Source organism: Klenkia terrae, assembly GCF_037083865.1.
In the GTDB taxonomy this organism is placed as follows: Bacteria; Actinomycetota; Actinomycetes; order Mycobacteriales; family Geodermatophilaceae; genus Klenkia; species Klenkia terrae.
In genome coordinates, this window is the sequence record NZ_JBAPLV010000001.1 from 56787 (window position 1) to 111530 (window position 54744).

General features: G+C 76.0%; 57 protein-coding genes, 1 pseudogene and 2 riboswitches (2 of these 60 running past the window's edge). Of the genes and pseudogenes, 27 read left to right on the plus strand and 31 right to left on the minus strand.

The features are described from left to right. The 5 genes in view from cobC to UXQ13_RS00285 are tightly spaced (at most 32 nt apart) and all read right to left on the minus strand, a layout consistent with a single transcriptional unit that may run on beyond the window. A protein-coding gene (gene cobC / locus UXQ13_RS00265) for an Rv2231c family histidinol phosphate aminotransferase CobC (protein WP_225234331.1) crosses the window boundary here: on the minus strand, positions 1–87 show its start. The gene continues 927 nt to the left of window position 1, outside the view; 87 of the gene's 1014 nt are visible here — the first part of the coding sequence; it begins with the start codon at positions 85–87; the stop codon falls past the left edge of the window. Further along, positions 84–497 (minus strand): cobalamin biosynthesis protein, encoded by a 414-nt coding sequence (locus UXQ13_RS00270; RefSeq protein WP_225234332.1) that lies wholly within the window; start codon positions 495–497, stop codon positions 84–86. The genes cobC and UXQ13_RS00270 overlap by 4 nt, the downstream gene beginning before the upstream one ends. Positions 498–529: 32 nt before the next feature. After that, on the minus strand, positions 530–1903 hold the full coding sequence (locus UXQ13_RS00275; RefSeq protein WP_225234333.1) for a cobyrinic acid a,c-diamide synthase CobB: 1374 nt from the start codon (positions 1901–1903) through the stop codon (positions 530–532). Further along, positions 1900–2514: a cob(I)yrinic acid a,c-diamide adenosyltransferase gene (gene cobO, locus UXQ13_RS00280; RefSeq protein ID WP_225234334.1), complete on the minus strand. Its 615-nt coding sequence runs from the start codon at positions 2512–2514 to the stop codon at positions 1900–1902. The genes UXQ13_RS00275 and cobO overlap by 4 nt, the downstream gene beginning before the upstream one ends. A gap of 1 nt (position 2515) precedes the next feature. Beyond that, the gene (locus UXQ13_RS00285; RefSeq protein ID WP_225234335.1) at positions 2516–4588 is read right to left on the minus strand and encodes a putative cobaltochelatase; all 2073 of its coding nucleotides are present in this window, start codon (positions 4586–4588) and stop codon (positions 2516–2518) included. Between the two features lie 38 nt (positions 4589–4626). Next, positions 4627–4764, minus strand: a riboswitch (cobalamin riboswitch). A 28-nt stretch (positions 4765–4792) separates the two neighbouring features. On the opposite strand from UXQ13_RS00285, the gene UXQ13_RS00290 reads away from it, so the two are divergent. The 3 genes from UXQ13_RS00290 to UXQ13_RS00300 are packed head-to-tail and all read left to right on the plus strand — an operon-like array spanning position 4793 to position 5975. Then, a complete protein-coding gene (locus UXQ13_RS00290; protein ID WP_225234336.1) occupies positions 4793–5257 on the plus strand; it encodes a hypothetical protein in 465 nt (154 codons plus the stop codon). Further along, a complete protein-coding gene (locus UXQ13_RS00295) occupies positions 5254–5685 on the plus strand; it encodes a hypothetical protein (RefSeq protein ID WP_225234337.1) in 432 nt (143 codons plus the stop codon). Before UXQ13_RS00290 ends, UXQ13_RS00295 begins: the two co-directional genes overlap by 4 nt. Beyond that, the gene (locus UXQ13_RS00300) at positions 5682–5975 is read left to right on the plus strand and encodes a transcriptional regulator (protein ID WP_225234338.1); all 294 of its coding nucleotides are present in this window, start codon (positions 5682–5684) and stop codon (positions 5973–5975) included. Before UXQ13_RS00295 ends, UXQ13_RS00300 begins: the two co-directional genes overlap by 4 nt. Here the strand turns inward: UXQ13_RS00300 and UXQ13_RS00305 are convergent. Further along, positions 5962–6513: a DUF1990 family protein gene (locus UXQ13_RS00305; RefSeq protein WP_225234339.1), complete on the minus strand. Its 552-nt coding sequence runs from the start codon at positions 6511–6513 to the stop codon at positions 5962–5964. The two genes, UXQ13_RS00300 and UXQ13_RS00305, sit on opposite strands and share 14 nt — an antisense overlap. Positions 6514–6531: 18 nt before the next feature. Between UXQ13_RS00305 and UXQ13_RS00310 the strand changes: the two genes are divergently transcribed. Beyond that, the gene (locus UXQ13_RS00310; protein ID WP_225234340.1) at positions 6532–7611 is read left to right on the plus strand and encodes an AbrB family transcriptional regulator; all 1080 of its coding nucleotides are present in this window, start codon (positions 6532–6534) and stop codon (positions 7609–7611) included. A gap of 28 nt (positions 7612–7639) precedes the next feature. Here UXQ13_RS00310 and UXQ13_RS00315 read toward each other — a convergent pair whose 3' ends face one another. Then, a complete protein-coding gene (locus UXQ13_RS00315; RefSeq protein WP_225234341.1) occupies positions 7640–8206 on the minus strand; it encodes a type II toxin-antitoxin system PemK/MazF family toxin in 567 nt (188 codons plus the stop codon). A gap of 187 nt (positions 8207–8393) precedes the next feature. Between UXQ13_RS00315 and UXQ13_RS00320 the strand changes: the two genes are divergently transcribed. Then, positions 8394–8603 carry a hypothetical protein gene (locus UXQ13_RS00320; RefSeq protein WP_225234342.1) on the plus strand — a complete coding sequence of 70 codons (210 nt, stop codon included), beginning with the start codon at positions 8394–8396 and terminating at the stop codon, positions 8601–8603. 6 nt (positions 8604–8609) lie between these two features. Here the strand turns inward: UXQ13_RS00320 and UXQ13_RS00325 are convergent, their stop codons facing one another. Then, positions 8610–9035, minus strand: coding sequence for a VOC family protein (locus UXQ13_RS00325; protein WP_225234343.1), 426 nt, complete (start codon positions 9033–9035; stop codon positions 8610–8612). 66 nt (positions 9036–9101) lie between these two features. On the opposite strand from UXQ13_RS00325, the gene UXQ13_RS00330 reads away from it, so the two are divergent. Next, on the plus strand, positions 9102–9611 hold the full coding sequence (locus tag UXQ13_RS00330) for a class I SAM-dependent methyltransferase (RefSeq protein WP_225234344.1): 510 nt from the start codon (positions 9102–9104) through the stop codon (positions 9609–9611). Positions 9612–9655: 44 nt separating this feature from the next. On the opposite strand, the gene UXQ13_RS00335 is transcribed toward UXQ13_RS00330, so the two are convergent. Then, on the minus strand, positions 9656–10246 hold the full coding sequence (locus UXQ13_RS00335) for an MSMEG_1061 family FMN-dependent PPOX-type flavoprotein (protein ID WP_225234345.1): 591 nt from the start codon (positions 10244–10246) through the stop codon (positions 9656–9658). A gap of 77 nt (positions 10247–10323) precedes the next feature. Here UXQ13_RS00335 and UXQ13_RS00340 point away from each other — a divergent pair, with 77 nt between their 5' ends. After that, positions 10324–10707: an acyl-CoA thioesterase gene (locus tag UXQ13_RS00340; protein WP_225234346.1), complete on the plus strand. Its 384-nt coding sequence runs from the start codon at positions 10324–10326 to the stop codon at positions 10705–10707. Positions 10708–10799: 92 nt separating this feature from the next. On the opposite strand, the gene UXQ13_RS00345 is transcribed toward UXQ13_RS00340, so the two are convergent. From UXQ13_RS00345 to yczR, 5 genes are all read right to left on the minus strand, one after another. After that, positions 10800–11219, minus strand: coding sequence for a DUF1810 domain-containing protein (locus UXQ13_RS00345; RefSeq protein WP_225234347.1), 420 nt, complete (start codon positions 11217–11219; stop codon positions 10800–10802). Further along, positions 11216–11560, minus strand: a complete 345-nt coding sequence (locus UXQ13_RS00350) for a hypothetical protein (RefSeq protein ID WP_225234348.1) — start codon at positions 11558–11560, stop codon at positions 11216–11218. The genes UXQ13_RS00345 and UXQ13_RS00350 overlap by 4 nt, the downstream gene beginning before the upstream one ends. Further along, positions 11557–13056: a cobyric acid synthase gene (locus tag UXQ13_RS00355; protein WP_225234349.1), complete on the minus strand. Its 1500-nt coding sequence runs from the start codon at positions 13054–13056 to the stop codon at positions 11557–11559. Before UXQ13_RS00355 ends, UXQ13_RS00350 begins: the two co-directional genes overlap by 4 nt. After that, complete coding sequence (locus UXQ13_RS00360) at positions 13053–13697, minus strand: lysophospholipid acyltransferase family protein (protein ID WP_225234350.1); 645 nt, start codon at positions 13695–13697, stop codon at positions 13053–13055. The genes UXQ13_RS00355 and UXQ13_RS00360 overlap by 4 nt, the downstream gene beginning before the upstream one ends. Before the next feature lie 80 nt (positions 13698–13777). Then, on the minus strand, positions 13778–15235 hold the full coding sequence (yczR, locus tag UXQ13_RS00365; RefSeq protein ID WP_225234351.1) for a MocR-like transcription factor YczR: 1458 nt from the start codon (positions 15233–15235) through the stop codon (positions 13778–13780). Between the two features lie 61 nt (positions 15236–15296). Between yczR and UXQ13_RS00370 the strand changes: the two genes are divergently transcribed. Further along, on the plus strand, positions 15297–15455 hold the full coding sequence (locus UXQ13_RS00370; protein WP_336391601.1) for a hypothetical protein: 159 nt from the start codon (positions 15297–15299) through the stop codon (positions 15453–15455). A gap of 109 nt (positions 15456–15564) precedes the next feature. Here UXQ13_RS00370 and UXQ13_RS00375 read toward each other — a convergent pair whose 3' ends face one another. Beyond that, positions 15565–18246: a putative bifunctional diguanylate cyclase/phosphodiesterase gene (locus tag UXQ13_RS00375; RefSeq protein WP_336391602.1), complete on the minus strand. Its 2682-nt coding sequence runs from the start codon at positions 18244–18246 to the stop codon at positions 15565–15567. Between the two features lie 64 nt (positions 18247–18310). Beyond that, positions 18311–19249: a cobalamin biosynthesis protein gene (locus UXQ13_RS00380; RefSeq protein ID WP_336391603.1), complete on the minus strand. Its 939-nt coding sequence runs from the start codon at positions 19247–19249 to the stop codon at positions 18311–18313. A 32-nt stretch (positions 19250–19281) separates the two neighbouring features. Between UXQ13_RS00380 and def the strand changes: the two genes are divergently transcribed. The 6 genes from def to UXQ13_RS00410 all read left to right on the plus strand — a co-directional run bounded on the left by def (position 19282) and on the right by UXQ13_RS00410 (position 23828). After that, positions 19282–19839 carry a peptide deformylase gene (gene def, locus UXQ13_RS00385; RefSeq protein ID WP_225234355.1) on the plus strand — a complete coding sequence of 186 codons (558 nt, stop codon included), beginning with the start codon at positions 19282–19284 and terminating at the stop codon, positions 19837–19839. Next, positions 19836–21041, plus strand: coding sequence for a precorrin-6y C5,15-methyltransferase (decarboxylating) subunit CbiE (gene cbiE, locus UXQ13_RS00390; protein WP_225234356.1), 1206 nt, complete (start codon positions 19836–19838; stop codon positions 21039–21041). Before def ends, cbiE begins: the two co-directional genes overlap by 4 nt. Next, entirely contained in the window at positions 21038–21778 is a 741-nt protein-coding gene (gene cobM / locus UXQ13_RS00395) for a precorrin-4 C(11)-methyltransferase (RefSeq protein WP_225234357.1), read from the plus strand. Before cbiE ends, cobM begins: the two co-directional genes overlap by 4 nt. After that, positions 21775–22488: a cobalt-precorrin-6A reductase gene (locus tag UXQ13_RS00400; RefSeq protein WP_336391604.1), complete on the plus strand. Its 714-nt coding sequence runs from the start codon at positions 21775–21777 to the stop codon at positions 22486–22488. The genes cobM and UXQ13_RS00400 overlap by 4 nt, the downstream gene beginning before the upstream one ends. Continuing rightward, on the plus strand, positions 22476–23126 hold the full coding sequence (locus tag UXQ13_RS00405; protein ID WP_225236150.1) for an HAD hydrolase-like protein: 651 nt from the start codon (positions 22476–22478) through the stop codon (positions 23124–23126). Before UXQ13_RS00400 ends, UXQ13_RS00405 begins: the two co-directional genes overlap by 13 nt. Positions 23127–23225: 99 nt before the next feature. Next, a complete protein-coding gene (locus tag UXQ13_RS00410) occupies positions 23226–23828 on the plus strand; it encodes a PilZ domain-containing protein (RefSeq protein ID WP_336391605.1) in 603 nt (200 codons plus the stop codon). Here the strand turns inward: UXQ13_RS00410 and UXQ13_RS00415 are convergent. Beyond that, a complete protein-coding gene (locus UXQ13_RS00415; protein ID WP_225236152.1) occupies positions 23815–25011 on the minus strand; it encodes an MFS transporter in 1197 nt (398 codons plus the stop codon). The two genes, UXQ13_RS00410 and UXQ13_RS00415, sit on opposite strands and share 14 nt — an antisense overlap. 207 nt (positions 25012–25218) lie before the next feature. On the opposite strand from UXQ13_RS00415, the gene UXQ13_RS00420 reads away from it, so the two are divergent. Further along, positions 25219–26157 (plus strand): hypothetical protein, encoded by a 939-nt coding sequence (locus UXQ13_RS00420; RefSeq protein WP_225236067.1) that lies wholly within the window; start codon positions 25219–25221, stop codon positions 26155–26157. 67 nt (positions 26158–26224) lie between these two features. Here UXQ13_RS00420 and UXQ13_RS00425 read toward each other — a convergent pair whose 3' ends face one another. Genes UXQ13_RS00425 through UXQ13_RS00440 form a run of 4 tightly spaced genes read right to left on the minus strand, consistent with a single transcriptional unit; the run spans position 26225 to position 30816 of the window. Beyond that, positions 26225–27754, minus strand: a complete 1530-nt coding sequence (locus UXQ13_RS00425; protein ID WP_336391606.1) for a precorrin-2 C(20)-methyltransferase — start codon at positions 27752–27754, stop codon at positions 26225–26227. After that, positions 27751–28386, minus strand: a complete 636-nt coding sequence (locus UXQ13_RS00430) for a precorrin-8X methylmutase (protein ID WP_336391607.1) — start codon at positions 28384–28386, stop codon at positions 27751–27753. Before UXQ13_RS00430 ends, UXQ13_RS00425 begins: the two co-directional genes overlap by 4 nt. Then, positions 28383–29537, minus strand: coding sequence for a precorrin-3B synthase (gene cobG / locus UXQ13_RS00435; protein WP_225234360.1), 1155 nt, complete (start codon positions 29535–29537; stop codon positions 28383–28385). Before cobG ends, UXQ13_RS00430 begins: the two co-directional genes overlap by 4 nt. A gap of 13 nt (positions 29538–29550) precedes the next feature. Continuing rightward, positions 29551–30816: an MFS transporter gene (locus tag UXQ13_RS00440; protein WP_225234361.1), complete on the minus strand. Its 1266-nt coding sequence runs from the start codon at positions 30814–30816 to the stop codon at positions 29551–29553. Positions 30817–30896: 80 nt separating this feature from the next. Between UXQ13_RS00440 and UXQ13_RS00445 the strand changes: the two genes are divergently transcribed. After that, positions 30897–31220, plus strand: a complete 324-nt coding sequence (locus tag UXQ13_RS00445; RefSeq protein ID WP_225234362.1) for a tetratricopeptide repeat protein — start codon at positions 30897–30899, stop codon at positions 31218–31220. Positions 31221–31222: 2 nt separating this feature from the next. Here UXQ13_RS00445 and UXQ13_RS00450 read toward each other — a convergent pair whose 3' ends face one another. Further along, the gene (locus tag UXQ13_RS00450) at positions 31223–31765 is read right to left on the minus strand and encodes a TIGR03086 family metal-binding protein (RefSeq protein ID WP_225234363.1); all 543 of its coding nucleotides are present in this window, start codon (positions 31763–31765) and stop codon (positions 31223–31225) included. A 37-nt stretch (positions 31766–31802) separates the two neighbouring features. On the opposite strand from UXQ13_RS00450, the gene UXQ13_RS00455 reads away from it, so the two are divergent. Continuing rightward, entirely contained in the window at positions 31803–32627 is an 825-nt protein-coding gene (locus UXQ13_RS00455; RefSeq protein WP_225234364.1) for a helix-turn-helix domain-containing protein, read from the plus strand. Here the strand turns inward: UXQ13_RS00455 and UXQ13_RS00460 are convergent. After that, entirely contained in the window at positions 32612–33598 is a 987-nt protein-coding gene (locus UXQ13_RS00460) for a helix-turn-helix transcriptional regulator (protein ID WP_225234365.1), read from the minus strand. The genes UXQ13_RS00455 and UXQ13_RS00460 overlap by 16 nt on opposite strands. Before the next feature lie 60 nt (positions 33599–33658). On the opposite strand from UXQ13_RS00460, the gene UXQ13_RS00465 reads away from it, so the two are divergent. After that, positions 33659–34108 carry a VOC family protein gene (locus UXQ13_RS00465; protein ID WP_336391608.1) on the plus strand — a complete coding sequence of 150 codons (450 nt, stop codon included), beginning with the start codon at positions 33659–33661 and terminating at the stop codon, positions 34106–34108. On the opposite strand, the gene UXQ13_RS00470 is transcribed toward UXQ13_RS00465, so the two are convergent. The 4 genes and pseudogenes from UXQ13_RS00470 to UXQ13_RS00485 form a co-directional block, all read right to left on the minus strand. Beyond that, positions 34085–35287, minus strand: a complete 1203-nt coding sequence (locus tag UXQ13_RS00470; protein ID WP_336391609.1) for a cytochrome P450 — start codon at positions 35285–35287, stop codon at positions 34085–34087. The genes UXQ13_RS00465 and UXQ13_RS00470 overlap by 24 nt on opposite strands. Then, positions 35284–36300: pseudogene (locus UXQ13_RS00475) on the minus strand (PDR/VanB family oxidoreductase); the annotation flags it as partial. The gene UXQ13_RS00470 and the pseudogene UXQ13_RS00475, both read right to left, overlap by 4 nt. Next, positions 36257–36994, minus strand: coding sequence for an IclR family transcriptional regulator (locus UXQ13_RS00480; protein ID WP_336391611.1), 738 nt, complete (start codon positions 36992–36994; stop codon positions 36257–36259). The gene UXQ13_RS00480 and the pseudogene UXQ13_RS00475, both read right to left, overlap by 44 nt. A gap of 2 nt (positions 36995–36996) precedes the next feature. Further along, positions 36997–38658, minus strand: a complete 1662-nt coding sequence (locus tag UXQ13_RS00485; RefSeq protein WP_225234370.1) for an RNA polymerase sigma factor — start codon at positions 38656–38658, stop codon at positions 36997–36999. Between the two features lie 61 nt (positions 38659–38719). Between UXQ13_RS00485 and UXQ13_RS00490 the strand changes: the two genes are divergently transcribed. Next, positions 38720–40087, plus strand: coding sequence for a DUF2254 domain-containing protein (locus UXQ13_RS00490; RefSeq protein ID WP_225234371.1), 1368 nt, complete (start codon positions 38720–38722; stop codon positions 40085–40087). Then, complete coding sequence (locus UXQ13_RS00495) at positions 40084–40824, plus strand: putative protein N(5)-glutamine methyltransferase (protein WP_336391612.1); 741 nt, start codon at positions 40084–40086, stop codon at positions 40822–40824. Before UXQ13_RS00490 ends, UXQ13_RS00495 begins: the two co-directional genes overlap by 4 nt. Positions 40825–40836: 12 nt before the next feature. Here the strand turns inward: UXQ13_RS00495 and UXQ13_RS00500 are convergent, their stop codons facing one another. Next, positions 40837–41760 (minus strand): NAD(P)/FAD-dependent oxidoreductase, encoded by a 924-nt coding sequence (locus UXQ13_RS00500; protein WP_225234373.1) that lies wholly within the window; start codon positions 41758–41760, stop codon positions 40837–40839. 143 nt (positions 41761–41903) lie between these two features. Continuing rightward, complete coding sequence (locus tag UXQ13_RS00505) at positions 41904–43139, minus strand: acyl-CoA dehydrogenase family protein (RefSeq protein WP_225234374.1); 1236 nt, start codon at positions 43137–43139, stop codon at positions 41904–41906. A 91-nt stretch (positions 43140–43230) separates the two neighbouring features. Between UXQ13_RS00505 and UXQ13_RS00510 the strand changes: the two genes are divergently transcribed. The 6 genes from UXQ13_RS00510 to UXQ13_RS00535 all read left to right on the plus strand — a co-directional run bounded on the left by UXQ13_RS00510 (position 43231) and on the right by UXQ13_RS00535 (position 52959). Next, positions 43231–44139 (plus strand): TetR-type transcription factor C-terminal domain-containing protein, encoded by a 909-nt coding sequence (locus UXQ13_RS00510; protein WP_225234375.1) that lies wholly within the window; start codon positions 43231–43233, stop codon positions 44137–44139. A 79-nt stretch (positions 44140–44218) separates the two neighbouring features. Continuing rightward, a complete protein-coding gene (locus UXQ13_RS00515; protein ID WP_225234376.1) occupies positions 44219–45187 on the plus strand; it encodes a cyclase family protein in 969 nt (322 codons plus the stop codon). Next, positions 45184–46842, plus strand: a complete 1659-nt coding sequence (locus UXQ13_RS00520; RefSeq protein ID WP_225234377.1) for a class I adenylate-forming enzyme family protein — start codon at positions 45184–45186, stop codon at positions 46840–46842. The genes UXQ13_RS00515 and UXQ13_RS00520 overlap by 4 nt, the downstream gene beginning before the upstream one ends. A gap of 73 nt (positions 46843–46915) precedes the next feature. Continuing rightward, complete coding sequence (locus UXQ13_RS00525) at positions 46916–48670, plus strand: SpoIIE family protein phosphatase (RefSeq protein WP_336391613.1); 1755 nt, start codon at positions 46916–46918, stop codon at positions 48668–48670. A gap of 27 nt (positions 48671–48697) precedes the next feature. Continuing rightward, a riboswitch (cobalamin riboswitch) is annotated at positions 48698–48761 on the plus strand. Between the two features lie 56 nt (positions 48762–48817). Then, the gene (cobN, locus tag UXQ13_RS00530; protein ID WP_225234378.1) at positions 48818–52432 is read left to right on the plus strand and encodes a cobaltochelatase subunit CobN; all 3615 of its coding nucleotides are present in this window, start codon (positions 48818–48820) and stop codon (positions 52430–52432) included. After that, the gene (locus UXQ13_RS00535; RefSeq protein ID WP_225236153.1) at positions 52429–52959 is read left to right on the plus strand and encodes an FKBP-type peptidyl-prolyl cis-trans isomerase; all 531 of its coding nucleotides are present in this window, start codon (positions 52429–52431) and stop codon (positions 52957–52959) included. The genes cobN and UXQ13_RS00535 overlap by 4 nt, the downstream gene beginning before the upstream one ends. A gap of 8 nt (positions 52960–52967) precedes the next feature. Here the strand turns inward: UXQ13_RS00535 and UXQ13_RS00540 are convergent, their stop codons facing one another. After that, entirely contained in the window at positions 52968–53558 is a 591-nt protein-coding gene (locus UXQ13_RS00540) for a TetR/AcrR family transcriptional regulator (protein WP_225236154.1), read from the minus strand. 92 nt (positions 53559–53650) lie between these two features. Here UXQ13_RS00540 and UXQ13_RS00545 point away from each other — a divergent pair, with 92 nt between their 5' ends. Continuing rightward, positions 53651–54691 carry an NAD(P)-dependent alcohol dehydrogenase gene (locus UXQ13_RS00545; RefSeq protein WP_336391614.1) on the plus strand — a complete coding sequence of 347 codons (1041 nt, stop codon included), beginning with the start codon at positions 53651–53653 and terminating at the stop codon, positions 54689–54691. A 5-nt stretch (positions 54692–54696) separates the two neighbouring features. Here UXQ13_RS00545 and UXQ13_RS00550 read toward each other — a convergent pair whose 3' ends face one another. Continuing rightward, a protein-coding gene (locus UXQ13_RS00550; protein WP_225234380.1) for an adenosylcobinamide-GDP ribazoletransferase crosses the window boundary here: on the minus strand, positions 54697–54744 show its 3' end. 705 nt of this gene lie beyond the right edge of the window; the window shows 48 of its 753 coding nt (coding positions 706–753); its start codon lies beyond the right edge, outside the window — the gene reads right to left on this strand; its stop codon occupies positions 54697–54699.

Here is a 54744-nt window from a genome sequence, read left to right on the forward strand (position 1 = left end):
CGGGGGACTACCGGACCGTACGTTCACCGCGAGGTCGACCAGGCCGGGCGTGGCCTCGACGTCCCCGTGGTGCCGGAGGTCGGTCACCGGCGGACGACGGCGACGGTCACCGCGCCGACCACGGTCTTGGGGACGACGAGGTCGCCACCCCCGGCCAGCGCCGCGGCCTCGGCGACCGACGGCGTGCCCACCGCGGCGGCCACCCGTGCGGACGGGGTGGGCACCGCGACCGCGGCCAGCTCCTCGGCCGCCAGCCCGGCCAGCGACCAGCCGCGGGCGGCCACGGCCTGCTGCACCCCGGGCTCGGCGGCCCGTCGGTCCAGGGTGACCAGCCCGGTGACCACGGCACCGGCGGGCACCACGGCGTCCACCGCGGCCAGCACCGCGTCGGCGCTGACCCCGGCCCGCGCCCCCACCCCGACCACCACCCCGGCGTGGATCAGCTCAGCTGATCCACGGCCGTCCTGGTTCACCGGCGTCGGCGAGCCAGGACGCACGGTGGTGCACCCAGCTGATCCACGCCGGGCGGTCACGAGGGGACGGCGGTGCGCACCCGGGCGGCCGCGGCGACGAACCGGGAGGCCATCCCCGGCGACCCGGCCCAGTTCAGGTGCAGGTAGGAGGCGTGCACGTTGCCCTCGACGAACCCCTCCGGGCCCTCGGCGTTCCACTGCCAGGCCGGCGTGGGCCCGGCGCCGGGGGAGGTGCGGGTGCGGTGGAACTCGTGGCCGCGGACCCGGGTGCCGGCCGGGGCCAGCACGCTGTCGGTCAGCGCCACGGCCGCCCGGTAGCCCAGGGCGAGGCGGGGGTGCATCGCGGCCTCGGCGTCCAGCACGCCGCACATCGGCTCGCCGTCGAGGGCGCGGGCCAGGTAGAGCAGTCCGGCGCACTCGGCCGCGATCGGCGCGCCGGAGGCCGCCAGCTCGGCGATCGCCGTCCGCAGGCCGACGTTGGCGGCCAGGGCGGGGGCGTGCACCTCGGGGAAGCCGCCGCCGACGACCAGGCCGGCGGTGCCCGGCGGCAGCGTCTGGTCGCGCAGCGGGTCCACGGTGACGACGTCGGCGCCCGCGGCGGCCAGCAGCTCGGCGGTCTCGGCGTAGCCGAAGGTGAAGGCCGGGCCGCCGGCGACGGCGACCACCGGCCGGCCCTCGGTGCGGGTGACCTCGGCGGCCGGGTCCCAGGGGGCGTCGTCCAGGTCGGGGGCGCTGCGGGCCAGCCGCAGGACGGCGTCCAGGTCCACGCTGGACCCGACGACGGCACCCAGCGCCCGCACCGTGCGCACCGCCTCGGCCGACCGCTCGGCCGCCGGCACCAGGCCCAGGTGGCGGGACGGCGTCTCCAGGTCGGTGATCCGGCGGACCGCGCCCAGCACCGGTACCCCGGCCGAGCCCAGCGCCTCGCGCAGGATCGCCTCGTGCCGGTCGGAGCCGACCCGGTTGAGGATCACCCCGCCCAGCCGCACGGTGGGGTCGAAGGTGGCGAAGCCGTGCACCACCGCGGCGACGCTGCGGGCCTGCGCAGAGGCGTCGACCACCAGCACGACCGGCGCGCGCAGCTGGGTGGCCACGTGCGCGGTGGAGCCGAAGCCGGGCTCGACGGAGGGGTGGCTGGCGCCGTCGAACAGGCCCATCACGCCCTCGACCACGGCGACGTCGGCGCTGCGGGCGCCGTGCAGGAACAGCGGGACGATCCGGTCCTCGCCGACCAGCCAGTTGTCCAGGTTGCGGCCGGGCCGGCCGGCGGCGAGGCCGTGGTAGCCGGGGTCGATGTAGTCCGGGCCCACCTTGTGCGGCGAGACGGCCATGCCGCGGTCGGTCAGCGCGGCGATCAGCCCGGTCGCGATCGACGTCTTGCCGGCGCTGGAGGACGGCGCGGCCAGCACGATGCGCGGGATGGCGGTCACCACTCGATCCCCCGCTGGCCCTTCTGGCCGGCGTCCATCGGGTGCTTGACCTTGGTCATCTCCACGACCAGGTCGGCGGCCTCGACGAGCGCCGGGTGCGCGGTGCGCCCGGTGATGACGACGTGCTGGTTGCCGGGTCGGTCGCGCATCGTCTGCACGACGTCCTCGACGTCGACCCAGCCCCACTTCATCGGGTAGGTGAACTCGTCGAGCACGTAGAACCTGTGCGCCTCGGCGGCCAGGTCGCGCTTGATCTGCGCCCAGCCCTCGGCGGCGTCGGCGGCGTGGTCGACCTCCGAGCCGGCCCGGCGGGACCAGGACCAGCCCGAGCCCATCTTGTGCCAGACCACCGGCCCGCCCTGGCCGGTCTGCGCGTGCACCTCGCCCAGCGCGGTCAGCGCGTTCTCCTCGCCGACCTTCCACTTGGCGCTCTTGACGAACTGGTAGACCGCGATCGACCAGCCCTGGTTCCACGCCCGCATCGCCATCCCGAAGGCGGCGGTGGACTTGCCCTTCATCTCCCCGGTGTGCACCGCCAGCAGCGGCCGGTTGCGGCGCTGCCGGGTGGTGAGCCCGTCGACGGGGACCGCCGTCACCTGTCCCTGGGGCATGTCAGGCAGCCGCCTTCACGGTCGAGACGAGTTCCTGCGCGCCCAGTTCCTCCAGGCACAGCGTCTGCGCGCCCAGGTGGACGCCCAGGGTGTGCGCGAGGCCGAGCTTCACGAACCCGGACTCGCAGTCCACGACGACGCTCGCGGTGCCGGCGGCCTGCAGCAGCCCGGCGGCGCGGTGCGCCTGTGCGAGGTGGTCGGTGCCGCGCTCGCCGGTGGCCCGGCCGTCGGTGACCACGACCAGCAGCGGACGGCGGCGCGGGTCGCGCACCCGCTCCACCCGCAGCGTCTCGTGCGCCCGCAGCAGCCCGGCGGCGATCGGGGACCGGCCGCCGGTGGGCAGGTCGGTCAGCCGCGCGGCCGCGGCCTCCACCGACCAGGTCGGCGGCAGCGCGAGGACGGCGTCGGAGCCGCGGAAGGTGACCAGCCCGACCTTGTCCCGGCGCTGGTAGGCGTCGGTCAGCAGCGAGAGGACGGCGCCCTTCACCGCGGCCATCCGGGTGCGCGAGCCCATCGATCCCGAGGCGTCGACGACGAAGAGCACCAGGTTGCCCTCGCGGCCCTCCAGGTCGGCCTGCCGCAGGTCCTCCCGGGCCAGCCGCAGCCCGGGACCGGAGCGACCGCGGGCCAGCTGGTGCGGGGCGGCGGCGAGCACGGTGTCCACCAGGTGCAGCCGGGTCACGCTGCCCTCGGGACGGCGGGAGCCGACCACCCGGCCGCGCTCGCTGCGGGCCCGGGACCGTCGTCCGGCGACGCCGTCCCCGATGCCGGGGACCTCGAGCCGGCGGGCGCGGAACGCCTCGTCGGGCGCCACGGCGGCCCGCTCGGGCGCCGGTGCGGCCTCCGCGTGGGGGGCGTCGTCGGTCGGGGGCGAGGGATCCCCTCCCGAACCCTGGGCCGCGGACCCTTCGGTAGGGGCTCCCTCGCCTGCCTCGGAGGAGGGCTGGTCGGGGCCCTGGCCCGGATCCGGGGAGCCGCCGTCCGGGGAGCCGCCGTCCGGGGAGCCGCCGTCCGGGCCGCCGTCGCCCTCGGGGGCCGTGTCGTCCGGGTCGGGCTCGGGGTCGTCGGGGCGGGCGTCGTCCAGGGCCTGCTCGAGGGTGTCCTCGTCCAGGCCGGGGGCGTCGAAGGGGTTGCGGCGGCGGCGGTGCGGCAGGGCCAGGCGGGCGGCGACCCGGACGTCGTCCTCGGTCACGTCGGTGCGGCCCGACCAGGCGGCGTGCGCGATCGCGGCCCGGGCGGTGACGATGTCGGCGCGCAGGCCGTCGACGCCGAAGGCGGCGCAGACCGCGGTGACCTGGGACAGCGCGGCGTCGCCCAGCACCACCTGCGGCAGCAGGGCGCGGGCGGCGGCGATCCGGTCGGCCAGCGCCGTCTCCTCGCCGGCCCAGCGCGCCTCGAACCCGGCCGGGTCGGCGTCGGCGGCGAACCGGCGGCGCACGACCTCGGCGCGCAGGCCCGGCTCGCGCGGGGCGGCGACCTCGACGGTGAGCCCGAACCGGTCCAGCAGCTGGGGGCGGAGCTCGCCCTCCTCGGGGTTCATGGTGCCGACCAGCAGGAACCGGGCGGCGTGCTGCACCGAGACGCCCTCGCGCTCGACGTAGGCCCGGCCCAGCGCGGCGGCGTCCAGCAGCAGGTCGACCAGGTGGTCGTGCAGCAGGTTGACCTCGTCGACGTAGAGCACGCCGCGGTGCGCGGCCGCCAGCAGGCCGGGCTCGAAGCTCTTCACGCCCTCGGTCAGCGCGCGCTCGATGTCCAGCGAGCCGACCAGCCGGTCCTCCGAGGCACCGACCGGCAGCTCGACGAGCCGGGCCGGGCGGGTCTGCGCACCGGCGCCGGGCTCGTGCGGACCGTCCGGGCAGGCCGGGTCGGGCGCCGCGGGGTCGCAGCCGAACCGGCACCCGGGGACGACGTCGACCGGCGGCAGGACGGCGGCCAGCGCACGGACCGCCGTCGACTTGGCCGTGCCCTTCTCACCGCGCACCAGCACGCCGCCGACGGCGGGGGAGACGGCGTTGAGGAGCAGGGCCAGGCGCATGTCGTCCATGCCGACGACCGCGCTGAACGGGTAGACCACGGGTGCGCATCCTCTCCCCGGGTGTCCGCGCCCGGAGGTGGCAGGTGGCGACGGCCGCAGTTCCTGGCTCACCCCGGGGGGCTGACAGTGGCGGGACCGCGCCGGAGTCGCACCGGCTTCCTGCACTGCCGTCGCAGTTCGCCGCCAATGAGACCACGCCCGATGACTTGACGATTCGGAAAGTCGTCCGGCAGACTTTCCGACATGGAAAGAGACGATGCGGTGCGGGACCGGGCGGTGGCCGACCTGGCTGCCCTGCAGACCGACCGGGCGGCGCTGGCCGACCGGCTGCGGCAACCGGGGTGGTACGACCCGGCGCTGGGGGTGCTGGTCGGGGGCTTCTTCGCGACCTACTCCTTCGCCTTCCCGTGGCTCACCCTGGTCGCGGTGCCGGTCTTCCTCGGCGGGATCGCCCTGCTGGCCGCCGGCTACCGGCGGCACACCGGGCTGTGGGTGAACGGCTTCAACGGCGGACCGTCCACCAAGCCGGTCATCGCGGCCTGGGGCGCCGCGTGCCTGGTCCTGCTCGTCGTCGGGCCGGCGCTCGAGGTCGGGTTCGGCGTCCGGTACGCGATGGTGGTGACCGGCGTCGTCCTGGGTGTCGCGGCCGCGCTGCTCAGCCGCCGCTGGACGACGGTCTCCCAGCGCGAGCTGCGGGGCGAGCGATGAGCGCCGACCGGGACCGCGCCGCCGCCGACCTCGCCGCGCTCGACCGCGACCGGGCCGCGCTGGCCGACCGGGTGGCGCCCCCGCGCTGGTTCGGTCCGGCGATCGGGCTGCTGCTGTTCGCCTTCGTCTCCTCGAACGCGCTGGACTCCCCGTGGGTCACCGCGCCGGCCGTGCTGGTGTTCGGCCTGGGGATCGGGCTGCTCGTCGGGGTCTACCGGCGCTCCACCGGGGTGTGGGTGCACACCCCGCCCCGGGTGCTGGCCGGCTGGGCGGCGTTCGTCCTCGTGGTGCTCGTGCCGGCGTTCGCGCTCGGCGACGAGCGACCGTGGCTGTTCGTGGTGGCCGGCGCGGTGCTGGGGATCGCGGTCGCCGTCCTGTCCGCCCGGTGGACCCGGGCCTGGCAGCGCGAGCTGCGGGAGGGGGTGTGACCACCGTCGAGCCCCGCTTCGACCAAGTGGTGCACGCCCCGCCGCGGCTGCAGGTCTGCGGGCTGCTCGCCGCGGTGGACTCGATGGACTTCGCCGCCGTCCGCGACGCCGTCGGGGTGAGCGACTCGGTGCTGTCCAAGCACGTCAAGCAGCTCGAGGACGCCGGCTACGTGCGGGTCCGCAAGGCCACGGTGGCCTCCCGGCAGCGCACCTCGCTGTCGCTGTCGCCGGCCGGCCGGTCGGCCTTCACCGCGCACGTCGCCGAGCTCCGCCGGATCACCGGCGGCTGATCCGGTCCACCGGCCCTCGGGTCGGGTGGACCAGGGCCCGGCGGTACCGACGTCGGTAGACCCGCTGGGCCACCAGCAGCAGCGGGAACAGCGGTCGCCAGATCCCCGTCCCGGGGCGGGTCAGGGACCGCAGGGTCAGCCAGACCGCACCCTCGGCGTCCCGGTGCACGACGAAGGCCTCCTCGCCGGAGACGGGGTGCCCCGGGCGGGTGCCGTAGGCGAAGCCCCTGCGGTCGGGGGTGTCCACGACGGCCACCACCCGGATCGGCTCGCGCACGCGCAGGGGCCCGACCGCGGCGACGAGCACCAGGTCCGCACCGGTGGTGACCGGGCCGGGCGGGTGGACGGCGAAGCCGCTGCGGGGCTTGACCGCCCACCGCATCAGCGCACCCGCCGCGGTCCAGGCGTCGTCCCCCCGACCCACCAGCACGGTCTCCTCGTGCACCCGGGAACCGGGGGCGTCGGGGTCCCACCGGGCGTCGGCCGGGCGGGTCGCCCCCGGGAACGGGTACCCGAGGTCCGGGGCGGCAGGGTCCACGCCGCCATCCTGCCCGCGGTGACCTGGGTCCTGGTGCTTCAGTGGGCGGTGATGAACCGGCGGCTGCTCCTGGACTGGCTGGGTGTGCTGGCGGTCGCGGCGGCCCTGTCGGGGCTGCTCACCCTGCTCGGCGTGCCCTCGGCGACGCTCTTCGCCGGGCTGGCCACCGGGCTCGGCCGGGCGCTGCTGGTCCGCCGGAAGCTGGTGCTGCCCCGGCACGGCATGACCGGCGCGCAGGCCGTCGTCGGCGTCTCGATCGGGGCGCTGGTCTCGCTGTCCACGCTGCAGGCGGTGGCCCGGGACTGGCTGCCGGTGGTCGGGGTGACCGTCGGGACCCTGCTGCTCAGCCTGGTCGCCGGCCGGCTCATGGCCCTGCGCGCGGGGGTCAGCCGGGTCACCGGGGCGTTCTCGATGATCGCCGGCGGGGCCTCCGGGATCACCGTGATGGCCCGGGAGCTCGGCGCCGACGCCCGGATGGTCGCCGTCCTGCAGTACCTGCGGGTGCTGCTGATCGTCGTCACGATGCCCGTGGTCGCCGCCGTCGTCTACGGCGCCGCGGGCACCGACGCCGGGACGCCGGCCGACGCCGGTCCCGGGGCGTGGGCGGGCCTGCTGTTCACCGTGGTGAGCGTGGTCGTCGGCATCCCGCTGGGCCGGCTCAGCCGCATCCCGGTGCCCGCGCTGCTGGGGCCGATGCTGGTCGCCGCCACCCTCGACCTGACCGGGCTGTCCCGGGACGCCGCGGTGCCCGCCCTGCTGGAGAGCGCCGCGTTCTTGGTGATCGGCCTGCAGGTCGGCCTGTCGTTCACCCGGGAGAGCCTGGTGGTGGTCGGCCGGGCCCTGCCGCTGGCGCTGGCGCTGATCGTGGGCCTGGTGCTGGCCTGCGCCGGGCTGGGGCTCGTCCTGTCCGCGACCGCCGACGTCAGCCCGCTCACCGCCTACCTGGCCACCACGCCGGGCGGCCTCTACGCCGTGCTGGCCACGGCCACCGACAGCGGGGCCGACGCGACCGTGGTGCTCGCCGTCCAGGTGCTCCGGTTGTTCGTCATGCTGCTGACCGCACCGCTGGTCTCCCGCTGGCTCCGCCGCGGGGGTTGAGCGCGGGCCGCACTCACCAGCCCAGCACTCACCAGCCCAGGACGCGCCGGGCCTCGGTGGCGACCTGGTCGAACCGGCGACGGTCCAGCACGGCGCCCTCGCGGCGGACGTCGGCCGGGTCGACCCGCAGCACCCGGTCCACCCGCACCTCGCTGGGCCGGCCCTGGCGGTCCCACGCCCCGGTGCCGATGTCCACCCACACCCGACCGAGCCGGGCCTCGTCGGCGGCGTCCCGGTCGTGGTCCTTGCTGGTGAGCATCAGCCCGAGCAGGTCGGTGCCCGACCGGCCGACGACCAGCACGGGCCGGTCCTTGCCGCGGCCGTCGCCCTCCTCGAAGGGCACCCATGCCCAGACGATCTCGCCGGGGTCGGGCCGGCCGTCCTCGCGGGGGGCGTAGGAGATCTCGCCGCGGCCGGCGAAGTCGCCGGCGCCCGGGTTCTGCCGCGGGGCGCCGGCCGGGGGGAGCGGGTTGCGCCGCGCGGTCGGTGCCGGCTCGGCCCGGGGACGTCGGGGAGCCGACGTCGTGGGCCGGGTGGCCTCCCGGACGACGGTCGACACCACCCGGGACAGCAGGGACTTCCAGCCGGTAGCCATGGAGGACGACGGTAGGGGGTGCGATCCTGACCCGGCGCGCCGGCCCGACACGCCGACCGCCGTGGGACCAGCGTGATCCCTGTCATCCGATGGGGCGAATCGTCGAATTCCACGGTTGCGATTCGGTCGATCTGGTCATGGAATGGGGACTCGGGCGCTCGCGGCGTCCGTACGGGGGAGGTACCACGTGACCACTGCAGAGCCCGTCCGCCCGGTGGCCGCACCAGGCCTGTACGGCACCTCGCGCGTGCGCGCCAGTGCCCTGGCCTCCTACCAGCTGGTCGAGGACGCCCGCGACCGCATACCCGAGCACGTGCGCAAGCGCCAGCGCACCCGGGCCCGCAACGAGCAGGCCGTCGCCGCCCGGCTGGTCGCCCGCGAGTTCGAGCGGGAGTGACCGGCCTCAGCTGATGCAGAGCTCGTTGCCCTCCGGGTCGGCGAGCGTCACCCAGGTCGACGGGCCCTGGCTGCCCCGGTGCAGCTCGCGGGCGCCCAGCCCCACCAGCCGGGCCACCTCGGCCTCGATCTGCTCGCGGCCCACCCGCACGTCGAGGTGCACCCGGTTCTTCACCGTCTTGGGCTCGGGCACCCGCTGGAAGAGCATCCGGGGCGCGGTGCCCTCGGGGTGCACGATCGCCGCGCCGACGGCCCAGACCAGCGCCCCGCGGTGGTGGGTGGTGTCGGACTCCGCGGCGTGGCCGGCGTTGACCATCCGCCGGATGAAGGCCTCGTCGCTGGGCTCGCGCTCCCAGCCCAGGGCCTCGGCCCACCAGTCGGCGAGGTCGTGCGGGGCGGCGGAGTCGACGGTGACCTGGAAGGTGTGTGCCATGGCGGCACGCTAGGGCAGGGGTCCGACGGTTCTGCGGGTCGCGGCGGGCCGGGTTAGCGTCCCTCGGTGCCGATCAGCTCGCCCGAGGGCAAGGACTGGACCCGCAAGAAGATCACCGACCTGGCGCCCGCGTCGCTGCTGGACGTCGGGGCCGGCGCCGGCACCTACGCGAAGCTGCTGGCCGACGCCCGCCCGCTGCGGCTCACCGCCCTCGAGGTGTTCGAGCCCTACGTGGAGACCTACGGCCTGCGCGACCTCTACGACGAGGTGCTGCTGGGCGATGCCCGCACCACCGAGCTGCCCGCCGCCGACGTCGTCGTGCTGGGCGACGTGGCCGAGCACATGACGGTCGAGGAGGCGCAGGACCTCTGGGACCGGGCCGGGCAGGCGGCCGGGCGCGCGGTCTACATGTCGATCCCGATCGTGCACTACCCGCAGGGCGAGCTGGAGCACAACCACCACGAGGTGCACGTGGTCGACGACTGGGACCACGACAAGGTGCTGGCCGCGTTCCCCGGGATCACCGACTTCTTCCGCGGCGAGGTCGTCGGGGTCTACGAGCGCCGCACGGACTAGCTGATGGAGTCGCAGCGCTCGGGGAACGATGCGCTGCGACTCCGCTAGAGCTCCTGGGCGAGCTCCGCGCGCATCTCGCTGTCGGCCTGGTCGGGGGAGACCCCGGCGGTGTGCTCGCGCCAGACCTTGCCCATCGGCGGGAAGACCGAGCGGTGCACCTGGACGCCCGGGTCCCACAGCTTGGAGCGCATGACCGCCTTGGCGCAGTGGAAGTAGGCCCGCTCCACGTCCATCACCATCACCGACAGCGGCTGCTTGCCGAACTCGGTGAGGTCCAGGGCGACGTCCTCCGGCGCGACCAGGCGGCAGCGGCCGTAGACCCGCAGCGTCTCCTCGATGCCGGGCACGAAGAACATCAGCGCCGCCCGAGGGTTGGCCGTCAGGTTGCGCAGGCTGTCCACCCGGTTGTTGCCCTGCCGGTCGGGCAGCGCCAGCGTGTGCCGGTCGACCACCCGGACGAAGCCCGGGCCGCCGCCGCGGGGCGAGACGTCGGGGAAGCCGTCGGGGTCGACGGTGGCCAGGGTGGCGAAGGGCGACAGCTCGACGAACCGGGCGCAGTGGTGGTCGACGTGGTCGATCACCTTCGCGACGGCTCGCGGGGACGCGGTCGGGTAGCAGTCGACGACACCGGTCATCTGCCCAGGAGACCACGTCCGGGGACGGGTGACGAGTGCTCCGGGTGCGCGTCGTCACTCGCCTACCGTCTGCCCCCGTGGCAGTCACCTGGAGCGCGCCGGTCCGGTACAGCGAGTGCGACGACCAGCGGGTCGTGTTCAACGCCAACTACCTGGTCTGGGCCGACGAGGCATCCAACGCGTGGTGGCCGTCGGTCGGCCTCACCTGGGACCCCGACGGCGTGGCCGGCGTCCAGCCGTTGGTGAAGGCCGCGGTCCTGGAGTGGTCGTCGTCGGCGGTCTGGGGCGACGTGGTCGACGTGGTGTGCGACCTGGAGAAGCTGGGGCGGACCAGCCTGACGCTGCGGTTCGAGGTCCGGGTCGGCGACCGGCTGTGCTGCGTCGTCCGGTCGACCTACGTGGCGACGACGGACGGGGTCGCCGTCCCGTGGCCGGACCGGGTGCGCGCCGCCGTCGCCTGACCGCGCGTGCGTGGCGGCCAGCAGCCCGGGGTGGGCCGCCGTGCGGTGGGGGAGGCCGCGGTCGGCGGCGGCTCACCCCACCGCGGCGCGGCTCACCCCCGCGGGCGCAGCAGGCGGAGCGTCGCGTCGTCCGGGCCGTCGTACCAGTGCTCGAGGACGGCGGGGAACCGCGGCTCGTCGGGCTCGGCGGCGCCGAAGAGGGTCATCGAGGAGCGGAGCTTGACGTCGTCGGGTGAGCCGAGCACGGCCGACGCCGTCGTCCCGGTCAGCCCCAGCAGCACGTCGCAGGCCTCCCGCAGCCGCGGGCCGAGCACCGGGTGGGCCAGGTAGGAGCGGGCCTCGTCCAGGTCGGCCACGGCGTAGTGCTGCGCGGTCGACGAACGGCCCAGCCCGGCCAGCTGCGGGAACACGAACCACATCCAGTGCGTGCGCTTGCGCCCGGCGCGCAGCTCGGCCAGGACGTCGTCCCAGACCGGGTCCTGGGCGTCCACGAAGCGCTGCAGGTCGCTCACGGTGCCACCGACCGGACCAGCGTCACCGCGTCGCCCAGGGTCAGCCGGGGGTCGGCCCGGCGCACCGCCCGGACCCTCGGTACGTCGCCGTCGATGCGGCTGACCGTGGCGTGCACGCGCTCCGGGGGCCAGTCGGCCAGGGCCCCCTGCGAGATCTCCGCGGCGTCGCGCCGACGGACCTCGAGCACGGCGGCGTAGGCCGCGGCGAGCGCGGCCACCACGAGCAGGACCCCGGTGAGCGGCCGGCCGTCGGCGAAGGAGGAGGTCGCGAACGCGGCCAGGGCCAGCACCAGCACCAGCGCGAGCACGACGGGGAGGGTGAGGGACCGGCGGGAGGTCACGTCGTCCAGCCTGCCCCCGGCGGCAGCATCGGCAACCCGGCCGGCGCGCCGCCCTCGATCAGCCGCCACAGCGCGTCGGTGTCCGCGTGGGACTCGACCAGGTCGCCGAGGGCGTCCAGCCGCGCCTCCCGGACGGCGGCGAAGTCGGTGTCGGCCGCGGCGGTGAACCGGCGCCCGGTGGTGGTCGCGACCTCGGCGAGGAAGGCCCGGCGGAAGTCGTCGTTCTCCAGCGCGCCGTGCCAGGTGGTGCCGGAGACCGCCCCGACCCGGACGCCGTCCAGGAACGGCTCGCCGGCGTCGGCGGTGACCACGCCGTGGTGGATCTCGTAGGCGGTCACCGGGTGCCCGCGCCAGCTCCCGGCCGGCCGGCCGAGGGTCTTCTCCCGGGCGAACACGACGTCGGTGGGCAGCAGGCCGAGCCCGGCGACCGTGCCGGACCGGGACTCGACGTCGTCGGTGATCGTGCGGGCCAGCATCTGGTGGCCGCCGCAGATGCCCAGCACCGGTCGGCCCTCGGCGGCCCGCCGGGCCAGGGCGGCGTCCAGGCCGCGCTCGCGCAGCCAGGCCAGGTCGGACACGGTCGACCGGGTGCCGGGCAGCACCACCAGGTCGGCGTCGGCCAGCTCGGCGGGGTTCGTCGCGTACCGGACCAGGACGCCGGGCTCGGCGGCGAGGGCGTCCAGGTCGGTGAAGTTGGACAGCCGGGGCAGCCGCACCACCGACACCCGCAGCACGTCCTCGCCGACCGGGGGCAGGGCCGGGCCGCGGTCGCCGTCCAGGTCCAGGGAGTCCTCGACGTCCAGCCACAGCCCGGGCAGCCAGGGCAGGACGCCCAGGGTGGGCCGCCCGGTGAGCTGCTGCAGGGTGTCCAGGCCGGGGGCGAGCAGCCGGGTGTCCCCGCGGAACTTGTTCACCAGGAACCCGGCCACCAGCGCCTGGTCGGCCGGCGGCATCAGCGCGACGGTGCCGTACAGCGCGGGGAACAGCCCGCCCCGGTCGATGTCGCCGACCACCACCACGGGCAGGCCGGCCGCGGTCGCCAGGCCCATGTTGGCGATGTCGGTGTCCCGCAGGTTGATCTCGGTGGGGGAGCCGGCGCCCTCGCAGACCACCACGTCGAAGCGCGACCGCAGGTCCGCCAGGCTGGCGAGCACCTGCTCGAACAGCTGCGCCTTGAGCCTCCGGTAGCTCATCGCGGTGACGTCGGTGACCGCCTTGCCGAGCACGACGACCTGGCTGGAGTTCTCCCCGCCGGGCTTGAGCAGCACCGGGTTCATCGCAGCCTCGGGCTCGACCCGGGCGGCGGCGGCCTGGAAGACCTGCGCCCGGCCGATCTCCGCGCCGTCGGCGGTGACCCCGGAGTTGTTGCTCATGTTCTGCGCCTTGAACGGCGCCACGGAGACGCCCTGCCGGACCAGCCAGCGGCAGATCCCCGCGGTCACCACGGACTTGCCGGCGTCCGACGTCGTCCCGGCCACCAGCAGCGCGCCGCTCACCAGCCGGTCTTCTCCTGACCGGACAGCGCGTGGATGGCCTCCATGATCCGGTCGGTGACCACCCGCCGGGCCGGTCCCCTCCCGGCCAGGCCGCGCTGCTCCGGAAAGGTCAGCGGCTCGCCGAACGTGATGGTCACCTTGGCCGGCCGGGGCCAGGCGGCGTCGACGGGCTGCACCCGGTCGGTGCCGTGCACGGCGACGGGGACGACGGGGCAGTCGGCGGTCAGCGCGAGCCAGGCCACCCCGGTCTTGCCGCGGGCCAGCTTGCCGTCGCGGGAGCGGGTGCCCTCGGGGTAGATGCCGAACGCCTCGCCGGCGTTGAGGGCGGCCAGCACCGTGTCCAGCCCGGCCTGCGCCGCGCGCTGGGACTGCCGCTCGACCGGCCGGGCGCCCAGCGCAGTGAACACGGTCTTGGTCAACCAGCCCTTGATGCCGGTGCCGGTGAAGTACTCGGCCTTGGCCAGGTAGCCGACCTTGCGCGGGGCCATCAGCGGGATGGCGATGGAGTCGATGAACGACAGGTGGTTGCTGGCCAGCAGCACCGGCCCGGTCAGGGGCACCCGGTCCTTCCCCACCACCGTGGGCCGGCAGGTCAGGATGAACAGCGGGCGCAGCACGAAACGGGCCAGGAGGTAGAACACCCGGACAGATCCCTCCCTCTCGAGCTCGGCGACCCGGGCATCATCCCCCGAGGCCGTCGAGACCCGACGAGGGACCCGGCTCACACCGCGCGGACCGAGGACGACGGACCGCGGTCGGCCCGGCCGTGCACCGCCCGGGCGACCCGGGCCAGCACCGGGACCGCCTCCCGCAGCTCGGCGCCCGGCCGCACGATCGGCAGCCGCAGGTGGTCGTCGAACGCCGCCCCGGTGCCGAACGCCCGGCCCTCGGCGACCCGGACGCCCTCGGCCAGCGCCGCCCGGGTCAGCGCCGCGGAGCTCAGCCCCTCGGGCAGCCGGCACCACAGCGACAGCCCGCCGGTGCTGGCCGAGACGGTCCAGTCGGGCAGGTGCTCGGCCAGCAGCTCGCGGAGCAGGTCGCGGTTGGCCCGCAGCTCGGCCCGCCGGTCGACCAGCACCCGGTCCAGGTCGGCGACCAGGAAGCTGGCGGCGAGCTGGTCGAGGACGCCGACGGACAGCTGGCGCTGGGCGTAGACGTCGGCCAGCCGGGCGGTCAGCGCTGCGTCGGTGCGCACCCAGCCGACCCGGAGCCCGCCCCAGACCGACTTGGACAACCCGCCGACGGTGACCGTGGCCGAGTCCGGCACGCCGGCGGCGTACGGGGGCGGCGGGGTGCGGTCGGGGTGGTCGAGCTCGAGGTCGGCGGCGACCTCGTCGACCAGCGCGATCGTGCCCTGCTGCCACAGGGTCGCGGCCAGCCGGCGCCGCCCGGCCGCGGACAGCGAGGCGCCGGTCGGGTTGGAGTGGTCGGGCATCAGGTAGGCCATCCGCGGTGCGCTCTGCCGGGCGGCGACGTCGGCCGCGGCGACCAGGGCGTCGGGGTCGTCGGCGTCCACCGGGACGGGCACCGGCAGCGCGCCCAGCGAGGTCAGCATCCGCACCGCGCTGGGGTAGGTGGGGTGCTCGATCAGCACCCGGTCGCCGGGGTTGAGCAGGGCCGAGGTGACCAGGCCGACGGCGTCCATGACCCCGGCGGTGACCAGCACCTGCTCGGGGTCGGTGGGCAGCCCCCGGGCGGTGAACCGGTCGGCGACCGCCTGCCGGAGCGCCGGCAGGCCGTCGGGGTGGTAACCGGAGGTGGCGAGCACGCCGGGCAGCAGCTCCAGCGCGCGGGTGTAGGCCGGCAGCAGGTGCGGGGAGGCCGGCGGGGCGGCGTGCGCCAGGTTGACCGCGTCCTCGCCGTCCAGGGGGAGCGGCCAGGCGGCGGCCGGCGTCCGGGGCAGCTCGGTGACCGTGCCCGACCCGTGCCGGGTCCGGGCGTAGCCCTCCTCGCGCAACGTGCGGTAGGCGCTGGCGACGGTCACCCGGCTGACCCCGAGCGCCTCGGCCAGCTCGCGCTCGGCGGGCAGCCGGGTGCCCACCGGGAGGGCGCCGGTGCCCAGCAGCTCCTGCACCCGGGCGGCCAGCGCGGCGTACCGGGGACCGTCGTGCCGGGCCGGCCCGGTCAGCAACCTGGCCAGCTCGTGGACCGGGGTGGACTGCTCGAGGCTGACTGGCATGCAGGCCACCATGCCCTGGTGGACCGCTCGGCACCAGTCCACCCTGCGCCAAGGTTGCCGCATGACGACCGGTGGAGTTCTCCTGCTGCTGTTCCTGCTCGCCTGCGGCGCCCTGGCGGTGGCCACCCTGGTGGTCGCCGGCCGCGGCGGCCGGGGTCCCGCGGACCCGCCGCGCAGCCACCCGGTCGCGCCCGGCACCTGGCCGACCCCGGCCCGCTGACCCCCGGGGGCAGCGATGATCAGGGGGGTGCGCGCAACTCCGTCTTCCTGCACCAGATCTGGTGCAGGAGGACGGAGTTCCCGGCACCCCCCTGATCCACGCTGAGGGGTCAGCGTGTGGGGGCGGGGTGCTGCGGGCGGGCGCGCTGCACCCCGTCGTCGGCGGCGCCGGCGGCCTCCTCGGGCGGCACCGGGCGGGACATCAGGTAGCCCTGCACCTGGTCGCACGAGTCGGCCCGCAGCGCCTCCAGCTGGCACGGCTCCTCGACGCCCTCGGCCACGACGGTCAGCCCGAAGGCGTGCGCCGCGTGGATCATCATCCCGACCAGGGTGCGGTGCGACGGCTCGTCGCTGGCGATGAAGCTGCGGTCGATCTTGAGCGTGTCGACCGGCATGCTGCGCAGCTGGCCGATCGAGGTGTACCCGGTGCCGAAGTCGTCGATCGCGATGCCCACGCCGGTCGCCCGCAGGGTGGCCAGGTGCTCGTAGGCGGTCGGGTCGTCGACGAGCACGGTCTCGGTGACCTCCAGGACCAGCAGCTCGGCGGGCAGCCCGGAGGCGGCCAGCGCCGCGGCCACGTCGGCGACGACCCGGGAGTCGACCAGGTGCCGGCCGGAGATGTTGACCGCGACGGTCGGCTCGCCGGGGCGGGCAGGCCCGGGGGCGTCGCGCCAGGCGGCCAGCTGCGACGTGGCCTCGGCGAGCACCCACCGGTCCAGGTCGCAGATCAGCCGGGAGGCCTCGGCCGCCCCGATGAACAGGTCCGGCGGCACGGTGCCGTGGCCGGGGCGGTCCCAGCGGATCAGCGCCTCGTAGCCGATGACGGCTCCGGACCGCACGTCGTGCACGGGCTGGTAGACCAGCCGCATCTCCCCGCCGGCCAGGCCCGCCGCGATGGCGGCCTGCAGCTCGCTGCGCTCGACCAGCTGGGCGCGCAGGGCCTCGTCGAACAGCTCGGCCCGCCCGCGGCCGGCGGCCTTGGCCCGGTAGACCGCGGCGTCGGCCTGCGCGAGCAGGGCGTCGGCGTCGGTGCCGCCGTCCCGGCTGGTGGCGATCCCGACGCTGGCCCCGACGGACACCGTGCTGGCGCCCACCACGATCGGGGCGCTGACCGTCTCGACCAGCCGGTTGGCCAGCTCGACCAGGTCGTCCTCGGACTCCGCGGGCTCGACCAGGACGACGAACTCGTCGCCGCCCAGCCGGCACACCACGTCCCCGGACCGGACGGCGTCGTGCAGGCGGTGCGCGGTCTGCCGGAGCACCTCGTCGCCGGCGGCGTGCCCGAAGCCGTCGTTGACCGCCTTGAACCCGTCGAGGTCCACGAACAGCAGCCCGATCATCGCTCCCGACCGCTGGGCGCGGTGCAGCGCGGCCGAGGCCAGCCGCAGCGCCTGGGCGCGGTTGGGCAGCTCGGTGAGCGCGTCGTGCTCGGCCTGGTGGGTGAGCGCGGACTGCAGCTCCTGGCGTGCCCGGACGGCGCTGACGATCTGCTGCACGGAGGCGTGCACGACCTCGCCCAGCGGGCCGGGGAGGGGCTCGTCGAGCAGTGCGTGGTCCAGGTCGCCGCGGGCGACCGCGCCGGCCTGGTCCTGGATCCGGCGCAGGCTGGCGACCGCGGCGCGCAGCGCGCTGGAGACCGTGCGCACCTCCCGCGGGCCGCCGACCTCGACGTCGACCAGGGTGCCCTCGCTGACGTCCTGGGCCCGGCCGGCCAGGCGCCGGAGCGAGCGGGACAGCGAGCGCCACACGAGGGCGACGGCGGCGGCGGTGAGCAGCACGAGCGCGCCGCAGACGACGGTCGTGGTGGTCGTGGTGGAGCGGGCGGCGGCCTGGTCGGCCACCGCGGCGGCCTCGGCCCGGGAGACGGCGGTGTCGATGAGGTCGGCGAGCTGGGCGCTGCGGGAGTTGCTCTGGGTCACCAGACCCTGCACCGCGAGGATGCCCATCGGCTGGGCACCGGGCACCGCCTGCGCGTCGAGCACGGCGTCGACCGCGGGGACCGGCCCGGTGGCCGAGGCGTCCGCCCAGGCCTGCTGGAGCTCGGGTGCGGTGAGCCCGGCGAGGGCAGCCGCGGCCGCCCGGTACTCGGCCCGGGCGCTGAGCCAGTCCTCCGCGCCGACCGCCTGGTCGACCTCGGTCAGCGAGCTGAGGAACAACGGGATCTCCCGGCCCGCGGCCTGCGCCGTGCGGGACAGCAGCGCGACGTCGGCCACCGCGGCGCGCGTCGTGGCCGAGATGTCCTCGTCCCGGGCGCCCTCGCCGGCCCGCCGCTGGGCCTGCGCGAGGTCGTCGGAGACCTGCAGGTAACCGTCGTAGGTGGCCACCACGTCGGCGAAGCTCAGCTCGCCCGTGCCGTCCCCGCGCAACGGCGCCAGCGCGGTCGCGGCCGCCTCGGCGGCCGGCGCGGCGGAGGAGTCGGCGGGGACCTCGGCCACCGCGGCGTCGGTGGCGGTGCGGGCGGCCTCCAGGCCGGTCGCGGCCTGCGTGCGGGCCGTCTCCACGAACATCGCCGGCAGGCCGAGCTGGGCGACGAGCTCCGGGCTGTCCAGGGCGGCGACGGTGAGGACCGGCACGACCTCCTGCTCGACGGCCACGCGCACCCGCTCCAGCACGGCCACGGCGGCGACCGAGCGGGCCGCCTCGGCCGCGGAGCCCGAGCGGTCGACGGCCGACCGGACCAGCGCACCGGTGAGCGCCAGCACCCCGAGCAGGGGCACCAGGACCAGCGCGGTGACGTAGACGGACAGCGGGACACCCCGGCCGGTGGGGCCGGGGGAGGGACGGCGAGCCATGGGTCATCCATCGGCCGCGGCGCCCGCCTCCGGAGCCCAGGGGCCTCGCAATCCCCCGGTCGGGTCAGGCGGTGGCGCCCCGGCGGGCCAGCCGGACGGCGACGGCGAGCGCGGCCGACGCCGTCCACACGGCGCGGGACAGCGCGACCGCCCGCCGGACGTCGGCCCGCACCGGCGGAGCGCCGGCGCCCATCGTCGGCCGGTGCTCGACCCGGGAGCCGTAGACGTTGGTGCCGCCCAGCCGGATGCCCAGCGCCCCGGCCGCCGCGGCCTCGCAGCGCCCGGAGTTGGGGCTGGGGTGGGCGGCGCCGTCCCGCCGCCAGGTCGCCAGCGCCCCGGACGGCGACCCGCCCGCCAGCGGCGCGACGACGACGGTGAGCGCGGCGGTGAGCCGGGCCGGCAGCCAGTTGGCGACGTCGTCGGCACGGGCCGAGGCCCAGCCGAAGCGGGCGTACCGGGCCGACCGGTACCCGACCATGGCGTCCAGGGTGTTCACCGCGCGGTAGGCCAGCAGGCCGGGCAGCCCGGCGACGGCGCCCCACACCAGCGGGGCGACCGCGGCGTCGGAGGTGTTCTCCGCGACCGACTCCACCGTGGCCCGCACGAGCTCCGGCTCGCCCAGCGACGAGGGGTCCCGGCCGGCCAGGGTGGGCAGGTGCGCGCGGGCCGCGGGCAGGTCGTCGAGCAGGTCGGCCATCGTGGACCCGGCCCGGCCCAGCGACGTGCCGCCCAGCACCGCCCAGGTGCCGGCCGCGGTGACCAGCGCGCGGGCGACCGGCCGGTCCCGGGTGACCCGGTCGGCGGCCAGGCCCAGCGCGGTCACCGGGACGACGCAGGCCAGCCAGTACCCGGCACCCGCCGTCCGGGAGTCCTGCCAGACCGCCCGCTCCAGCGCACCGGCGGCCCGGCCGAAGCCGGCCACCGGGTGGCCGCGCCGCGGGTCGCCCAGCGCCAGGTCGGCCAGCGAGCCCAGGGCGAGGCCGGCGGCGGTCGGGAGGTCCACCCGGGAGATGGTGCCAACTACGATCGGCCCCCATGCGCTTGCCCGGCCGTTACGACGGCGTCGCCCGGCCGATCGTCACCTACGGCAGCAACCCCGTCCTGCACCGGCGCTGCGCCGACGTGACCAGCTTCGACCGCGAGCTGCGGCACCTGGTGCTGGACATGTTCGCCTCCATGCAGGAGGCCGACGGCGTGGGCCTGGCGGCCAACCAGATCGGCGTGGACGCCCGGGTGTTCGTCATCGACTGCCCGGACGCCCTCGGGAACGACGTGGTCGGCTACGTGGTCAACCCGGTGCTCACCGTGCTGGAGCCGGTCGAGGGCGAGCCCGAGGTCGAGCGCACCGAGGAGGGCTGCCTCTCGGTGCCCGGCCCCTACGCCGAGCTCGACCGGGCCTTCCGCGCCCGGGTCGACGGCGTCGACGTGCACGGCGACCCCACCTCGATCGAGGCCACCGGCATGGCCGCCCGCTGCCTGCAGCACGAGGTCGACCACCTCGACGGCACCGTCTACGTCGACCGGCTGGACGCCGAGCTGCGCGAGAAGCTGCTGGCCGAGGCCGCCGGCCCGCAGGGCGACCTGCCCGCGTGACGGTCGACCGTCCCGTCGTCGTGGTCGGCATCGGGGCCGACGGGTGGGACGGGCTGTCCCCGCTGTCCCGGGCCGCCGTGGAGGCGGCCGACGTGCTGGTCGGCAGCGCCCGCCAGCTCGCCCTGGTGCCGGGGTCGGCCGAGCGCCGCGAGTGGCCCTCGCCGATGCTGCCGGCGATCCCCGGCCTGTTCGCCGAGCTGGCCGACCGCGCCGTCGTCGTCCTCGCCTCGGGGGACCCCATGCTGTCGGGCGTCGGGACGACGCTGGTCCGCGAGCTGGGCGCCGCCGCCGTCCGGGTGCTGCCCGCGCCGTCCTCGGTGTCGCTGGCCTGCGCCCGGCTGGGCTGGGCGGTCGAGGACACCGAGGTGGTCTCGCTGGTCGGCCGGCCGCTGGAGCTGCTGCACCCGCACGTCCAGCCCGGTCGCCGGCTGCTCGTGCTGGGCTCCGACGGCGGCACCCCGGCCGCCGTCGCCGCGCTGCTCACCGAGCGGGGCTACGGCGACTCGCAGGTCACCGTGCTGGCCGCCCTCGGCGGGCCCGAGGAGTCGGTGACCACCGGGACGGCGGCCTACTGGAACGCCCGTGCCGAGCCGCTGGTGGTCACCGCGGTCGAGTGCCGGGCGCTCAGCGGCACCGCCCCGCTGCCCACCACCCCAGGGCTGCCCGACGACGCCTACGAGCACGACGGGCAGCTGACCAAGAACGAGGTCCGCGCGGTCACCCTGTCCCGGCTGGCCGCGGTGCCCGGGCAGCTGCTGTGGGACATCGGGGCCGGGTCGGGGTCGATCGGCATCGAGTGGATGCGGGCGCACCCCACCTGCCGGGCGGTCGCGGTCGAGGCCGTCGAGGAGCGCGCCGAGCGGATCGCCCGCAACGCCGGCCGGCTGGGCGTGCCCTACCTGCGGGTGGTTCACGGCCGGGCGCCCGACGTCTTCGGCCGGCTGCCGCAGCCCGACGCCGTCTTCGTCGGCGGCGGCGCGACCACCCCGCTGCTGCTGGACGCCTGCTGGGACGCCCTGCCCCCGGGCGGTCGGCTGGTGGTGAACGCGGTGACGCTGGAGAGCGAGGCCGTCCTCGCCGACTGGCACGCCCGGTACGGCGGCTCGCTGGTCCGGCTGGCCGTGCAGCGCGCCGCGCCGGTCGGCGGCTTCACCGGCTGGAAGCCGGCCATGCCCGTGACGATCTGGAGCGGCACCCGATGACCGTGCACTTCATCGGCGCGGGCCCAGGCGCGGCCGACCTGGTCACGCTGCGCGCCGCCCGGCTCATCGCCTCCTGCCCCGTCGTGCTCTACGCCGGCGCGCTGGTGCCGGTCGAGCTGCTGGCCACCACGCAGCCCGGCGCGCGGTTGGTGGACACCGCGAACCTCGACCTGGACGCCATCACCGCCGAGCTGGTCGCCGCGCACACCGCCGGCGTGGACGTCGCCCGGCTGCACTCCGGCGACCCGTCGGTCTACAGCGCGATGGCCGAGCAGATGCGCCGCCTCGACACCGCCGGGGTGCCCTACGACGTCGTCCCCGGGGTGCCGGCGTTCGCCGCCGCCGCGGCCACGCTCAAGCGCGAGCTCACCGTGCCCGGGGTGGGGCAGACCGTCGTCCTCACCCGGACGTCGGCGCGGTCCACCGCCATGCCGCCGGGGGAGGAGCTGGCCGCCTACGCCGCGACCGGCGCCACGCTGGTGCTGCACCTGGCGGTCCAGCGGATCGCCGAGCTCGCCCCGCAGCTGGCCGAGCACTACGGCGACGACGGCCCGGTCGCCGTGGTCGCCCGCGCCTCCCGGGACGACGAGCTGGTGCTGCGCGGCACGCTGGCCGACATCGCCGACCAGGTCGCCGCGGCGGGCGTCGTCCGGACGGCGGTCGTCGTCGTCGGCCCGGTCCTCACCGCCGGGGAGTTCCCCGACAGCCACCTGTACTCCACGACCCGGGCGCGATGACGGTCCTGGTCCTCGGGGGGACCGGGGAGGCGCGGGAGCTCGCGGCCGCGCTGGTGGGCGCCGGGGTCGAGGTCGTCTCCTCGCTGGCCGGCCGGCTGACCGACCCGGTGCTGCCGGTGGGCGGGGTGCGGACCGGCGGGTTCGGCGGGGTGCCCGGGCTCAGCGCCTGGCTGGCCGAGCACGCCCCGACCGCCGTCGTCGACGCCACGCACCCGTTCGCCGCCGGCATCACCGCGAACGCCGCGGCTGCCTGCTCGGCCACCGGCACCCGGCTGCTGCGGCTGCAGCGCCCGGGCTGGACGGCGGGCCCCGGCGACGACTGGCGGTGGGTGGACGACCTGGCGCAGGCGGCCACCGTGGTCCGCGGCACGGCGTTCCTGACCACCGGCCGGCAGGGCGTCGGTGCGTTCGCCGGGCTGCCGGGCCGGGTGCTGGTGCGCTGCGTCGACCCGCCCACCGACCCGCTGCCGGCGGGTGCGGTGCTGGTGCTGGCCCGCGGGCCGTTCAGCGTGGCCGACGAGTTGGCGCTGATGCGCGAGCACGCCGTGGACGTCGTCGTCACCAAGGACTCGGGAGGCCCCATGACCACCGCCAAGCTGGTCGCCGCGCGGGAGCTGGGCATCCCGGTGGTGCTGGTCCGGCGCCCGCCGCTGCCCGCCGGGGTGGCCGTCGTCCCGACCGTCGAGGAGGCCCTGGCGTGGCTGCGCTGACGCTGTTCGACCTGGACGGGACGCTGGTCGACTCCAGCCCGGGCATCAACGCCGCCGTGCGGGTGGCCGCCGCCGAGCTGGGCCTGCCCGAGCCGACCGCCGACCAGCTCACCGCCATGGTCGGCCCGCCGCTGCAGGACGGGTTCGCCGCTGTCCTGGGCGTGCCGGACGCCGACGTCGAGCGCGCCGTGCTGGCCTACCGGGCGCACTACACGGCCGGGGCGATGTTCGACGCCCCCGTCTACCCCGGGGTGGCCGAGCTGCTCGCCGGGCTCCGCGGCCGCGGCGAGCTGCTGGCCGTCGCCACCTCCAAGCCCGCGGAGTTCGCCCGCCGGATCCTGGACCACGTCGGGCTGCTCGACGCCTTCCACAGCGTGCACGGCGCCACCCTGGACGGCCGGGTCCGGCACAAGCACCAGGTGGTGGCCCTGGCGCTGGCCGAGCACCCCGACGGGACGCAGCCGGTGCTGGTCGGCGACCGGGCCCAGGACGTCGTCGGCGCGCGGGTGCACGGGCTGCCCTGCATCGGGGCGGGCTGGGGGCCGGCCCGTCCCGGCGAGCTGGCGCAGGCGGGCGCCGCGGTCGTCGTGGACACCCCGGCGCAGGTGCTGGGCGCGCTGGACGTCGTCCGGCTCTGACCCGGGCGGGTGATCACCCGCCCGGGGACTGCGCGCCGGGCCGTCCGCGGCCGATCACCTCTCCGACAGGACACACGGTCCTCGCAGGGGAGGTGGAGCGTGGAGCTACCGGTGCCGGGTGCACTCGTCGACGTGGTCGCGGGCGCCGAGGTGGTGACCGCCCAGGTCGTGCAGCTGCGCGCGGGCAGCGTCGTCCTCGACCTGCCGGTCGACCCGGCCGTGCCCGAGCCGCTCCGGCTGTACTGGAGCACCTCCGAGGGGGTGCACACCGTGCTGGCCCGGGTGGCGCTGCGCTGGCCGGTCCGGACCGGGGTGCGCTGGCAAGTGCTGCCGATCGGCACGACCGAGCCGGGCAACCGCCGGGACGCCGTCCGGGCACCGCTGCGGCTCCGGTTCCAGGTCACCGAGCGCGGGTCGGGTGCGGTCTTCCGCGGGCGCACCACCGACCTCAGCGAGAACGGCATGCGCGGCCGGCTGGAGGCGACCTCGACCGCGCCGTCCGAGGGCGCGCCCGTCGACGTCGGCCTGCTCCTGCGCGGTGCGGTGTTCCCGCTGCCGGGCCGTTGGCAGACCGTGATCGGCGACGAGGACGGCTGGGACGTGGCGGTGGCCTTCACCGACCTGGCCGAGAGCATGGCCGACCTGCTGCGGTCCCACGTGTTCGCCGCCCTCCGCGAGCAGCGGCGGCTCAGCCTCCTGTGACCGGCACCGGCCGGCGGTCGCGCACCAGGCCGGCCACCGCGGTGAGCGCCAGCGCGACCACCACCGCGCCGTAGACCTCGGCGGTCGTGGTCAGCCCGAGCGGGCCGATCGCCAGCCCCGCCGCGATCGCCGGCAGGCTGAACGCCAGGTAGCTGACGGTGAACACCGCCGACAGCAGCCCGGCGCGCTCGCCGGCGTCGACCCCCTGGGTGACGGTGGCCATCGCGCCGAGGAACGCCGCGCCGAACCCGAACCCGGAGACGACGGCGGCGACGTAGAACGCGGTCAGCGAGGCGGCGGCGAGGGCGCCGATGGTGCCCAGGACGCCGACGACGAACACCAGCGCGCCGGTGACCATCCCGGTGGACGGCGCGAGCCCGCGGGTGGCCAGCGAGCCGAGGATGCCGGTGCCGTTGAGCGCCAGGATCAGCAACCCGCCCGCCACGTGGTTCTCCACGCCGTAGACGCCGGCGACCAGCGAGGGCCCGAGCGAGGCGTACAGCCCGCCCAGCGCCCAGGTGGCGGCCAGGCAGGGCAGGACGACGACGAAGGCGCGCCGGCTGGTCCGCGGCACGTGCACGCTGGGCCGCAGCGAGGCCAGCGCCCCGGGCACCCGTGGCGAGGACTCCGGCAGCCCCAGCCACACGAGGACGGCGGCCACCACGAACAGGGCACCGAGGACGCCGAACACCCACTCGCCCGGGTCGACCAGCACCTGGACGGCGATGGCCGCACCCAGGGCGCCCAGCGACAGGCCCAGCCCGGGGGAGGCCGAGTTGATCAGCGGGCCCAGCGGGCGGTCCCGGCGCTGCAGGTCCAGCAGGGCCGCGCCGAACGCCCCGGTCATCGCGCCGGTGGCCAGGCCCTGCACCACCCGGGCGGCCAGCAGCCACCACACCCCGTCGGCCACGAAGAACAACCCCATGGCCACCGCTTCGACCAGCAGGGCCACGGCCAGCACCGGACGTCGTCCGACGTGGTCGCTGAGCGCCCCGACGGTGAGCAGCGCCGCCAGCAGGGCGAACGCGTAGACGGCGAAGACCAGCGTCAAGGTGCCGGTGCCGAACCCGAACTCCTCGGCGTAGACGCGGTACAGCGGGGACGGGACGCCGGAGGCCGCGAGCACCAGGACCAGCAGCACCGCCACCGACCAGAACGCCGCGGTCCGGGAGAGTGTGCGCACTCAGCCACCAAGCCCCCCACCCCCGGCCCTGTTCCCGCCCCCGCGCGGGCCACCCCGTCGAGTGTGCAGTCAGCGCTGTCGGGACCCGCCGTGGACAGCCCTGGCTGCTCACTCGGTGCGCGTGGGGCGGCCTGTGGACAGCGGGAGCGGAGGGCGCCGATCTCCGGCACCCTCCGCAGCTGTGCCCCGACCCGATGGCCCGCCCCCGTGACGCCCCTCGTCGAGCCGTTCCGCGGGTCCGCAGCCGTGGCCGGCGGGGTGCTCACGCCGGCGCAGCTCCGTGGGCCGCGGTGGCAGCGGGTCCTCCCCGACGTCTACGTCGCGGCCGGTGTGGAGCTGACCCACGAGCTGCGGGCGCGGGCGGCGGTGGTCCTGCTCCCGGGCGCCGTGGTCACCGGGCTCAGCGCGGCCTGGCTGTGGCAGGTGGACGTCGACGGTCCGGACGGCGCCGCGCACTCGTCACGGGTGGAGGTGACCGTCCCTCCCGGGGGCAACGCGCGGGTGCCGGGCCTGCTGGTGCGGCGCCGTGCCCTCCCCGACCACCAGGTGGGGTGCCCGCCCTGGCTGCGCGACGTCCCGACGCTGTGGCCGGACCACGCCGCGCTCGAGCTCGCTGCCGACCCGGCACGCGACCACGTCGAGTCGGTGGTGGTGCTCGACCAGTTCTGCGCCGCCGGCCGGGCGTCGCTCACCTCGCTGCGGCGCGCCGCGACGGGGTGGAGCGGCCGTGGCTGCCGCCTCCTGCAGGCCGCCCTCCGGGATGCCGACGGTCTGGCCGGCTCACCACCGGAGACCCGGCTGCGCCTCGGCATGCGGGCAGCCGGCCTCCCGGCTCCGGTCGCCCAGCACCGGCTGGTCAGGGCGACCGGCCAGAGGGTGAAGTACCTCGACTTCGCCTGGCCGCACCTGCGCCTGGCCGTCGAGTACGACGGCTCGAACCACGTGCTGACGTCGACCCGGCCCGAGGCAGGCTTCGCGCTGCCCAAGGACCGGCGGGTGCTCAACGAGGTGCAGGAGCTGGGGTGGCAGCTGTTCTACGTGACCGCACCCGACCACCGCGACCTGGCCGGCGTGGTGGCCAGGATCGGCAGCGCGCTGGCGGCCCGGGCGGCCCAGCTGGGCGTGCCGCTGCACCCGGCGAGCTGATCCACCGAGTGTGCAGTCAGCGCTCCATCCTGGGACGGGGAGCAGCGCTGGCTGCACACTCGACGGGTCAGCCGGGGTAGGTGCGGCTGGTGTAGACCTGGCCGCTCGGGGTGACCCTGGTCTGGGTGCTGCCGATCATCACCAGGCAGCGCATGTCGACGGTGCCGGGGTCGAAGTCGCCCAGGGTGGTCACCGTCGTCGACTCCTCGGGCCCGCCGACGTCGCGGCCGACGACGACCACCGTGTCGGGCGACCGGACCTCGAGCAGGGCCTCGCGGGCGTCGAAGAGCTGCTGCGGACGCGCCTTGGACCGCGGGTTGTACAGCGCGATGACCAGGTCGGCCTGGGCCGCGTGCCGCAGCCGGTCGACCACGACGTCCCACGGCTTGAGCACGTCGGACAGCGACAGGATGCAGAAGTCGTGCCCCAGCGGCGCCCCCACCCGCGACGCCACGGCCTGGGCGGCGGTGATCCCGGGCAGCACCCGCACCGGGACGTCGGGGAAGTCCGCGGCCGCGACCTCGAGCACCGCGGCGGCCATCGCGAACACCCCCGGGTCACCCGACGACACCACGGCGACCCGTCGACCGGACCGGGCCATCTCCAGCGCGGCGGCGGCGCGCTCGGCCTCGACCCGGTTGTCGCTGGGGTGCTTGACCTGGCGCGGGTTGGCCGGGACCCGGTCCAGGTAGGGCCCGTAGCCCACCAGGTCGTCGGCCTCGGCCAGCGCGGCAGACGCCTCGGGCGTCGTCCACCACCGGGCGCCGGGTCCCAGCCCGACGACGGTCACCGAACCCGCCTGCAGCGGGACGACGACGGGCTCGGCCGGCTCGGGCGCGGGCGCCTCGGTGACCGGCGGGACGGCGGCGTTGCCCGGGCCGGTGAGCTCGCTGGGCAGCAGCGCCAGGGAGAAGTAGGGCACGGTCTCCGGGTCGACGTCGGCCAGCGGCAGCACCCGCTGCCGGTCGGTGGTCGCCCGCTCCACGTACCAGGCGCGGTCCAGCACGCCGGCGACCGCGAAGGCGTCCCGGACGGCGGGGAAGGTGCGCCCCAGCTTCATCACCGCCGCGGAGTCCGCGGCCTCCAGCCAGGCGGCGAGCTCCTCGGTGGGCAGCGTGCCGGGCAGCACGGTGAGCACCTCGTCCCGCTCGACCAGCGGCCGGCCGAGCACCGCGGCGGCGCCGGACACGCTGGTCACCCCGGGCACCACCTCGGTCGGGTACCGGTGCGCGAGCCGCTTGTGCATGTGCATGTAGGACCCGTAGAAGAACGGGTCGCCCTCGGCGAGGACGACGACGTCGCGGCCGGCGTCCAGGTGGGCGGCCAGCCGGGCGGCGGCGGTCTCGTAGAACTCGTCGATCGCGCCCTGGTAGCCGCCGGGGTGGTCGGTGGTCTCGGTGGTGACCGGGTAGACCAGCAGCTCCTCGACCTGCCCGGCGCGCAGGTAGGGCTCGGCCAGCCCGCGGGCGACCGACCGCCCGTGGCGGGCCGAGTGGAAGGCCACGACGTCGGCGGCGCCGATCAGCCGGGCGGCCTTGACCGTGACCAGCTCGGGGTCGCCCGGCCCCAGGCCGACCCCGTAGAGGCGGCCGGTCATTCGGCGGTGCTCGCGAGCGCGTTGACCGCGGCGGCGGTCATGGCCGACCCGCCGCGCCGGCCCCGGACGACGAGGAAGTCCAGGTCGGAGGCGGCGAGGGCCTCCTTGCTCTCCACCGCGCCGATGAAGCCGACCGGGATGCCGACGACGGCGGCCGGGCGCGGACCGCCCGCGGCGACCATCTCCAGCAGGTGGAACAGCGCGGTCGGCGCGTTGCCGATCGCCACCACGGCGCCCTCGAGCTTCTCGCCCCACAGGTGCAGGGCGGCCGCGGTCCGGGTGGTGCCCATCTCGCGGGCCAGGTCCGGCGTCCGCGGGTCGTTGAGCGTGCAGACCACCTCGTTGAAGGCGGGCAGCCGCTTGCGGGTCACCCCGGCGGCCACCATCTGCGCGTCGCACAGCACCGGTGCGCCCAGCTCGAGCGCGGCCCGGGCCTTGCCGACCACGCCGTCGGACCAGGCGACGTCGGAGACCAGGTCGACCTGCCCGCAGGCGTGGATCATCCGCACGGTCACCTGGGCGACGTCGGCCGGCAGCCGGTCCAGCTCGGCCTCGCGGCGGATGGTCGCGAAGGACTGCCGGTAGATCTCGGCGCCGTCGTGCTCGTAGTCGTACTCGACCCTGCTGCTCACCCTGCTCCGATCCGGTATCCGTCCTCGACGGCGAGGACATCGGTCGATCCTGCCGGGCGGCCGCACCGCCGCTCGCACCCGGCCCAGTGCTGGGGCCCCGCGACCGGCAGGGTGCCGGTCGCCACGGCGTGCGCGGCGTCGGCCCGGACGTCGGCCCGCGACTTGGCACAGCCGGGCAGTCCGGCGCACGCGGTGACCTGCGCCCACGGGCTGGCCGCGTCGAACACCAGGCCCGCGTGGTGCAGCGCGGTGGCGACGTCGTCGACGAACTCGTCGGGCAGGTCGGGGACGACGACGCTGCGCCACGGCGTCACCTGGATCTCGCTGCCCAGCGCCGCGGTGACCTGCACCAGGACGTCCAGCGCCGGAGCGGTGAGCCGGCCCAGCGGCACCAGCCCGACCAGCGCGACCAGGCCGTCGACCTGCTCGGTGGCCCCCACGACCGGCCCGGTCCCGGGAGCCGGCCGGTCACCGGGGACGGGGTGGCCGGCGAGCCGGACGGCCACGGCGCCCACCCCGTCGGTCAGCTCGGCCAGGCGCCAGGCCTGCGACCCCTGCGCGGTGCGCTCGGCGAGGAAGGCGCGGGCGGCGTCCAGGGCCAGGGTGTGGGCGTCGGCGGGCGCGGCGCGCAGACCGGAGTCGGTGCCGGCGAGGGTCAGGGCCACGGCGTCGGCGGCCACGGCGTGCAGGCCGACGTCCCCACCCAGGCCGGTGACGTCGCCGCGGCCGTCGTCCACGGTGACCAGGAAGCGGCCGGGCAGCTCGGCCAGCGCGGGGTCGGCGACCAGGCCGGCGTCGAAGGCGCGGACCAGGGGCCGCACGTCCAGCAGGCCGCCGGACCGGCCCGACAGCACGCTGGCCACGACGTTGCGGGCGGTCTCGTGCGCCTCCGAGGGCAGCAGCCCGGCGCCGAACAGCCGGCGGGCCAGCTCGGCCGGGGCGTCCGGCGCCAGGCCGCGCAGCTGCAGGTTGCCCCGGCTGGTCAGCTCCAGCGCCCCGTCGGCCAGCTCGACCGCGGACCCGGCCAGCACCTGCACCTGGGCGGCGGACAGCAGCCCGCCGGGCACCCGCACCCGGGCCAGCTGCCCGTCGGCGGCCCGGTGGGTCTGCACGGCGCCGGGGCAGGCGTCGGAGCGGTCGCGGGTCGTCATGGCCCGCCCGAGGTTACGTGCGCGGCCGAACGCCCCGCCCTGCGCCCGGATCCCGCCGTCGGGCCAGCAGGACCACCACCGGCACCAGCAGGACGGCGGCCGCCACCGCCACCGACGGGTAGCCCCCGGCGGCCAGCACCGGCCCGGCCAGCGCGCCCGCCCCGGCCCCGGCCAGGCCCATGACCAGGTCCGACGTGCCCTGCACCGACGTCCGCACCTCCGCCGGGACCGACTCCGACAGCAGCGTGGACCCCGCGACCAGCGCGGCCGACCAGCCCAGCCCGAGCAGCAGCATCGACACCGTCACCCAGCCGCGCGCCTCCGCCGGCGCCAGCGCGCCGACCACCAGCGCAGCCGCGAGCAGCCCGACGCCCAGGCCGATGGTGGCGACCCGCCCGGCCCGGTCGGCCAGCCAGCCCATCACCGGGGAGGCGGCGTACATGCCGGCGATGTGCACGCTGATCACGATCCCGACCACCTGCAGCGAGGCGCCGCCGTGGCCCAGGTGCACCGGCGTCATGACCATCACGCCGACCATCACCGCGTGCGCCGTGGCCACCGCGACCAGCCCGAGCCGGGCGGCGGGGACGGCGAGCACCACCCGCAGCGTCTCGCGCACCGAGGGCCGCGGGCCGGTCGGGGCGCCCGGGCCGGCGACGACCAGCGGGTCCGGCCGCAGCAGCAGCCCGACCACGAGCGCGCCGGCGGCGAAGGACACCGCGGAGAACAGGTAGGGACCGGCGAGGGAGGGCAGCCCGAGCGCCTCGCCGAGCCGGCCGCCCAGCCCGGACAGGTTGGGCCCGGCCACCGCACCGGCCGTGGTCGCCCAGACCACCACCGACAGCGACCGGCCGCGGGTCTCCGGGGTCGCGGCGTCGGTGGCGGCGTAGCGGGCCTGCAGCCCCGAGGTGGTGGCCCCGCCGAACAGCAGCAGCCCGGCGACCAGCAGCACGAAGGACCCCAGGACGGCGGCCACGACCACCAGCCCGGTGCCGAGCAGCCCCAACCCGTAGCCGGTGGCCAGGGCCGGACGGCGGCCCCGCGCGGCGGCGAGCCGGGCCAGCGGCACGGCGAGCGCGGCCGAGCCCAGCACCGTGGCCGTCTGCGCCAAACCGGACAGCGCGGTGGACCCGGAGACCTGCTCGGCCAGCAGCCCGCCCACGGCGATGCCGCTGGCCACCCCGACACCACCGAGGACCTGGCTGCCCACCAGCACCGGGACGGCGCGCCGGCGGGCCCGCTCGCGCTCGGTGGGCAGGGTCTCGACGGTGCGGGTCACGAGGGGGATCCTGCTCCTCGGGGGCCGGGAATGCGGCGGACGGCGTCGTGTTGCACCGACCGCCTGAGAGGAGGCCACCGATGACCACCATCGACCTGCACTCCGAGTACCTCCGCGCCGAGCTGTTCCTGACCAGCGGCCAGCCCACCGAGGCGGTGGCCATCCTGGCCCCCGTCGTGGCCGAGTACCCCGAGGACGTCTCCGTCCTCGAGCTCCTCGGGCGCGCGTGCTTCCACTCCGCCCAGCTCGCCCGGGCGGAGAAGGCCTTCGGCCAGCTGGTCGAGCTGGCCCCGGCCGACGGCTGGGCCCGCCGTGCGCTGGCCCGCACGCTGGAGCGCCAGCACCGCGCCGACGAGGCGGCGGCGCACCACCGCATGGCCGACGCCCTGGGCGCGGCCAGCTGAGCTCAGGCCCGGCGTCCCAGCCGGGCGAGCACCCGGCCCTGCCGGTCGGCCCCCGGGTCGGCCGGCAGGGCCGGCGCGCAGATGCCGTCCATGTGCAGCGCCTCGCCGAAGGAGTCGGCGCCGGCCTCGGTGCGGTCCAGCTCGGCGGCGCTGAGCGACTCGTCGCCGCCGGTGGCGCGGGCGACGTCCCACCGGTGCACGACCATGTCCCACACGTAGAACTGCTCCAGGGTGGCGCCGACCGTCGTCGGGCCGAAGAACCCGGCGTACTCCCGGCCCACCAGCTCGTCGGTGAGCAGGGCCGCGACCTGGTCGGCGTGCGCCCGGAACGCGGCGGCCGGGTCGCCGGGGGACGGCGCCGGGCCGACGTCGCAGCCGTGCGTGGTGAGCAGCTCGCGCTGGGTGTCCACGACGTGCGCGACCACGTCGGCGGCGGACCAGCCCTCGCACGGGGACGGGGCGGACCAGCGGTCGGCCGGGACGGCGTCGAGGACGGCGGACAGGGCGGACGCGGTGGCCCGGTACGAGGCAGCGGTGTCGGTCACCGGCCCACCGTCGCACCCGTGCGGCAGGCTGGTCTTGATGGAACCCGACACCCGCGACGCGGTCGAGCGCGCCCACCTGCGCGCCCCGGACGACCGCTCGCACACGATGCACCGCTACGCACCGCCCGCCGACCTGGCCCCGCTGGTGCAGCGGTTCTGGGTCCCGGTCTGGTCGGTGCCGTCGGGTGCGGAGTCCGCGCAGCACGTGCTGCAGTACCCGGTCGCCCTGCTGGTGGTCACCCCGGACTACGCCCGCTTCTACGGCGTGGTCACCGGGCTGTCGACGACCACGCTGGCCGGGGACGGCTGGGCGGTCGGCGTGATGCTCACCCCGGCGGCCGGGTCGCTGGTCGCCGGGGGACCGATGGACGCCTACACCGATCGGCATGTCGACATGTCGACCGTGCTGGACTGCGGGGTCGCCGAGCGGGTCCGGGCCGCGATGGCCGACGACCCGCACGCCGAGGCGGCTCACCGCGCCGCGATGGCCGGCTACGCCGACGCCCTGCGCCCGCTGCTGCCGGTCGACGCCGAGGGCGAGCTGGTGGACCGGGTGGTCGCGCTGGTCGAGACCCGGCCCGACCTGCTGCGGGTCGCCCAGCTGTGCGCGGAGACCGGCCTGGACGAGCGCACCCTGCAGCGGCTGGTCAAGCGCCGGCTCGGGCTCACCCCGAAGTGGCTGGTGCAGCGCCGCCGCCTGCAGGAGGCGGCCGACCGGCTGCGGCACGGCGACGGCTCGCTGGCCGAGACCGCCGCGGTGCTGGGCTACGCCGACCAGGCGCACTTCGCCCGGGACTGGACCCGGGTCACCGGCACCACCCCGGGCCGGTTCGCCGCCGCGCACCGTCAGGCGCAGGGGTAGGACGGCGGGCGGCCGTCCGCGGCCGCGGCGACCCGCTGCGCCAGTCCGCGCACCAGCGGCCGCAGCTCCTCCGGGCCCTCGATCCAGAACGGCCGGTCGATCCCGGCGAGGAGCCGGGGCACCCAGTCCAGCCGCTCGGCCCGGATGAGCACCCGGACGCGGTCGGGGCCGTGCTCGTCGACGGTGGCGAGACCCGGTGGGAACAGCGTGCGCACGTGGTCGGCGGCACCGTCGACGAGCAGCGAGACCGTGTGCCGGCGCGGTGCGCCGGCGATGGCCGCGAGCACCGCTGCCGCCCGGTCGAGACCGGCGGGGACGACGACGGTGCCCGGCTCCGCTGCGTCGACCCGGTCGACGCGGTCGACCCGGAAGGCGCGCACCTCGCCGTCGGCCGGGTCCGCCGCGGTCAGGTACCACCGCCCGGCGTGCGCCACGATCCCGTACGGGTGCACGGTCCGGGCCGTGCCCGACCCGCGCGAGTCCGTGTAGTGCAGCACCAGCGCCCGGGCGTCGCGGACGGCCTCCGCCAGCTCGATGAGCACCCCGGTCCCGGGCGCGGTCGGCTGCAGCGGCTCACCGGTGAACCGGATGGCCTGCAGCACGGCGTCGAGGCGGTGGGCCAGGGGGACCGGCAGGACCCGCCGCAGCTTGGCGGCGGCGCTCTCGACCGCCACCACCGACGTGGTCACCAGCCCGGCCCGGCGGGCGGACACCAGGCCCAGCAGCACGGCCAGGGCCTCCTCGTCGGTGAACATCAGCGGCGGCACCCGGCGACCCGGCACCAGCCGGACGCCGCCGTACCGGCCGCGCACCGACTCCACCGGCACGTCGAGGTCGGCGAGGTGCGCCACGTAGCGGCGGACGGTCCGCTCGTCCACGGCGAGCCGGGCCGCCAGCTCGCCCACCGTGCGGGTGCCGCCGGCCTGCAGGATCTCCAGCAGCGCCAGCACACGGGCCGTGGGACGGGTCACCGGACCATCCTCGTCGATACCGGGCGGGTCCTGCCCGGTATCGGTCCTAGCGTCGGAACCATGACAGCGACCACACCGCCCCCGCCCCTGCCGAGCTTCGTCTCCACCCGGGTGATCACCGACGACGTCGCTGCGCTGGCCACCTTCTACGAGCGCATCACGGGTGTGCCCGTCGTGTGGTCGACACCGGACTTCGCCGAGCTGCGCACCGCGGCCGGCACCCTCGCCCTGGGCAGCACCCGCACGGTCGGCCTGTTCGCGCCGGGCGCCGCCGGGCCCGCGGACAACTGCAGCGCCGTCCTCGAGTTCCTGGTCGACGACGTGGACGCCCTGTACGAGCGGGTCCGGCAGGACCCGACCGACGTGGTCACCGAGCCGACCACGATGCCGTGGGGCAACCGGTCGCTCGTCCTGCGGGACCCCGACGGCAACCTCGTCAACCTGTTCACCCCGGCGACGCCCGGGGCCCGGGCGAGGTTCGCCGCCTCAGACGGTCAGCCGCAGGGGTAGGGACTCCCACGCGCGCAGGGTGTTGTTGAGGTGCCGCACCGGCGGCGCCGTCAGCTCCAGCGAGCGCACCCGGGCCAGCAGCGCGGTCAGCAGCGACTCCGCCTCCAGCCGCGCCACGTGCTGGCCCACGCACTGGTGGATGCCCATGCCGAACCCGACGTGCCCGGACGGGTCGCGGTCGAGGTCGAAGCGGTCGGGCTCGTCCCACCGGCGGGGGTCGCGGTTGGCGGCGGCGAAGAAGACCAGCACCTTCGCCCCGGCCGGGACGACGGCCTCGCCGACCGCGACGTCCCGCACCGTCGTCCGGAAGAACGCCTGGACCGGGGACTCCCAGCGGACCGCCTCGTCGAAGACGCTGCGCACCAGCGACGGGTCGGCGCGCAGCCGGTCCCAGGCGCCGGGGGTGACGGCGAGGGCGTGCAGCACCGCACCGATGCCGTGCACGGTGGTGTCCACGCCGGCGGTGAGCAGTGAGCGGACCACCAACGGCGCCTGGTCGTGGGTGAGGTCGCCCCGGTCGGCCGCGGCCCAGATGTCGGCGCCGAAGCCGACCGGGGCCAGGTTCTCCCGCAGGCACTGCTGCCCGACCCAGCCGGCGTGCTCGGGCATGGCGGCGTTCCCGGCCAGCACCAGCGGGTTGTCGGTGGGCCCGAAGGCGTTGAACGCGTGGTCGCCGTAGGGCAGCAGGTGCTCCCTGCCGTCGGGGCCCATGCCCACCGCGTCGGGGAAGACCCGCAGCGGGAAGGCCGCGGCCAGCGCCGGCACGGCGTCCACCTCGACCGACCCGCCGGCCAGCAGGTCGTCGACCAGCCGGTCGGCGTCGGCGGCCCAGTCCGCGCGCAGCCGGCGCAGCGCCCGGGGCCCGAGGATCTTGGCCAGCACCGTCCGGGGCGCGTCGTGGCCGGGCGGGTCGGCCTCCAGCAGCAGCGAGGGCGGCCGCCAGGGCGTCTCGGTGCGGAAGTTGGTCAGCCCGACCCCGGCGGCGGACTCGAAGTCCTGCCAGTTGGTCAGGGCCGCGCGGACCTCGGCGTACCGGGCGATCGCGTAGGTGTCGTACCGGGGCAGCTCGACCAGCGGTCCGGCGTCCCGCAGCTCGGCGTGCGCGGCCAGCGGGTCGCGCAGCACCTCGGGGTCGAACGGGTCCAGGTCCAGGCTCGGCAGCACGGGGGTTCCTCTCACAGGTCCAGCACCAGGCGGTCGCCGCGGGAGCGGGAGACGCAGACGAACATGCAGTCCCCGGCGGCCCGCTCGGCCTCGTCGAGGATCGAGTCGCGGTGGTCGGGGTCGCCGGCCAGGACGGCGGTCTCGCAGGTGCCGCAGGTGCCCTCCCGGCACGACGACAGCACCTCGACGCCGGCCGACCGCACCGCCTCCAGCACGCTGAGCTGCGGGGTCACCTCGACCTCGGCCCCGGTGCGGTCCAGCACGACGGTGAACGGGGTGTCCCGGACCGGCGCTCCCTGCTCCTTGGCGGCGAACCGCTCGGTGCGGAGCAGGCCGGGCGGGCAGGTGGCCTCCACGGCGTCGAGCAGGGCACCGGGCCCGCAGCAGTAGACCCGGGCGTCGGTGCCGGTGAGCAGCTCGGCCAGCGGGAGCAGCCCGCGCTCGTCCTGCGGCCAGAGGGTCACCCGGTCGCCGTAGGGCGCCAGCTCGTCGAGGAAGGCCATCGAGGCCCGGGTGCGACCGCCGTAGACCAGCCGCCAGTCCGCGCCCAGCCGGTCGGCCGCGGCGACCATCGGCAGCAGCGGGGTGATGCCGATGCCGCCGGCGAGGAACAGGTAGCGCTGCGCCGGGACCAGCCGGAACTGGTTGCGCGGTCCGCCGACGCCGACCAGGTCGCCCACCTGGAGCTCGTCGTGCACCCACGCCGAGCCGCCCCGGCCGACCGGCTCGCGCAGCACGCCGACCCGGTAGGCGTAGGCGTCCCAGCGGTCCCCGCACAGCGAGTACTGCCGGGTCGAGCCGTCGGGCAGCACCAGGTCGACGTGCGAGCCGGGGGTCCAGTCGGGCAGCCGGCCGCCGTCGGGGTCGGTCAGGGTGAGGACGACGACGCCCTCGGCCGCCCGGGTCTTCGCCGCCACCCGCAGTGCATCCGCCATGCACCGGAGCGTGGCGCGGACCACGTGACCGGCGACATGCACTTCTCGCTCAGCGAGAGACGAGTCTCCGGCCGATGCCGCGGGCCGCCGTCCGCAGGGCCGGGATCTGCGCCCGGGCGTCGCCGTCGTTGGGCACGATCACCGCCAGCGCGGCGACCACCGCCCCGGACGGCGCCCGCACCGGCACGGCGATCCCGCAGGCGTCGGGGTGGATGAAGCCGGGGCAGAACGCGACGCCCTCCCGGCGGACGTGGTCCAGCGCCGCCCGCAGCTTCGCCGGGGTGCCGATGGTGGCCGGGGTGAAGGTGCGCAGCGGACCGGCCAGCGTGCGCTCCTGCAGCTCGGCGCCGGCGTGGGCCAGCAGCACCAGCCCCGAGGACGACGCGTGCAGCGGCAGCCGGCCGGCGATCCGGGTGTAGTTGACCACCGCCCCCGGCGCCGACAGCCGCTCCAGGAAGAGCACCTCCTCGCCGTCGAGCACGCCGAGCTGGGTGTGCTGGCCGACCACGGCGTGCAGGTCCTCCATCGGCGGCATCGCGGCCTCGCGCAGCGACAGGGCGGGGGAGGCCCGCGAGCCCAGCTCCCACAGCCGCAGGCCCAGCCCGACCTTGCGGTCGGTGTCCCGGCGCAGCAGCCCGAGCTCGACCAGCTCGGCGACCAGCCGGGACGCCGTGGCCACGTGCAGCCCGGCCCGGCGGGCGATCTCGGAGACCCCGAGCGTGGTCTCCCCGGGCCGGAACGCGTCGACCACCCGCACGGCCCGGCCGACCACCGACTCCCCGGGCACGGTCAGGGCGTGTCGAAGGGGCCGTCGCCGGCGCGGCTGACCTGGCCGGTCACGCCGTCCGCGGCGAACTGGGTGAGGTCGGTGAGCGCGTACCCCCAGCCGTCGGTCAGCTCCGGGGTGACCGGGTCGCCGCCGGCAGCGCTGTTCAGGGTCACCGCGACGCCCGGGGGGGCCACGACCACCACGGTCACGCCGAAGGTGGAGGAGTCCCCGGCGTAGGAGGCGCACCGGGTCGCCACCGTGAGCGCGGCGGGGTCGGTGCCGGCCGGGTGGGTCTCGACGCCGCAGACGTCGGCGCCGCCGTCGTCGGCGGACAGCGCGGTCGAGGTGACCACGGCCCCGCCGGGCAGGACGGCGGCCACGGTCACCGCGCGGGCCGTCGTCCCGCCGGGTGCGGGGAACGTCCCCGAGCCCAGCACGGTGACGTCGAGGTCGGCCGCGTCCAGCCCGGTCGGGCCGGTGATCCGCGCGACGGCCTGGTCGTAGGCGCCGGGGTCCACCGGATTGGTGCCGGAGCGGGCCGGCGGGGGTGTGGCGGTGGCCGTGGAGTTCGAGTTGACCGCGACCGACGGCGTCCCGGTGGCCCTCGGGCCGTCGTCCCGGGTCAGGCGGTACTGCACCGGGGCGCCGGTGGGCACCGCGTCCAGCGGCACCGCGGCGACGCCGTCCTCGAGGTCCACCGGGGCGAAGTCGCGGCCCGGGGTCCCGTCGGCGGCCACCACGACACCCCGGGACAGCTCGACCTCGTCGCCGGGCCGGGCCACCACCAGGACCGCCGACCGGCCGCCGGTCGACGCCGCCAACGACCAGGCGGCCGGCCGGACCCCGGAGTACACGTCGCTGGTCTGGGCCATGTCCGCCGGCTGCGCCCCCTCCGGCCCGAAGAACCAGGTGGCGGTGACGCCGTCGCCGTAGGGCCGGATGATCAACGCCCAGCGCAGGCCGCCGACGTCGTCGGCGTACAGCAGCCGGCCGTCCTCGGGGCCGGGGTCCAGCTGCACGCGGAGGCCGGCGACGAAGTCCTCGTCGTCGGCCAGGGCGCCCCGAGCCGGTCCGGACTCGGGCGCCTGCGGCCCGGCCTCGGTCGTGGTCGCCGCGGCGCTCGGCGGCGCGGTGGGCAGCGCGCCGGGCAGCCACACCGCCCCGGCGCCCAGGACGGCGACCGCCCCGACGGCCAGCAGGGCCCGGGACCGACGGCGACCGCGGACCTCCCGGACCCCGCGGGCGACGTCGTCGTCGGACAGGTCGCGCAGGTCGGCGAGGGCGGCCAGGCCCTCCAGCCGGCGCGGCAGGTCCGCCTCCGGGATGCCGAGCCGGTCGGGCAGCGTCGACAGGTCGACACCGGGCACCAGGGCGGCGACCCGGTCGGCGAGCAGGCCGTCGTGCCAGCGCAGCACGGCGGCGGTCCGCTCGGTGCGGGACAGGCCGTCCAGCGCCGCGGCGGTCCGGCCGGCGGTCGCGAGGTCCTCGGCGGACAGCCACCAGGGGTCGCCCGACGTCCCGGCGATCGTGGTGTCCCGGGCCAGCCGGCGCCGCAGGTGCACCCGCACCAGGTCCTCGACGCGGGGACCGCGGGCGAGGGCGCGGACGAGCAGGTCCCGGGCCCCGGCGTCGCTGCCGGTGAGCAGGTAGGCCGTGGGCAGCAGCTCCCGCCAGTCCTCCACCCGCACAGTGAACCCCGGCCGCGGCGCACGGGGCCAGGCACACTGCGCCGGTGATCCCCGAGTGAGCAGGAGCAGCGTCCCGCGCCGGCTGTGGCGGCGGGCCCGGGGCTCGTTGTGGCCGATCCCGATGGCGGGCGTGGTGCTCGCGATCGGGCTGGGCGTCGCCCTGCCCGCGCTGGACGAGCTGCTGGAGGGCGAGGACGGCCGGAGCCCGCTGACCTTCGCCTTCGGCGGCGGCGCCTCGGCCGCGCGGGACGTGCTGGCGGCCATCTCCGGCTCGCTGATCTCGGTGACCGGGTTGGTCTTCTCGCTGACCGTGGTCGCGCTGCAGCTGTCCAGCAGCCAGTACTCCCCGCGGGTGCTGCAGACGTTCGTCACCGACCGGGTCGTGCAGCTGACCCTGGGCCAGCTGGTGCTGACGTTCGTCTACGCGCTGACCGTGCTGCGCACCGTGCGCACCGAGGACGGCGGCACCACCGGCACGGCCTTCGTGCCGCGGCTGTCCATCACCGTCGCCTACCTGCTCACCCTCGGCGCCGTCGTCGCGCTGCTGCTCTTCCTGGGGCACCTCGCCCGGTCGCTGCGGGTGGAGACGATGCTGCGCGACGTCCACGACGAGGCGATGCGGACCTACGACGAGGAGCTGGGCGCCGACCCCGACGCGCCTGCGCCGACGCTGCCCACCGGGCCGGCCACCCGCCTGGCCGTCGGGTCCAGCGGCTTCCTCATCGACCTGGACGACGAGGCGCTCGCCCGGGCGGCCGCCGACTGCGACGCCGTGGTGCTGCTGGAACCCCGGATCGGGGACTCCGTGGTGGCCGGGGTGCCGGTGGCGCACGTCTGGGCGGCCGCCGGCACGGACCTCCACCCGTTGCGCGCGGCGCTGGGACGGCACCTGCACCTGGCCTTCGAGCGCACCGTCGACCGCGACGTCTCCTACAGCCTGCGCAAGGTCGTCGACATCGTCGCCCGGGCGCTGAGCCCCGGGACGAACGACCCGACCACCGCGGTGCACGGGCTCGGCCACGTCTCGGCGCTGCTCGGCGACCTGGCCCACCGCCCGCTGGGTCCCGCGGTCACCCGGGACGCCGACGGCGGCACCCGGCTGGTCGTGCCGCAGTGGAGCCTGCCGGCCCTGCTGCAGCTCGGCCTCGAGGAGCCGCTGCAGTACGCGGAGGGCTCGCCGGCGGTGCTGCGGCGGGTGGCCGGGGTGCTCCGCGAGCTGGCCTGGCGGGCCCCGTCCGGGTCACTGGACGCGGAGCTGCGGGCCTGGACCGACCGGCTGGTGGCCGTCGCCGGGCGGACCGCCGACCTGGACGCCGGCGAGGTCCGCGGCTGGCGGGCCGACGTCGAGGACGCGCTGGCCGGCCGGTGGACGCCGTCCTGGCCGACCGCCGCGGCCGGGACGGCGCGCACACTGCCCGGGTGAGCGTCGACGTCGTGGCCCGGCTGCGGGCGGCCGGGTGCGTGTTCGCCGAGGACGAGGCGGCGCTGCTGGTCGCCGACGGCCGGGACACCGACTCCCTGGTCGCCCGACGGGTGGCCGGCGAGCCGCTGGAGCAGGTGCTCGGGTGGGTGGAGTTCTGCGGGCTGCGGGTGCTGCTGGACCCCGGCGTCTTCGTGCCCCGGCAGCGGACGACGCTGCTGGTGGAGACCGCGATCGCGCTGGGCGGGTCCCGGGTCGTCGACCTGTGCTGCGGCTGCGGGGCGGTCGGGCTCGCCGTCGTCGCCGGGCTGCCCGGTTCCACCCTGGTCGCCGCCGCCGACCTGGACCCGGCGGCGGTGGCCTGCGCCCGGCGCAACGGGGTCCCCGCGCTGGCCGGCGACCTGTTCGACGCGCTGCCCGGCGACCTCCGCGGCCGGGTCGACCTGCTGTGCGTGAACGCCCCCTATGTGCCGACCGAAGCGATCGCCGACATGCCGCCCGAGGCCCGCGACCACGAGCCGGCGATCGCGCTGGACGGCGGGGACGACGGGTTGGACCTGCACCGCCGGGTGGCCGCCGGCGCCCGCGACTGGCTGGCGCCCGGGGGCTCCCTGCTGCTGGAGACCAGCCGCCGGCAGGCGCCCGGCACCCTGGCCGCGGTCACCGCCGGCGGGCTGGCCGGCCGGGTGGTGGCCGACGAGGACCGCGGCGCCACGGTCGTCGTCGGCACCCGGGGCTGAGCGCCCCCGGGCTCACCCCGCCGCGACGAGCCGGGCGGTGTCCTCGGTGATCAGGTCCATGTTCAGCTGCGCACCGGCCCACAGCCCGGCGGCCATCGACCCGACCACCTGGGCCATCGGGTCGGCCGAGTTGCCCGCGACCCAGACCCCGGGGACCGGGGTGCGGCCCATGTGGTCGGCCACGAGCTTCGTGCCCAGGACCTGGTCGCCCATCCGCAGGTCCTCCACCGGAAGCGCCAACCCGGCCAGGTGCTCGGTCCGCGCCCGCGGGAAGGAGGCCACGGCCACCGCCCGGCGGGGCACCACCTCGCCCGAGGCGAGCCGCACGCCGGTGAGCCGGTCGCCGGTCACCTCCACGCCGACGACCTCGCCCTCGACCACCCGGATCCGGGGGTCGACCAGCGGCGCGGTGAGCCCGCTGGTGTGCGCGAAGAGGACGACGTCCGGGCTCAGCTGGCCGAACATCTGCGCCTGGTGCACCGCCATGGGGCTGGTCGCCAGCACCCCGATCGCCTGGCCGCGCACCTCGTAGCCGTGGCAGTACGGGCAGTGCAGCACGTCCCGGCCCCAGCGGTCGGCGAGGCCCGGGACGTCGGGCAGCTCGTCCACGGTCCCCGAGGCGATCAGCAGCCGGCGGGCGGTGAGCACGCCGCCGTCGGCCAGGGACACCTCGAACCCGCCGTCCGCCGCCCGGGCGTCGGTCACCCGACCCGGCCGGACCCGTCCGCCGTAGGACTCCAGCTCACGTCGGCCGACCGCCAGCAGCTCCCGCGGGGAGATGCCCTCGTTGCCGAGCACGTTGTGCGCGCCGTCGGCCGCCGCGTTGCGCGGCCGGTCGTCGTCCACCACCACGACCGAGCGCAGCGAGCGCGCCAGCGCCTTCGCGCCGCTGAGCCCGGCCGGCCCGCCACCGATCACCACCACGTCTGCATCCATGCCGACGACGGTGCCGGTCGCTCTGCTGCCCCCGCAACGATCCGTGCCGAATCGGCAAACGAAGGACCCCGTCGCCCCCCACGACGCGCTCCGCACGCCGTGGGCCCCTACGACGGGGCCGAGGGCCAGCGGAAGTCGTTTCCCTAGACCGTGACCGGCGGCAGCGGGACGACGGGGGTGCGGCCGAGCTCGGACTTGGCCAGCGAGCGCAGGTGCACCTCGTCGGGGCCGTCGAACAGCCGCATCGCCCGGTGCCAGCCGGCCATCGCGGCCAGCGGGGTGACGTCGGTGACGCCGGCCCCGCCGTGCACCTGGATGGCCCGGTCGATGACCCGGGAGGCCGCGCGCGGGACGGCGACCTTGGCGATCGCGATGAGGTCCTTGGCCGCCTTGTTGCCCATCGTGTCGATGACCTGGCAGGCCTGGTGGCAGATCAGCCGGGCCTGGTCGATGTCCACCCGGGACTCGGCGATCTGCTGCTGCACCACGCCCTGCTCGGCCAGCGGACGGCCGAAGGCGACCCGCTCCTGCACCCGGGCCACCATCATCGCCATCGCGCGCTCGGCGGCACCGAGGGCCCGCATGCAGTGGTGGATCCGGCCGGGGCCCAGCCGGGCCTGCGCGGCGGCGAACCCGCCGCCCTCCTCGCCGATCACGCTGGTCAGCGGCACCCGGACGCCGTCGAAGCGGACCACGCCGTGGCCGTGCTGGTCGTGCTGGCCGAACACCGGCAGGTCGCGCTCGACCACCACGCCGGGGGTGTCGCGGGGGACCACGAGCATCGACTGCTGCCGGTGCTTCTGGGCGCCCGGGTCGGTCTTGCCCATCACCACCAGGACGGCGCAGCGCGGGTCCAGCACGCCCGAGGTCCACCACTTGCGGCCGGTGATGACGTAGGAGTCACCGTCGCGCTCGATCCGGGTCTCGATGTTGGTGGCGTCGCTGCTGGCCACCGCGGGCTCGGTCATCGCGAACGCCGACCGGATCTCCCCGGCCAGCAGCGGCTCCAGCCACTGCTGCTTCTGCTCGGGGGTGCCCAGCAGGTGCAGCAGCTCCATGTTGCCGGTGTCGGGCGCCGCGCAGTTGGTCGCCTCGGGGAACAGCTCCAGGCTCCAGCCGGTCAGCTCGGCCAGCGGGGCGTACTCCAGCTGGGTCAGCCCGGACTCGCTCGGCAGGAACAGGTTCCACAGGCCCTGGGCGCGGGCCGCGGCCTTGAGCCGCTCCATCACCGGGGGTGCGTCGTGGCCGTCGGGCCCGGCTGCGCGCCGGTGCGCCTCGTACTCGGCCTCGGCCGGGAGGACCTCCTCGCGGAGGAAGTCCACCATCCGGGCGTGCAGGTCGACGGCGGTGCTGGACGGGGCGGCGAGCGGGTGCGTCATGATCAGCCTTCCTGAACACGTGCTCCGGTGCACGGTCGCGGCACGCTAGCAGCGACCACCGACGGGGCCGAGCCGGTCGGAGGTGCTGGGCATGGGGGAGGAGCCGTCGATCGGGGCCTCGATCCGCAGGCTGCGGACGGCCCGCGGGGTGAGCCTGCGGGCACTCGCCGCCGGGCTCGGGGTGAGCCCGGCGACGCTGAGCGCGGTGGAGAACGGCCACACCGGGGTCAGCGCGGTCCGGGTCGCGGCGATCGCCGACCTGCTCGGCGTCCCGGTGGCCCGGGTGTTCGACCCGGACGGCCGGTCCGGGCCGGGCCCCGGTGTGCTCGCCGGGCTGGGCGGTGCCGTCCCCCCGGACCGGCCGGGCGACCACGGCGACCACGGCGACTGGCGGCGGTACGGCCCGCTGGAGCTCGACCCGGCCCTGGCCGCCGCGCTGGCCACCTTCGTCGAGGTCGGCTACCACGGCTCGACCATCCGGACGATCGCCGCGCACGCCGGCCTGTCGGTGTCCGGGCTGTACCACTACTACGAGAGCAAGTACGACATGTTGGTCGCGCTGCTGGACCGCACGATGGTCGAGCTCGACGCCCGCATGCGGGCCGCCCGGGCGCAGGGCGCCGGCCCGCTCGAGCGGGTCGCCGCGCTGGTCGAGTGCCTGGCGCTGTTCCACAGCCACCGGCGCGCGACCAGCTTCCTGGGCGCCAGCGAGATGCGCAGCCTGCGGCCCGAGGACTACGTGCGGGTCGCCGCCGTCCGGCGGGCGCAGCAGCAGGCCGTCGACGAGGAGGTGGCCGCCGCGGTCGCCGCCGGGCTGCTCGCCGTCGCCGACCCGGGGACGGCGGCCCGGGCCGTGGTCACCCTGTGCACGGCCATCCCGCAGTGGTACCGGCCCGGTGGTCCGACCGCCCCGGAGGAGCTGGCCGAGCAGTACGTCGGCTTCGCCCTGGCGCTGCTCGGTCGACCGCCGTCCACCGGTCTTGACCCCTCTCGCATGTGACCTGCATCATCCAGTCCACCACGCGCGGACCGGACGACCGTTCGGTCCGCTGCCGTCTGACGCTCGACGAGGAGACGCCATGACCAGCACCGAGAAGCCCCCCGTCCCCGAGATGACCGACCTGCTCGCCGACGCCCCGAGCAACTGGGGCAAGTGGGGCCCCGACGACGAGGTCGGCGCGCTGAACTACCTCACCGCCGACGAGGTGCTGCGCGGGATCCAGCACGTCAAGAAGGGCGAGGTCCACACCCTCCAGCGGCTGATCGGCGACCCCAAGGGCGACCCGGTGTGGCCCGGGCGGACCCCGGCCGAGCGCACCCAGGTCCTCGACGAGTCCAGCTGGGACGGCGCCGACGGCCCGGCCTTCCCCGGCGGCCTGCACTACGCCGACGACAAGATCAACGCCTTCCTGCAGGGCTCCACGCAGTACGACGCGCTGGGCCACGTCTGGTACGGCGGGCAGATCTGGAACGGCTACGACGCCCGGACGACGGTCGGCGGGCTGGACAAGGCCAGCGTCGAGCCGATCGCGCAGAAGGGCGTCGTCGGCCGCGGCATCCTGCTGGACATGGCCCGCTTCCGCGACAAGGCCACCCTGGACAAGGCCGAGACCTTCACCCACGAGGACCTGCAGGCGTGCGCCGCGGCCCAGGGCGTGACCATCGAGAAGCGCGACGTGCTGGTCATCCGCACCAACTTCCTGCAGCTGTTCCACGAGCAGGGCGACGCGTTCTACGACGGCTTCTGCGAGCCCGGCCTCGTCTACAGCGACGGCCTGGTGCGCTGGTTCCAGGACATGGAGATCCCCAACCTGGTCACCGACACCATCGCCAACGAGGTCACCTACGACCCCAACAACGGCACCGCGCTCCCGCTGCACTGCGCCCTCATGCGCAACCTGGGCGTGACCCTCACCGAGATCGCCGACCTGGAGACCCTGGCCGCCAGCTCCGCCGAGGACGGCCAGTACACCTTCCTCTACGCCGCGGCCCCGCTGAAGGTGCACCTGGGCTCGGGCTCCCCGGTCAACCCGCTGGCCATCAAGTGACGGGCGTCTACGCCGCGAAGCCCTGGCTGGCCCTCTACGGCGAGGGCCAGCCCGCCTCGATCACCCCCGAGCACGACACGCTGCTGGCGGTCTTCGAGGCCACCCTGGCCGCGACCCCGGACGCCGTGGCGATCCGGTACTTCGACGGCACGCTGACCTTCGCCGACCTGGACACCGCCTCCGACGCCCTCGCCCTGGGCCTGCTGGAGGGCGGGTTCAGCGCCGGCGACCGGATGGGCCTGTACGTGCAGAACGACCCGGCGTTCGTCATCGGGCTGCTCGGTGCGTGGAAGGCCGGCGGCTCGGCGGTGGCGATCAACCCGATGAACAAGTCCGCCGAGCTCACCTACCTGCTCACCGACTCCGGGGCCACGGCGCTGCTGTGCCTGGACGAGCTGTACACGTCGGTGGCCGCCGGCGTGCTGCCCGAGACGTCGGTGACCACCGTGGTCACCTGCTCCGGCCTGGACCACCAGACCCGGGCCGACCCGCGGCTGTTCGAGGGCACGACGAAGACCACCCCCGAGGGCACCGTGGACCTCGCCGGCCTGGTCGAGCGGTACGCCGGGCAGCAGCCGCCGCCGGTGCAGCTGTCGGGGTCCGACGTCGGGGTGCTGACCTACACCTCGGGCACCACCGGCCGGCCCAAGGGGGCGATGAACACCCACTCCACGATGGTGTTCAACGCGTACACGTACCGGGAGTGGATGCACCTGGGGCCGGACGACGTCGTCCTCGGCGTGGCCCCGCTGTTCCACATCACCGGCCTGATCGGGCACGTGGCCATCGCGATGCTGGTCGGCTGCCCGCTGGTCATCGCGCACCGGTTCCAGCCCGACGTCGTGCTCGAGGCGATCCGCGAGCACCGGCCGACCTTCACCGTGGGGGCCATCGCGGTCTTCATCGCGCTGGGCAACGCCGCGGGCGCCGTCCGGGAGGACTTCGCGTCGCTGCGGGCGGTCTACTCCGGCGGGGCGCCGATCGCGCCGGCGGTGACCGACCAGCTGGAGGAGAAGCTCGGCGTCTACGTGCACAACATCTACGGGCTGACCGAGACCAACAGCCCCTCGCACGGCGTCCCGATGGGCGTGAAGGCGCCGGTCGACGAGAACTCCGGCGCGTTGAGCGTCGGGGTGCCGGTCTACGACACCGTCGTCCGCGTGCTCGGCGAGGACGGCGAGGAGGTGCCGGTCGGCGAGGTGGGGGAGTTCGCCACCTCCGGTCCGCAGGTGGTGCCGGGCTACTGGGAGCGGCCCGAGGCCACCGCGGAGTCCATCCCCGGCGGCGAGCTGCGCACCGGGGACGTCGGCTTCATGGACGCCCAGGGCTGGTTCTTCCTGGTCGACCGCAAGAAGGACATGATCAACGCGGCCGGGTACAAGGTCTGGCCGCGCGAGGTCGAGGACGTCCTCTACGGCCACCCGGCGGTCCGCGAGGTCGCCGTGGTGGGCATCCCCGACGAGGTCCGGGGCGAGACGGTGAAGGCCTACGTGTCGGCCAAGCCGGGCGCCACCATCGACACCGACGAGGTCATCGCGTGGGCCAAGGAGCGGATGGCGGCCTACAAGTACCCCCGGTACGTGGAGGTGGTCGACGAGCTGCCCAAGACCACCACCGGCAAGATCCTCCGGCGCGAGCTGCGCGCCCGGAACTGAGCGCTGCCGCGCGGCGGCCCGCCACCTCGACGGGCCGCCGCGCGGAGCACCGGTCCAGGCCTTTCCGTACGGCATGATCTCGGATGTGGTGATGTCCCCCGGGGAGCGCGAGGTCGCCCGGGCCCGGTTGGCGCTGGCCACCGAGGCCGCCGGGACAGGGCTGTGGGACTGGGACCTGCGCACCGACGTGCTCGTCTGGGACGACCGCAGCATCGCCATGTTCGGCCTGACCGACCAGACCCTGACCGGGTTGGTCGGGGACATCGACCGCGGCATCCACCCCGACGACCGACCGCTGGTCCGCGAGGCGCTGCAGGAGGCCATCGACCAGGGCGGTCGGCTGGACGCGGAGTTCCGCGTGGTGTGGCCCGACGGCACCGTCCGCCTGGTGGCCGCACTGGGGCGGGTGCTGCGCGACGACGCCGGCCGACCGGTGCGGATGGTCGGCACGAACACCGACGTCACCGACGCGCGCGAGGCGGCCCACCAGCAGTACGCCGACGCCCAGCGGATGGCCGGGCTGATCGGGGTGGCCGGGGCGCTGGGCCGGGCCGAGACCGTCGCCGGGGCGCTGGCCGTGGTCACCCGGCACGCCTCCGCCGCGCTGGGCACGACCGGGGTGATCCTCTGCCTGGCCGACGACGACCGGTCGCCGATCCGCACCGTCGTCGACGCCTCGCTGGACGAGGACACCCTCGCCCGGGTCGACCGGCTGCCCCGGGACCACCCGCTGCCGATGGTCGACTCCGCGGTGACCGGGCGATCGCACTTCGTGCCGGACCTGGACACCGTGGAGCGCGACTTCCCGGGCGCGGCGGAGCTCTGGCGTCGGTCGGGGGTCCGGGCCGGGTGCTCGGTGCCGCTGCGGTCGACCTCCCGGGTGATCGGCTCGCTGGCCATCGGGCAGCGCACCGACCGCTGGTGGCGCCCGGCCGACCGCGAGTTCATCGGCGCCCTGGCCTCGCTCACCGCCCAGACCCTCACCCGGATCGCCTCCACCGAGTCCGCCCGGGAGGCGCTGGGGGCGGTGGCCCGGATGTCGGAGACGCTGCAGCGGTCCCTGCTCACCGCCCCGCCCGAGCCCGACCACCTGCACGTGGTCACCCGGTACCTGCCGGCCGCGGCCGACGCGCAGATCGGCGGCGACTGGTACGACGCCTTCCTCGGCCCGGACGGCGCGACCCACCTGGTCATCGGCGACGTCACCGGCCACGACCGGGAGGCCGCGGCCACCATGGGCGCCCTGCGCAACCTGCTGCGCGGCATCACCTGGGCCACCGGCGGCACCCCGGCGGAGGGCCTGACCACCCTGGACCGGGCGATCACCGGGCTGGACGTCGGCACCCTGGCCACCGTGCTCACCGCGCGGGTGGAGCAGGCCGACGACGACCACGCCCTCGGTCGCCGGACCCTGCGCTGGTCCAACGCCGGCCACCCGCCGCCGCTGCTCGTGGACGAGCAGGGGCAGGTCCGCCTGCTCGAGGGCCGGGACCTGCTGCTGGGCGTGGACCACTCGGTGACCCGGCACGACCGCACGGTGGTGATGGCGCCGGGCAGCACGCTGCTGCTGTACACCGACGGGCTGGTCGAGCGGCGCGGCGAAGACCTGGACGCCGGCACCGCCCGGCTGGTGGCCACCGTCGGTCGGCTGGTGCAGGCCGGCCTGCCGCTGGAGGACCTGTGCGACCGGGTCCTGGCCGACCTGCCGGCCCGCCCGGAGGACGACGTCGCCCTCATCGCCCTGCGCGCGCACCCCGAGGACCGGCCGCGTCCCGACGAGGCCGGCCCGGCCGTCGTCCCCGACGGCTTCGCCGACGTCGCCGGGTAGCGTCCGGGGCAACCACGGCCACGTGGCAGGAAGCCGGTGCGACCCCGGCGCGGTCCCGCCACTGTGAACCCCTCGGGGTGAGCCAGACACTCCACGTCGCCGTGCCCGACGAACCGGGGCGCGGACCCCGAGGGAAGGCCTCACACCATGCGCACCTTCACGCTGCTCTCCACGTCGGACACCGACCTGCTGGCCGCCCGGTCCAGCGACTCCGACTGGAAGCTGGGCAACCCCTACCGGGTCGGCGACCTGGTCGAGTTCGCCACCGGCACCGACCTGGTCGTCGTCCGGATCCTCGGCTCCCGGCGCAAGTACGAGGACATGGTCGCGCCGCTGCTGGGCCTCGGCGTCCCGGTCGTCGTCCTGGGCGGCGAGCAGCTGCCCGACGCCGAGCTGATGGGCATGTCCACCGTGCCGATGGGCGTGGCCACCGACGCGCACGCCTACCTGGCGCAGGGCGGCCCGGACAACATCGTCGAGCTGCACCGCTTCCTGGCCGACACCGTGCTGCTGGACGGCGAGGGCTTCGAGCGCCCGGCCGTCGCGCCGGACTGGGGACTGCTCGGGCGCGAGTCCACCGCGACCGGCCCGCGGGTCGCCGTCCTGTACTACCGGGCGCACCACCTGGCCGGGAACACCGCCTTCGTGCACACGCTGTGCGAGGCGGTCGAGACCGCCGGCGGCGTGCCCGTGCCGGTCTACTGCGCCTCGCTGCGGTCGGTGGCCCCGGAGATGCTCGACGTGCTGCGCACCGTCGACGCCATGGTGGTCACCGTGCTCGCGGCCGGCGGCTCCCGCCCGGCCACCGCGCAGGCCGGGGGGGACGACGGCGCCTGGGACGTCGGCGAGCTCGCCCGCCTGGACATCCCGGTCATCCAGGGCCTGGTGCTGGGCACCCCACGGGCCACCTGGGCGGCCAACGACGACGGGCTGTCCCCGCTGGACGTCGGCAACCAGGTCGCCATCCCGGAGTTCGACGGCCGGATCATCACCGTGCCGTTCTCCTTCAAGGAGGTCGACGACGAGGGCCTGACCTCCTACGTCCCGGACCTGGAGCGCTCGGCCCGGGTCGCCGGCATCGCCGTCGCGCACGCCCGGCTGCGGCACACCGCCCCGGCCGACCGGAAGATCGTGGTGATGCTGTCGGCCTACCCGACCAAGCACTCCCGGATCGGCAACGCGGTCGGCCTGGACACCCCGGCGTCGGTCGTCCGGCTGCTGGCCGCGATGGCCGGGCAGGGCTACGACATCGGCCCGTTCGACGGCGAGGGGTCGCTGCCCGGCGTCGCCGACCTGGACGGCGACGCGCTGGTGCACGCCCTCATCGAGGCCGGCGGCCAGGACCCGGACTGGCTCACCCAGGAGCAGCTGTCCGGCAACCCGGTGCGCATCCCGGCCGCCGAGTACCGCACCTTCTTCGACTCGCTGCCCGCCGAGCTGACCGACCGGATGGTCGAGCACTGGGGCCCGCCGCCCGGTGAGCTCTTCGTGGACCCGACCGACGACTGCATCGTCTTCGCCGCGCTGCGCGCCGGGAACGTCGTGGTCATGGTGCAGCCCCCGCGCGGCTTCGGGGAGAACCCGATCGCGATCTACCACGACCCGGACCTGCCGCCGTCCCACCACTACCTCGCCGCCTACCACTGGCTGCGGTCGTCCTTCGGCGCGCACGCGGTCGTGCACGTGGGCAAGCACGGCAACCTGGAGTGGATGCCCGGCAAGACCGTGGGCCTGTCGGCGGCCTGCGCGCCCGACGCGGCGCTCGGCGACCTGCCGATGGTCTACCCGTTCCTGGTCAACGACCCGGGCGAGGGCAGCCAGGCCAAGCGCCGCGCGCACGCCGTGCTGGTCGACCACATGGTGCCGCCGATGGCCCGCGCGGACACCTACGGCGACATCGCCCGGCTGGAGCAGCTGCTCGACGAGCACGCCAACATCGCCGCGATGGACCCGCCGAAGCTGCCCGCCGTCCGGCAGCAGATCTGGACGCTGATCCAGGCCGCCAAGCTCGACCACGACCTGGGCCTGGACGACCGGCCGCACGACGCCGAGTTCGACGAGATGATCCTCAACGTCGACGGCTGGCTGTGCGCGATCAAGGACAGCCAGATCCGCGACGGGCTGCACGTGTTCGGCTCCCCGCCCGAGGGCGACGCCCGGGTCGGACTGGTGCTGGCGATCCTGCGGGCCCGGCAGATCTGGGGCGGCTCGGTCGCCATGCCGGGGCTGCGCGAGGCGCTGGGCCTGGTCGAGGACGGCTCGGCCGGGCTGCACGAGACCGACGAGGTCGAGGGCAGGGCGCTCGCGCTGGTCACCGGCATGGAGGAGGCCGGCTGGGTGTCCTCGGCCGTCGCCCCGCTGGTGGTCGACGTGCTGGGCGCCCCGCACGCCGAGGTCGAGCGGGTGCTGCAGTTCGCCGTCGACGAGGTCGTGCCGCGGCTGGCGAAGACCACCGACGAGATCGACATGGCCCTGCACGCCCTGGACGGCGGCTACGTGCCGGCCGGGCCCTCGGGCTCCCCGCTGCGCGGGCTGGTCAACGTGCTGCCGACCGGCCGGAACTTCTACTCCGTCGACCCGCGCGCGGTGCCCTCCCGGCTGGCCTGGGAGACCGGGCAGGGCCTGGCCGAGTCGCTGCTGGAGCGCTACCTGTCCGAGACGGGGGAGTACCCGCCCTCGGTCGGCCTGTCGGTGTGGGGCACCTCGGCGATGCGCACCAGCGGGGACGACGTCGCCCAGGTGCTCGCGCTGCTCGGCGTCCGGCCGGTCTGGGACGAGGCCTCCCGCCGGGTGACGACGCTCGAGGCGATCCCGCTGGCCGAGCTGGAGCGACCGCGGATCGACGTCGTGGTGCGCATCTCCGGGTTCTTCCGGGACGCCTTCCCGCACGTGGTGACCATGCTCGACGACGCCGTCGCGCTGGCCGCGGGCCTGGAGGAGTCCCCGGAGCAGAACTTCGTCCGCAAGCACGTCGACGCCGACGTCGCCGAGCACGGGGACCGCCGCCGGGCCACCACCCGGGTGTTCGGGTCCAAGCCCGGGGCCTACGGGGCCGGCCTGCTCTCGCTGATCGACAGCCGGGACTGGCGCACCGACGCCGACCTGGCCGAGGTCTACGCGGTGTGGGGCGGCTACGCCTACGGCCGGGACCTCGACGGCGTCTCCGCGCGGCCGGACATGGAGACCTCCTACCGGCGGATCGCGGTCGCGGCCAAGAACATCGACACCCGCGAGCACGACATCGCCGACTCCGACGACTACTTCCAGTACCACGGCGGGATGGTCGCCACGGTGCGCGCGCTGACCGGCAGCTCGCCCCGGGCGTACATCGGCGACTCCACCCGGCCCGAGCACGTGCGCACCCGCTCGCTGGTCGAGGAGACCTCCCGGGTGTTCCGCGCCCGGGTGGTCAACCCCAAGTGGATCGCGGCGATGCGCCGGCACGGCTACAAGGGCGCCTTCGAGATGGCCGCGACGGTGGACTACCTGTTCGGCTACGACGCCACCACCGGCGTCGTCGCGGACTGGATGTACGAGAAGCTGACCCAGAGCTACGTGCTGGACCCGGAGAACCGGGCGTTCCTGGAGGAGTCCAACCCCTGGGCGCTGCACGGCATCGCCGAGCGGCTGCTCGAGGCGGCCGACCGCGAGCTGTGGGCGCAGCCGGACCCGCAGCTGCTCGCCGAGCTCAAGCAGGTCTACCTGGAGACCGAGGGCGACCTCGAAGCCGGACCCCGCACCCCCGCCGAGAGGACCCCGTGAACCGCCGCTCCGCCCTGCTCGCCCTGCCCGTCGTCGCCGTGCTGCTGGCCGGCTGCGGCTCCGACGACGGCGAGGCCTCGGCCGACCCCACGCCGACCTGCGTGAGCGCCGAGCCGACCGCGCAGCCGCCGTCCTCGGTGTCGACCGACCTGGCCGAGAAGCCCGAGGTGCCCGCGGACGACGCCCCGCCGCCGTGCGGGCTGGTGGTGGCCGACGTCGTGGTCGGCGACGGCACGGTGGTGGCGGCCGGCTCGGCCGTCGAGGTGCAGTACCTCGGCGCGTTCTACGGCACCGGCGAGGAGTTCGACTCCTCCTGGAGCCGCGGCCAGCAGGCGCTGCCGTTCACCGCCGGGGCGCCCGGGGTCATCGAGGGCTTCGGTTCCGGTGTGGTCGGCATGGCCGAGGGCGGCCGACGGATCATCACCATCCCCAGCGACCTGGGCTACGGCGCCGCCGGTCAGGGGCCGATCCCGGGCGGCGCGACGCTGGTCTTCGTCGTCGACATGGTCTCGGTGTCGGTGGGCTGACGCCCCGCTCAGGCCGGTGTGACGGCGGCGGCGACCGTGCGCCGCAGCAGTTCCCGCCGCCGGTCGTGCACGGCCTGGTCCTCGTCGACGGTCGCGGCGTAGACGTTGCTGACCGGTGACCAGGCCATCGACATCCCGATGACCAGCGCCATCAGGTCGTGCGGGTCGCCGGGCACCACCCGCCCGGCCGCCTGGGCGGTGGCGATCGCGCCGAGCTTGGCGGGCTCGAGCCGGCCGGTGTGCTCGGTCAGGTGGCCGCCCGGCTTGCGCTCCAGGCGGTGCCAGGTGGCCAGCCGGATGAGGTCCGGTCGCGCGAGGTACTCGTCGTAGAGCCGGACGGCCCAGCCGGCCAGGTCGTCGCCGTCGATCGGCACCACGTCGGTGATCCGGTCCAGCGAGGCCGCGAAGATGGCGTCGAAGAGCTGGTCCTTGCCGCCGAAGTAGCCGTAGAGCTGGGCCTTGTTGGTGCGGGCCTGCGCCACGATCCGCTCGACCCGGGCGCCGGCGATGCCGTGCTCGGCGAACTCGGCGGTCGCCGCGGCCACGATGCGCTGCCGGGTGGCCTCGCCGCGGGCTGTCAGCTCCAGGTCGACGGTCACCGCCCCAGGATAGACAGACCGGTTGGTCTGTTCCGTGTACGGTCTCGGGAGAGAACAGACCGAACGGTCTGTCTGGCCCTGAGGAGGACCCCGTGCGCCCCACCACCGCCCTCGCCGTCGACGGCACCGACACCGTCGTCGCCCCCCGGCCGATCACCCGCCGCGAGCTCCGCCCGGACGACGTGGCCGTCCGGGTGGACTGGTGCGGGGTCTGCCACACCGACCTGCACGCGCTCCGCGGCCGGGAGGCCGGCGGCCCGCTGCTGGTGCCCGGGCACGAGGCCACCGGCACCGTCCTCGCCGTGGGCGCGGCGGTCACCGAGCACGCCGTCGGGGACGTCGTCGCCGTGGGCAACATCGTGGACTCGTGCGGGGAGTGCCCGTCGTGCCTCGCCGGCCAGCAGAACTGGTGCACGGAGTTCCCCACCCTCACCTACGGGGGCGTCGACCGGGTCGACGGCACCCCGACGCTGGGGCTGTGGGCCGGCGAGGTCGTCATCCGGGAGTCCTTCGTGCACCCGCTGCCCGCCGGGCTGGACCCCGCGGCGGCGGCCCCGCTGCTGTGCGCCGGCGCCACCGTGTGGGAGCCCCTGCGGTCCGCCGGGGTCGGCCCCGGCAGCCGGGTCGCCGTCGTCGGGCTGGGCGGGCTGGGTCACCTGGCGGTCAAGTTCGCCGCCGCGCTGGGCGCCGAGGTGACCGTGCTCAGCCGGAGCGCGGACAAGGCCGACGACGCCCGTGCGCTGGGCGCGACCGCGCTGGTGGTCAGCACGGACGAGGCGGCGATGGCCGCGGTGGCCGACACCTTCGACCTGGTGGTGGACACCGTGGCGGTGCCGCACGACCTGGGTCCGCTGCTGCGCACGGTCGCCGTCGACGGCGTGCTGTGCTCGCTGGGCGACCTCGGCCCGGTCACCGTGCAGATCATGGACCTGCTGGTCGGCCGGAAGAAGCTGACCTCCTCGGGCAGCGCCGGCCTGCCGTCGACCCGGGAGATGCTGGCGTTCTGCGCCGAGCACGGGGTGACCGCCGACGTCGAGGTGCTGCCTGCCGCCCGGGTGCAGGAGGCACTCGACCGGCTGGCCGTCGGCGACGTCCGGCACCGCTTCGTGCTGGACACCTCGGCGCTGTCCTGAGCCGGTCAGCCCAGGAGCACCGCCGCGGCCAGGAGGGTGGCCGTGGCGGTGAC

Bases quoted from the DNA above. Each gene is read 5' to 3' on its own strand.
- cobO (WP_225234334.1), bottom strand. From the start codon at position 2,514: ATGCCCCAGGGACAGGTGACGGCGGTCCCCGTCGACGGGCTCACCACC.
- UXQ13_RS00290 (WP_225234336.1), top strand. From the start codon at position 4,793: ATGGAAAGAGACGATGCGGTGCGGGACCGGGCGGTGGCCGACCTGGCT.
- UXQ13_RS00295 (WP_225234337.1), top strand. From the start codon at position 5,254: ATGAGCGCCGACCGGGACCGCGCCGCCGCCGACCTCGCCGCGCTCGAC.
- UXQ13_RS00315 (WP_225234341.1), bottom strand. From the start codon at position 8,206: ATGGCTACCGGCTGGAAGTCCCTGCTGTCCCGGGTGGTGTCGACCGTC.
- UXQ13_RS00325 (WP_225234343.1), bottom strand. From the start codon at position 9,035: ATGGCACACACCTTCCAGGTCACCGTCGACTCCGCCGCCCCGCACGAC.
- UXQ13_RS00335 (WP_225234345.1), bottom strand. From the start codon at position 10,246: ATGACCGGTGTCGTCGACTGCTACCCGACCGCGTCCCCGCGAGCCGTC.
- yczR (WP_225234351.1), bottom strand. From the start codon at position 15,235: ATGCCAGTCAGCCTCGAGCAGTCCACCCCGGTCCACGAGCTGGCCAGG.
- UXQ13_RS00370 (WP_336391601.1), top strand. From the start codon at position 15,297: ATGACGACCGGTGGAGTTCTCCTGCTGCTGTTCCTGCTCGCCTGCGGC.
- UXQ13_RS00375 (WP_336391602.1), bottom strand. From the start codon at position 18,246: ATGGCTCGCCGTCCCTCCCCCGGCCCCACCGGCCGGGGTGTCCCGCTG.
- def (WP_225234355.1), top strand. From the start codon at position 19,282: ATGCGCTTGCCCGGCCGTTACGACGGCGTCGCCCGGCCGATCGTCACC.
- cobM (WP_225234357.1), top strand. From the start codon at position 21,038: ATGACCGTGCACTTCATCGGCGCGGGCCCAGGCGCGGCCGACCTGGTC.
- UXQ13_RS00400 (WP_336391604.1), top strand. From the start codon at position 21,775: ATGACGGTCCTGGTCCTCGGGGGGACCGGGGAGGCGCGGGAGCTCGCG.
- UXQ13_RS00425 (WP_336391606.1), bottom strand. From the start codon at position 27,754: ATGACCGGCCGCCTCTACGGGGTCGGCCTGGGGCCGGGCGACCCCGAG.
- cobG (WP_225234360.1), bottom strand. From the start codon at position 29,537: ATGACGACCCGCGACCGCTCCGACGCCTGCCCCGGCGCCGTGCAGACC.
- UXQ13_RS00445 (WP_225234362.1), top strand. From the start codon at position 30,897: ATGACCACCATCGACCTGCACTCCGAGTACCTCCGCGCCGAGCTGTTC.
- UXQ13_RS00455 (WP_225234364.1), top strand. From the start codon at position 31,803: ATGGAACCCGACACCCGCGACGCGGTCGAGCGCGCCCACCTGCGCGCC.
- UXQ13_RS00465 (WP_336391608.1), top strand. From the start codon at position 33,659: ATGACAGCGACCACACCGCCCCCGCCCCTGCCGAGCTTCGTCTCCACC.
- UXQ13_RS00500 (WP_225234373.1), bottom strand. From the start codon at position 41,760: ATGGATGCAGACGTGGTGGTGATCGGTGGCGGGCCGGCCGGGCTCAGC.
- UXQ13_RS00505 (WP_225234374.1), bottom strand. From the start codon at position 43,139: ATGACGCACCCGCTCGCCGCCCCGTCCAGCACCGCCGTCGACCTGCAC.
- UXQ13_RS00510 (WP_225234375.1), top strand. From the start codon at position 43,231: ATGGGGGAGGAGCCGTCGATCGGGGCCTCGATCCGCAGGCTGCGGACG.
- UXQ13_RS00515 (WP_225234376.1), top strand. From the start codon at position 44,219: ATGACCAGCACCGAGAAGCCCCCCGTCCCCGAGATGACCGACCTGCTC.
- UXQ13_RS00525 (WP_336391613.1), top strand. From the start codon at position 46,916: ATGATCTCGGATGTGGTGATGTCCCCCGGGGAGCGCGAGGTCGCCCGG.
- cobN (WP_225234378.1), top strand. From the start codon at position 48,818: ATGCGCACCTTCACGCTGCTCTCCACGTCGGACACCGACCTGCTGGCC.